Below are 57,161 nucleotides of genomic sequence, written 5' to 3' on the forward strand. Positions count from 1 at the left end.
GCCGTAGATCCAGAGGATCGCGTCCAGTTCGCGCCGGTGGAAGGTCACCGGAAGTGGGTCCTTGCTTTGTTTGTATTCCCTGAGATCGACGACGACTGAGGAACTGTGGTCGACGGAACGGCTTTCGCCGTGTCGCAAATCCGGCTGATCTGTCATCAGTCTCACAAGGCCTCCACATGTGACAGGAGGGTGACAGTTTGCCCGAGCCGCCGCAAATTGCAAGAGTGCCAGCCGTCACATTCCGCCGCACGTCTCTCGCGCAAGGACGCTGTAGCACTTTGAGTCAGCGCATCATGTCTTGCGAAAGTTGGGTTTGATTTTCGGAAAGCATGATGCGCTGGACAGGTCAACGCTTTCTCCGCAGCGCCGCATTTCAGTCAAAACAGCGCCTCATTTGCAGGAGATTTATGAATTCCAGTTTGGCGCCAGCGCGCCAAAGGGCCCGGCGGAGCGTATCGACCTTAACCCCAGCCCCGAATACGCTCGGCCGGGCCGCCCCAGCACTTCATCCGCAACCGGATGAATCTCAGATATTTTTGCCAGCCATCACCACGGTCGCGCCAAGGATCGCCGCCGGATCGCCGTCTGCGGTCGCCGATTGCAGCAGGATGGCGCAGCCCTCGAGCTGCGGCCGCTGCAGGACGCTGGCCGGCAGCGTCAGACTGGTCGCCTTGCCGTCCCACATGCCGACGGTTTCGACATTGGTGACGCTGTGCAGATAGGAGATCTTCTGGCCGCTGTTCTCGCCTTTTTCGACGTCGATCGTCTTTTCCTTATCGAAATAGACCATGACGACATTGGCTTTGCCTTGTCCCGCGCCGATCTTGATCTCCAGCTCGTCGCCGCGCATCGCGGCACTGATCGGAACGGTCAGCCCGTTGCCTTCGCTGCTATAGGTGTCGATCTTGCTGTTGATGCCATTCAGATCGGCGCCGGCCAGATGGTCGCGTCCATTGACGATGGCCTGCGGCGTGTAGACGTTGCTGCGGCCCATCGTTTTGGCATAGCCATACTGCCGCTCGGTGTTTTCCTTGGAGCTCAGCGTATCGGCCCAGCCGAGATAGTTCCAGTAATCGACATGATAGGCGAGCGCAATGACATCGCCCTGGTTCACCAGCTTGCGGAAAGCGGCATCAGCGGGAGGACAGGAGGAGCAGCCCTGCGACGTGAAGAGTTCGACGACACCTTTCGGCGTGCCGTCTTCGGCCTGTAGCGGGCCTGAGAGAACAACGCCGGCAATCAGCGGAATCAAAAAACGGGGGGACATTCACCTGCACCTCTTTTTCAGCGCCGACGGCATGTTTGAACCGGGGGCCCTGACATATGAACGTACGAATAATCCTTCCGGGTCCAAACGAAAAGTCACGAACGGGTGAGACGTAGCTCGACGGGAACTTGCATAAAACAAATCATCGTGAGCCCGTCCAAATACTGTCGTCGCACCAAAGAAAAGCCGCCGGAGATTGCTTTCCGGCGGCTATTATCAAATAAGTCTCTTAAAAATCAGGCAGCGAGATCGCGCAGAACCGTCTGCAGGATGCCGCCATTGTTGAGGTAGATCACCTCGTCGAGCGTATCGACGCGCGACAGCAGCGGAACCTCCTTCACGGTGCCGTCGCCATAGGTGATCCTGGCGATCTTCTTCTCGCGCGGCTTGATCTTTTCCAGACCTTCGATGGTGACGAGTTCGTCGCCCTTGAGGCCGAGGCTCTGCCAGGTCGTGCCCTCTTCGAAGACGAAGGGGATGATGCCCATGCCGACCAGGTTTGAACGATGAATGCGCTCGAAGGACTGGGCGACCACCGCCTTGACGCCGAGCAAGTTGGTGCCCTTGGCAGCCCAGTCGCGCGAGGAGCCGTTGCCGTATTCGACACCGGCGAAGATGACGAGCGGCACACCTTCCTGCTTGTACTGCATCGCGGCGTCGTAGATCGAGGTCTCTTCCTTCGACGGGTAATGGATGGTGTAGCCACCTTCCTTGCCGTTCGGGCCGAGCATGTGGTTGCGGATGCGGATATTGGCGAAGGTGCCGCGCATCATCACTTCATGGTTGCCGCGGCGCGTGCCGTACTGGTTGAAATCGGCAACGGCGACGTCGTGGTCGATCAGGTAGGCGCCGGCCGGCGATGCCGCCTTGATCGAACCGGCCGGCGAGATGTGGTCGGTGGTGATCTTGTCGCCGAACAGGCCGAGGACGCGGGCGCCCTTGATGTCGGAAACGCCGCTGCCCTTCTTGCCCATGCCGACGAAGTAGGGCGGGTTCTGCACATAGGTCGAATTGTCGTCCCAGGCATAGGTCTGGCCCGGCGGGATCTGAACGGCCTGCCAGTTGACGTCGCCCTTGAAGACGTCGGCGTACTTGCTTTCGTAAAGCTCGCGGGTCACGTATTTCAGGATGAATTCCTGAACTTCCTTCGAGGTCGGCCAGATGTCCTTGAGATAAACCGGGTTGCCGCTCTGGTCCTCGCCGATCGGCTCCTTGGTCAGATCCGTTTGCACCGTACCGGCAAGCGCATAAGCGACGACCAGCGGCGGGGATGCGAGATAGTTCGCCTGCACGTCGGGCGAGATGCGGCCTTCGAAGTTGCGGTTGCCGGAGAGAACGCCGGAAACGATGAGGCCCTTGTCGTTGATCGTCTTCGAGATCGGTGCCGGCAGCGGGCCGGAATTGCCGATGCAGGTGGTGCAGCCGAAGCCGACGAGGTTGAAGCCGAGCTTGTCGAGGTCGGCCTGCAGGCCCGACTTGGCGAGATATTCACCGACGACTTGGCTTCCAGGTGCCAGCGAGGTCTTCACCCACGGCTTCGTCTTCAGGCCCTTGGCAACGGCGTTGCGGGCGAGAAGACCGGCGGCGATCAACACTGACGGGTTGGAGGTGTTGGTGCACGACGTGATGGCAGCGATCGCCACGTCACCGTGGCCGAGATCGAAGTCGGTGCCTTCAACCGCATAGCGGTTGTTCAGCTGGCCGGGCTTCTTGTAGTCGGCATCCATCGAGCCGGCGAAGCCGGTCGCGATATTCTCGAGCGAGATTCGGCCTTCCGGACGCTTCGGGCCGGCCATCGACGGCACGACGTCGCTAAGATCGAGTTCCAGCGTATCGGTGAAGACGAGCTCGGAACCGTCGCCTTCGCGCCACATGCCTTGCGCCTTCGAATAGGCTTCGACGAGGGCGATCCGGTCATGCGTGCGGCCGGACATGGTGAGGTAGTTGATGGTTTCGCCGTCGACCGGGAAGAAGCCGCAGGTGGCGCCGTATTCCGGGCCCATGTTGCCGATCGTTGCGCGGTCGGCGAGCGGCATGTTGTCCATGCCGGGGCCGAAGAATTCGACGAACTTCGAAACGACGCCCTTCTTGCGCAGCATCTGCACGACGGTGAGAACGAGGTCGGTCGCCGTGACGCCTTCCTTGAGCTTGCCGGTCAGCTTGAAGCCGATGACTTCGGGCAGCAGCATCGAGACCGGCTGGCCGAGCATCGCAGCTTCCGCTTCGATACCGCCCACACCCCAGCCGAGAACGCCGAGACCGTTGATCATCGTCGTGTGGCTGTCGGTGCCGACGCAGGTATCGGGATAGGCGATCGTCTCGCCGTCCTCTTCCTTGGTCCAGACGGTCTGGCCGAGATATTCGAGATTGACCTGATGACAGATACCGGTGCCGGGAGGCACGACGCGGAAATTCTTGAAAGCCTGCTGGCCCCACTTCAGGAAGCGGTAGCGCTCGCCGTTGCGTTGGTATTCCAGCTCCACATTCCTGGCGAAAGCCTGCGGCGTGCCGAATTCGTCGACGATGACGGAGTGGTCGATGACGAGATCGACGGGAACGAGCGGGTTGATCTTCTCCGGATCGCCGCCGAGCGACACCATCGCGTCGCGCATCGCGGCAAGATCGACGACGGCGGGAACGCCGGTGAAGTCCTGCATCAGCACGCGCGCCGGGCGATAGGCGATTTCGTTTTCGACCGCACCCTTGTTGTTGAGCCATTCGGCAACGGCCAGGATGTGCTCCTTGGTGACCGACTGGCCGTCTTCGAAGCGCAGCAGGTTTTCGAGCAGCACCTTCATCGAATAGGGAAGCTTCGACACGCCGGCCAGACCGTTTGCCTCAGCCTTGGGCAGGCTGTAATAGACATAGTCCTTCCCGTTGACGGAAAGCGTGGAACGACAATTGAAACTGTCAAGAGATTTAGACACGAGATACCCCGTTTCTGATAGCCAACACAGTCGTGCGAACGCCTATGCACTTAATGCACATCAGGATGCGGGTACGGCCATTTCCGCTGTCCGCACGTGGAACAGACGCTCCAAGTTCGGCGCAAGGATGAAATTCACGCCGACCGCTGGCGTGGTTGCAGGTCTTATAGATAATTTCCTAAAAACTTGCCATACCCGAGCACAGTCAAAATCGGACATTTTTTGACCCCGCTGCAAGCCGAAACCAGGAAAGAGCCGACGCATGCATCTCACCGCCGAAAATCTGGCTGCAAGGCGCGGTGAGGATCTCATTTTCGTTAACATTTCCTTTCACTTGGCGGCCGGCGAGGCGCTTGTCCTGACCGGAAAAAATGGATCGGGAAAGTCCACTTTGCTGCGTGTCGTCGCCGGCCTCCTCAGGCCGGAAAAAGGCACTGTCATATTTCACGGCGAAGAGAGCCTGGGAGGCAGGGATCCCGGCGAGGTCAGCCACTACCTTGGCCATCGAAATGCGATGAAGAGTGAACTTACGGTTGCAGAAAACCTCGATTTCTGGCGCACCTTTCTCGGCAATACAGGCTCCGCCGCCCTTTCCGTCGAGGACGCCACTGACGCCGTCGGTCTTTCCGGCATCACCCACCTTCCCTTCGGTTATCTCTCCGCCGGCCAGCAGCGCCGGATAGCCTTCGCCAAGCTGCTCGTCGCCCACCGCCCCGTCTGGATCCTCGACGAACCGACCGCCGCACTCGACGCCAGCGCCGACCGGCTGTTTGCCGATTTGATCATGACGCATCTGGAAAAGGGCGGCATCGTGCTGGCGGCAACGCATCAGCCCTTGGGGCTGAGGAATGCGCAGGAATTGAAGATGACGGGCTTTGCCGGCGTGGATGCGGGGATATGGGGTTGATGTATCTCGGTGTGGCTACCCCCCTCTGCCCTGCCGGGCATCTCCCCCACAGGGGGAGAGATCACAAGCTGCTCAGCTTTCCCGCCTCGCAACCGGATTGCCGATTTGGATGGCCGATTGTTTGGGGAAGCAAGAGCATCCAGCCGATCTCCCCCCTTGTGGGGGAGATGCCCGGCAGGGCAGAGGGGGGTGCCCCGTCCACCGCACATCTAGAGAGCTGCCCCGCATGACCGCCCTCTTCTTCCGCGACCTGAAACTCTCGATTCGCGCTGGCGGCGGTGCGCTGATCGGCGTGCTGTTCTTCCTGACCATCGTCGCCGTCATTCCCTTCGGCGTCGGTCCCGATCTCAAACTGCTGTCGCGCATCGGCCCCGCCATTGTCTGGATCGGCGCGTTGCTCGCCGCCCTTCTCGGCCTCGACCGCCTGTTCCAGGCCGAGCGCGATGACGGATCGCTCGACTTGATGCTGATGCAGGAAACACCGCTCGTCCTCACCGTGCTGGTCAAATGCTTCGCCCATTGGACGGCCACCAGCCTGCCGCTGGTCATCGCCTCGCCGCTGCTCGGCCTCTTCATGAACATGGACGAGACCGCGATCGGCGCGACCATACTGACGCTGCTAGTCGGCTCGCCCGCCATCACCTTCATCGGCGCCGTGGGTGCTGCCGTTGCCGTGGCGCTGCCCCGCGGCGGCCTGCTGGTCTCGATCCTCGTGTTGCCATTGACCATCCCGGTGCTGATCTTCGGCGTCAGCGCCACCTATGCCGCAGTCGAGGATCCCGCCCCCTTCCTGCCGCCCTTCCTGATTCTCATTGCGCTGACACTCTTCTTCGCGGTCATCGGCCCGGCAGCCGCCGCCCTGGCGCTGCGAAACACAGCGGATTGATGGGGCGTTCGATTGCGGGAAAAGCCGGATCAAGGTAAGGAAGCGGACATGAGCGAAACGAGCCTTGCCATCAGCAAATTCAGTGATCTCGCCAACCCGACGCGGTTTCTGGCGCTGGCGGCGCGCGCCATTCCGTGGCTGACCGGCATCACCGCCCTCTGTTTTATCGTCGGTCTCTATCTGAGCTTCGCCACCGAAGGCGATTACCAGCAGGGCGAGACCGTGCGCATCATGTATGTGCATGTGCCCTCGGCCTGGCTTTCGATGATGTGCTATACGATCATGAGCCTCTCGGCGATCGGTACGCTGGTCTGGCGCCATCCGCTGGCCGATGTCTCCGCCAAGGCCGCTGCCCCGCTCGGCGCCGCCTTCACCCTGCTCGCGCTCGTCACCGGTTCGCTCTGGGGCAAGCCGATGTGGGGCACCTGGTGGGTGTGGGATGCGCGGCTGACCTCCGTCTTCGTCCTCTTCCTGATGTATCTCGGGCTGATTGCGCTCGGCCGCGCCATCGATGATCCGTCGAAGGCCGCGCGCGTCAGCGCCGTGCTCATCCTCGTCGGCTTCGTCAACATCCCGATCATCAAATTCTCGGTCGAGTGGTGGAACACGCTGCACCAATCGGCAAGCGTGCTGCGCCTCGACGGCCCGGCGATCGATCCGGAATTCCTGCGGCCGCTCTTCGTCATGGCGATCGCCTTCACCCTGCTCTTCTTCACGCTGCACATCATGGCGATGAGGAACGAGATCTGGCGCCGCCGCATTGCCGCCCAGCGCCGTCTTGCCGCCCGCATGGCGAGCCGGGAGGATTAATCGTGGCGCATGCCTTCTACGTCTACGCTTCCTATGGCTTTGCAGCCCTGGTGACGATCGCCGTCACGGCCTGGACCTGGGCCGATGGCCGGGCCCGCCGCAGAGAACTTGCAGCCCTTGAGGCTGCCGGCATCCGCCGCCGTTCGGCGCGCCCCAAGGACAGTGTGGGGGATGGCGAATGAACGACACGCCGGAAAACACCGCCGCCAAGCCGCGCGGGCTGAGCCGTTACGCACTGGCGCTGCTGCCGCTCGTCGTCTTCGGCGGCATCGCCGCCACGGCGGCAAAGATGCTCTACGACCAGGACTTCCATGGCAAGAACATCGCCGAAATTCCCTCCGCCTTGATCGGCACCAAGGCGCCGGCGCTCAACCTGCCGCCGCTCGACGGCGCCAACCTGCCGGCGCTGACCGATGCGGCAATCAAGGGCAAGCTGACCCTCGTCAACGTCTTCGCCTCATGGTGCCTCCCCTGCCGCGACGAACATCCGGTCTTGAAAGAACTGGCAAAAGACGGACGGCTGAACATCGTCGCCATCAATTACAAGGACCAGAGCGACAACGCCCTGCGTTTCCTCGGCGAGCTCGGCAACCCCTTTCAGGCGATCGGCATCGACCCGAACGGCAAGGCAGCGATCGACTGGGGTGTCTACGGCATTCCGGAAAGCTATCTGGTCGGGCCTGACGGCACGATCCTTTACAAGCGCGTCGGCCCCTTCGACGATATCAGCCTGAAGGAAGGGTTGTTTCCAGCGATGGAAAAGGCGCTCGGCAAGCCGACTTCCTGAGTGAGTGATCCACAAAAGACCCCTCCTCACAAGGGCGAGGGACTTAACGTGCGGCTCTTGCCGTGCGTCCTATCAAACGTGCAGTGTGCAGTTGGTCTGGTTTGCGAGGCGGTGCCACGAGTTAGTCCCTCCCCCTTGTGGGGAGGGGTTGGGGAGGGGTCTTAACCCCCGCTCTGCCAGACCTTGATCGCCTCAACCGGCCAGATCAGCATCACAACGTTCAGCGTCAGGTTGTCGCGGATTATGTAGCCGGTAAAAATCTCGAAGAAGATGGCAATCGCCACCGTCAGCGCCACCGGCGCGCGTCGCGCGAAGAAGAAGCCGACGCACATGAAGACGGTGTCCATCGCCGAATTCAGGATGCTGTCGCCGTAATAATCGAGCGCGATGGTCGCCGTGCGGTAGCGGTCGATGATGAGAGGTGAATTCTCGAGCAGCTCCCAGCCGGATTCGATGACGAGCGCCAGCAGCAGCCTTGCTGCCAACGGCTTGCCGCGCAGGATGAGATGCGCGAGCCCGTAGAACAGGAAGCCGTGGATGATGTGCGACGGCGTATACCAATCCGACAGATGCTGCGAATTGCCGCTGGTATTGACCCCGCCCTCCCACAGCTTGACATAACCGCAGGCGCAGATCGGCACGCGGCCCATTATAAATTCGGCAGCGATCTGAATGACCAGGACCACGAGGCAGGCGACAAACCAGAAGTTCTGGTGTCTTACGCGAGATTCTACGTCGACAGCGCTCACTTCTCGCCTTCCGTTTCCAGGTTGACGCTATGTTTCAGCACCAGCGGCATCTGCGCCAGCGTGAAGATGATGGTGATCGGCATCGTGCCCCAGACCTTGAAGGCGACCCAGGTACCGTCGGAAAAATTGCGCCAGACGACTTCGTTCAACACCGCAAGGAAGAGAAAGAAGATGCCCCAGCGGATGGTGAGCTTGCGCCAGCCCTCGGCATCGAGCTGGAAGGCGGCGTTAAAGACATAGCCGAGCAGCGACTTGCCGAAGGCCAGCCCGCCGAGCAGCGCCACGCCGAAGAGCGCGTTGACGATGGTCGGCTTCATCTTGATGAAGGTCTCGTTCTGCAGCCAGATCGACAGCGAGCCGAAGATGACGACGACGATGCCTGATACAAAAGGCATGATCGGCAGATGGCCGAGCACGATCTTCGAAACGATCAGCGAGATGATCGTCGCCGCCATGAAGAGGCCGGTCGCGACGAACAGCGGTCCGCCCAATTCGGAAAGAGCAGGAAACGTCTCCACCAGCCACTGGCCGCGTAGATTGGCGAAGAAGAAGATCAGCAGCGGCCCGAGTTCCAGCGCCAGTTTCAGCAGCGGGTGATGCCGGTCGGCAGCAGACGGGGTGATATCGCTTTCGGTGCTCATGCGTTCTTCAAACCTGTTTTCCTGGAAACTGTTTCCGGCCGTGCCCTGCACGCTTTCGGCAGCATATCTGTGGCATCATTGCCCAAGTCCGGCAATGGCATGGGCAAAATCCTCGGCCTCGAACGGCTCCAGATCCTCGACGCCCTCGCCGACGCCGATGAAATAGACCGGCAGCTTGTGCTTTGCGGAGATGGCGACGAGAATGCCGCCGCGCGCCGTGCCGTCGAGCTTGGTCATGATCAGCCCGTTGACGCCGGCGACGTTGCGGAAGATCTCGACCTGGTTGAGCGCGTTCTGCCCCGTCGTGGCGTCGAGGGTCTGCAGCACGGTATGCGGCGCATCGGGATCGAGTTTGCCGAGCACGCGCACGATCTTTTCGAGCTCGGCCATCAGCTCTGCCTTGTTCTGCAGGCGGCCGGCGGTATCGACGATCAGTACGTCGCATTTTTTCGCCTTTGCCTGTTCGAAGGCATCATAGGCAAGGCCGGCGGCATCGGCGCCCAGCTTGGTGCCGATGAATTCGGATTTCGTCCGGTCGGCCCAGATTTTCAGCTGCTCGATCGCCGCCGCACGGAACGTATCGCCGGCCGCCAGCATCACCTTCAGCCCGGCGCCGGAAAGTTTTGCCGCGAGCTTGCCGATCGTCGTCGTCTTGCCGGTGCCGTTGACGCCAACGACGAGGATGACATGCGGCTTATGCGAAAGGTCGAGCTGCAACGGCTTGGCGACCGGCTTCAGCACCTTGGCGATTTCCGACGCCATGATCCGGCTGACATCCTCGCCGGTGACATCCTTGCCATAGCGCTCAGAAGCGAGCGTATCAGTGACGCGCATGGCGGTCTCGACGCCGAGATCGGCCTGGATGAGCAGATCCTCAAGATCCTGCAGCGTCTCGTCATCGAGCTTGCGCTTGGTGAAAAGCGCGGTGATCTGGCTGGTCAGCTGCGAGGAGGTGCGCGCAAGGCCGTTGCGCAGGCGCTGGAACCAGCTGAGTCTCGGCTCCAGGACAACCGGCTGCGGCTCGACGACCTTCGGGCCGGTGACAAAGCCTCTGGGGAGGATGGGAGAACCAATCTCCGGTTCTATCTTGGGGCTACCCCCCTCTGCCCTGCCGGGCATCTCCCCCACAGGTGGGGAGATTGGCTGGGAGGGCGAATCCAGTCCTGCATCATCCTCAGCCGGAATCTCTTCCGGAAGCCTTTCGACGATCTCTTCGAGGTCAGCCGGCCGTTCCAGCGCTCCGCTCTCCACAGGATCTGCCGCCTCCTGGGGGAGATGTTCCAGAGGGACAGAAGCGGGTATTTCCGCAACGGCTTCGACGACCGCCTGGATTTCAGTCTCCGCCTCCGCTGCTGCCTCGGCTTCCAGCAATGAAAGCGGCACGACACCCATATCGCTCAATTGGTCGGCGGCGGGCAGGATTGCGGATTCGACATCATCGTCAGCAACCGGCGCCTCGACCCCGCCCTCGTCAATATCGGCAGCCGGCCCGCCGGCAGTATCCATTTCCTCGGCCAGCACTGGATCGTCAGCAACCGGCAGATCTTCGTCGCGCGAACGTGGTTCCAGCTCCCTTTCCACGGCCGCAGGCACAGGTTCTTCAGCCGGCTTGCCGAAGGTGAAGACCTTTTTGATGAAACTGAGCGCCATGAGGATTCCGTGAAAGTCAGGCCGCGGCTGCGGCCGTCAATTGCATGTCGAGATGCTTGCCATTGTGGCCGGTGATCGTGACCGGTACAAGTTCGCCGGGACGAAGGCTAGGGGCCGCGACCAGCGTGAAGTTCTCCGTGTGCGCCAGGCCGTTGTTTTCAACAAGCAGCCATTGCCGGGTTCCGATCATCTGATCGAGATGGGATTGATGCAGCCTATGTCCAGCGGCGCGCAGCCTTGCGGCGCGATCCTTGACCAGCGACCGGTCGAGCTGCGGCATGCGGGCGGCCGGTGTGCCGGGACGCGGACTGTAGGGGAAGACATGCAGATGGGCGATGCCAGCCTCTTCCGCCAGCCTCACGGCATTCTCGAACATCTCTTCGGTTTCGGTGGGAAAGCCCGCAATCATATCGGCGCCGAAGCTCATCTCGGGGCGAAGCCGGCGCGCATCCTCGATGAAACGCAACGCATCGGCACGTAGATGCCGACGTTTCATGCGCTTCAGGATCATATCGTCGCCATGCTGCAGCGACAGATGCAGATGCGGCATGAAGCGGGGTTCGTCGGCAATGAGATCCATCAGATGGGCGTCGGCCTCGATGCTGTCGATCGAGGAAAGCCGCAGGCGGCGGATATCGGGGATCTGCTTCAGCAGCGTCTTCGCCAGAAGCCCGAGCGTCGGGGCGCCGGGCAGATCGCCGCCATAGCTGGTTGCATCGACGCCGGTCAACACGATCTCGCGATAACCGCCGTCGACGAGATTGCGGGCCTGATCGACGACGGCTCCCATCGGTACGGAGCGGGAATTGCCGCGGCCATAGGGAATGATGCAGAAGGTGCAGCGATGATCGCAGCCGTTCTGTACCTGGATGAAGGCACGCACATGGCCGTCGATATGCCTGACCATCTGCGGCGCCGTCGCCTTGACACTCATGATGTCGTTGACCCGGAGCTTCTGTTCGGCCGAAACGCCGAAATCCGGCAGGCTACGATAGGAGGCGCTGGTCAGCTTCTCCTCGTTGCCGAGCACGGCATCGACCTCCTCCATCGCGGCGAAGGTCTGCTTTTCCGTCTGCGCGGCGCAGCCGGTGACGATGATGCGGGCATGCGGATTGTCGCGCCGCGCCCGGCGGATCGCTTGGCGGGCCTGGCGCACGGCCTCGCCGGTCACCGCACAGGTGTTGACCAGGATGGCGTTGTTGAGCCCGGCCTTTTCAGCCTGCGCCTTCATCACTTCGGATTCATATGTGTTGAGGCGGCAGCCGAAGGTAATGACCTCGACGCCGCTCACTGCGCCTCCGCCTCTCGGGTACCATCGCGCGACCAGAGACCGGTCGAAGGATCGACCCTGCCCGACCATTCCCATTCGGCCGGGCCGGTCATGATGACATGATCGTCGCGCTCGCGCCATTCGATGGAAAGCGTGGCCGGCGGCTTGGCGCTTGCCACATTGATCGTCACCTTGCGGCCGGTGCGGCCGGTGCGTGCAGCACTGACGGCGGCGGAACAGGCAGCCGAGCCGCAGGCGAGCGTCAGTCCCGCGCCGCGCTCCCAGGTGCGCGTCGTCACCGATGTCGGCGACGTCACTTGCGCCAGCGTGATATTGGCGCGCTCGGGAAACATCGGATGGTTTTCGAGCAGCGGTCCGAAGCGGGCGAGATCATAGGACATCACGTCCCTGTCCACCCAGAAGATCGCATGCGGATTGCCCATCGACATTGCCGACGGCGAATGCAGCACCGGATTGTCGATCGGACCGATCTGCAACTCGATGCGGCGGGTGTCGTGGAATTCTTCCGCCAGCGGGATCCTGTCCCAATCGAAGACCGGCCGGCCCATATCGACGGAGATCGTCCCGTCCTCGTGCTCGACGGCGTTGAGGATGCCGGCAACCGTCTGGAAGGTGAAGGCCTTCCTGCCGGTCTCGGCGGCAAGCGCCTGCACGACGCAGCGCGTGCCGTTGCCGCAGGCCTGCGCCTTCGAGCCATCTGAATTCAGGATATCGATGAAGGCATCGGTGCCTTCGGCCTTCGGATCGTGGATCGCCATGATCTGATCGAACTCAGTCTGGGGATCGGCATTGAGCGCGACCGCCGCCGCCGGCGTCACCTTGTCCGGCCGGCCGCGCATGTCGACGACCAGGATCTTGTTGCCAAGCCCGTTCATCCTCGCAAATTCGACCGTTGCGCTCATGGGTATCATTCCGTCTGTCTTTCCGGTGTATATGGCGGAAATGCGAAGGAATTACCAGTGGGTGAGTGCCGGGCAGGTTGCGGCCCGCCGATCCCTTCGAGGCAGCAGTTCGGCTTTTACCGCTGCGCACTGTCGGGATCGAAGGATGCAGCATGGGCTTCGACAATAGCTGCGGTGATGACCTTTCTCAGCTCGTAGACCAGCGAGCGGGACCGCTTGCGATCCAGATCCTGTGCCGCCTTGGCAAGATTCAGGCCTTCGTTCAGGACAATATGATGGGCCCGCGCCAGCGCCCAGCTCTCAATATCAGCATTTAGCATTCGATATCTCCGCCGATTCATTCGGCATCAAGGATATTCACGAATCATTTTACAGGACGCACTTAAGTAGAAAGTAGAATCATAAGCAGAATAATTTGCAACTGGCGTTGACAGCGAATTCGGCCGCCGGAGTGCCAATATTTGTCGGCAAAACCTGAAGCGTTGGCGGATTGCGCAAGCCACTACATCACTTTGTTTGAGTATGTACTTTTGCTGCAACCGCTGGATGAGACACTAGCGCCCTCTCGTCACCTGGGTTTTGAGACGGCGGTCATGCGGTCATTTGTCCGCATTGCCTTGACTTTCGCGCGGCTTTCCTGTTTATCGCGCCCAATCCGCGACGAGCCACACGACTCCGAGCCGCCGACCGGGAACCTTAAGATCCCGGAGGTCAACACCCGACAGCGCGATGCGCCCTCGGGTGCTTTTTGGCTTTGCGTCTTGTTTTCGTCAAGGAAAAGCACGACGTTTCCGGGCAGGTAAGAACCCGCCCGAAACGTATCAAGGAAGAGCCGATGTTTGAAAACCTCCAGGACCGTCTTGGATCCATTCTGAATGGACTGACAGGCCGTGGCGCGCTTTCGGAAGCCGATGTTTCCGCAGCGCTGCGCGAGGTTCGCCGTGCGTTGCTGGAGGCCGACGTCGCGCTCGACGTCGTGCGTTCCTTCACCGACCGCGTGCGTGAAAAGGCCGTCGGCGCCGAGATCCTGAAGTCGATCAAGCCCGGCCAGATGGTCGTCAAGATCGTGCATGACGAACTGATCGAGATGCTGGGCGGCGAAGGCGTTGGCGTCGACCTTCATGCCGCTGCCCCTGTCGTCATCATGATGGTCGGCCTGCAGGGCTCCGGTAAGACGACGACGTCGGCGAAGATCGCCCATCGCCTGTCGACGCGCGAGAAGAAGAAGGTGCTGATGGCATCGCTCGACACGCGCCGTCCGGCAGCCCAGGAGCAGCTTCGCCAGCTCGGCGCCCAGGCCAATATCGACACGCTGCCTATTATATCAGGCCAGTCGCCGACCGATATCGCTGCTCGTGCCGTTCAAGCCGCAAAGCTTGGCGGCCATGACGTCGTCATCCTCGATACCGCCGGCCGTACGCATATCGACGAGCCCCTGATGGTCGAGATGGCCGACATCAAGAAGCGCTCGAACCCGCATGAAATCCTGCTGGTCGCCGATAGTTTGACAGGTCAGGACGCCGTCAACCTCGCCCGCAGTTTCGACGAACGCGTCGGCATCACCGGTCTGGTGCTGACCCGCATGGACGGCGATGGCCGCGGCGGTGCCGCCCTTTCGATGCGCGCCGTCACCGGCAAGCCGATCAAGCTGATCGGCGTCGGCGAGAAGATGAGCGAGCTGGAGGAATTCCATCCCCGCCGCATCGCCGACCGTATTCTCGGCATGGGCGACATCGTCTCGCTCGTCGAGCGCGCGGCGGAAAACATCGACGCCGAGAAGGCGGCCGCCATGGCCGCCAAGATGGCCAAGGGCAAGTTCGATCTCGACGACCTCGCCGACCAGCTGCGCCAGATGCAGAAGATGGGCGGCATGGGCGGCATCATGGGGATGATGCCCGGCATGGCCGGCATGAAGGACAAGATGGCCGCAGCCGGCCTCGACGACAAGCTTTTCGGCCGCCAGATCGCCATCATCCAGTCGATGACCAAGGCCGAGCGCACCAATCCCGACCTGCTCAAGCATTCGCGCAAGAAGCGCATCGCCGCCGGTTCCGGCACCGATGCCGCCGCCATCAACAAGCTTCTGAAGATGCACCGCCAGATGGCGGACATGATGAAGATGATGGGCGGCAAGGGCAAAGGCGGCATGATGAAGCAGATGATGGGCGGCCTTGCCGGCAAGATGGGCCTCGGCGGCGGCATGGGCGGCATGGGTGGCGGCATGCCCGATCTCTCGAATATCGATCCCCGACAGCTCGAGGCCTTGCAGAAGCAGGCGGAAGCGGCGGGGCTTGGAAAACCGGGTGGGGGCATGCCCGGTCTCGGCGGTATGCCGGGTGGTTTGTCGGGCCTCGGCGGCGCCAAGCTGCCGGGCCTTGGCGGTGGTTTCCCGGGATTGCCCGGATTGCCGAAGAAGAAGTGAAAGGATCGCTTGCCCCATGATTGATCCAAACGTCAAAGCCCAGCTCGCGAGCTATCGTCAGTCGATCGACAATATCGACGCCGCTCTCGTGCACATGCTGGCCGAACGCTTCCGCTGCACCAAAGAGGTCGGCGTGCTGAAGGCCAAATACAATTTGCCGCCGGCCGACCCGGCGCGCGAGGAATACCAGATCGAACGCCTTCGCCAGCTGGCGAAGGCCGCCAATCTGGACCCGGATTTCGCCGAGAAGTTCCTGAACTTCGTCATCAAGGAAGTCATCCGGCATCATGAGCAGATCGCTGCGGATCACGCTGAACAGAGCGCTGCAGCCCGATAACCCGTACCGCTCAAAAAAGCGGTCAAGAAAAGCCCAAGGAGTAAAGAACATGGCACTGAAAATTCGTCTCGCCCGCGGTGGTTCCAAGAAGCGCCCGTATTACCACGTCGTTCTCGCCGATGCGCGCAGCCCGCGTGACGGCCGCTTCCTCGAAAACCTCGGTTCCTGGAACCCGATGCTTGCCAAGGACGATGAGAAGCGCGTTCAGCTGAACGCCGAGCGCATCAAGCACTGGATCGAACACGGCGCCCAGCCGACCGACCGCGTTCTGCGCTTCCTGGATGAGGCAGGCGTTGCCAAGCGCGAAGTCAAGAACAACCCGGTCAAGGCAAAGCCCGGCAAGCGCGCCCAGGAACGCGCCGCCGAAAAGGCTCAGAAGGTCACCGACGCCGCCGCTGCTGCTGCAGACGCCGCGGAATAATCGCGACACCCCCTTCGAGCGGGCGGCATGGCGACATGCCGCCCGTTTTCGTTTCCAATCGCACGCACTTCGTTTATGAGAAACCTGTCTTTCGGCTTCACATGAAGGAACCCATGACCAAGCTTGAAAACCCCGTTCTGATGGCGACGATCGGTGGCGCGCAGGGCCTCCGGGGCGAGGTGCGCGCCAAGGCCTATACGGCCGATCCCGGTGCGCTTGGCGACTACGGCCATCTGCACAGCATGGACGGCCGCAGCTTCGAAGTCCTCGAAATCCGCGAGATGAAGAATGTCGTCGTCGTCCGTTTCCGCGGCGTCAACGACCGCAATGCCGCCGAGGCTCTGAACGGGCTTGAACTCTATATCGAGCGGGACAACCTGCCGGACGAGGAGCTGGAGGACGACGAGTTCTACTATGCCGATCTCGAAGGGCTCGAGGCACGCGACGACAAGGGCGTCAGCTATGGCACCGTCACCGGCGTCTTCGATTTCGGCGCCGGCGACCTGCTGGAACTCAAAGGTCCGGGCAAGCGCCCGGTGCTGATCCCCTTCTCCGAAGCCTCGGTGCTGGAGATCGACCTCGAGGCCGGCACGCTGCTGATCGATCCGCTGGCGGCGGGGCTGGTCGAGGATCCCGAAGAGCTTTCGAAATTCACTCCCGACAAGCCGAAAAAGAAGAAGTAATGGCTTTCCGGGCGAGCGTGCTGACACTTTATCCGGAAATGTTTCCGGGGCATCTGGGCTTCTCGCTCGCCGGCAAGGCGATGGAGCGGGGGCAATGGTCGCTGGACACGGTGCAGATCCGCGACTTCGCCACCGACAGGCACCGCACCGTTGACGACACCCCGGCCGGCGGCGGCGCCGGCATGGTGCTGAAGGCCGACGTTCTTGCGCGTGCGATCGACAGCGCCTCAGAAAACGATACCCGCCCACGGCTGCTGATGAGCCCGCGCGGACGGCCGCTGACGCAGGAGCGTGTGCGCGAACTCGCCGCGGGCGACGGCGTCATCATCGTCTGCGGCCGCTTCGAGGGTGTCGACCAGCGGGTGATCGAGGCGCGCGGACTGGAAGAGGTCTCGATCGGCGACTACGTCCTATCAGGCGGCGAGCCGGCGGCGCTGATCGTGCTCGATGCCATCATCCGCATCCTGCCTGGCGTCATGGGCAACGATCTTTCCGGCCTGCACGAAAGCTTCGAAGGCGGACTGCTGGAACATCCGCATTATACCCGGCCGCAGGAATGGGAAGGCCGGGAAATCCCCGCGATCCTCACCTCGGGCAACCATGGCGCCATCGAGAAATGGCGGCATCAGGAAGCGGTGCGGCTGACGCGGGAGCGGCGGCCGGATTTGCTGGAAAAGGCTGACGCATTGACCCCGAAATCGGGATCGAATTTCGGAAAGCACGATGCGTAGATTCAAAATGTTACAGCGTCCTTTGCGCCGTCTAAAAACACGCGCGGCGCTATAAAGTGAGAAAAACGGCTGATTTCGCAGCCCTTTTCACAAAAATGCCGTCCAAGGGATGACAAGCCCTGGCCTTTCGTGTATTGGCGCACGCGGAAATGGGGTTTATCCCCGTCTGCCAGCAAACAAAGAATGGCGAATCCGCTCCCGCCCTGACGGGCAAAGTCCTGAGGCCAGTTCCGAAGGATCAGTGTCGAGCGCTCTGGCTGTTTCAGAAGAACCAAAGGTTAAGACGATGAACATCATTCAGCAGCTTGAGGCCGAACAGGCCGCCAAGATCGAAGCCAAGCGCACGCTTCCCGAATTTTCCCCGGGCGACACCGTCCGCGTCAACGTCAAGGTCACGGAAGGCACCCGTACCCGCGTTCAGGCCTATGAAGGCGTCTGCATCGCCCGCTCCGGCGGCGGCCTGCAGGAAAACTTCACGGTCCGCAAGATCTCCTACGGCGAAGGCGTCGAGCGCGTATTCCCGATCTACTCGCCGATGATCGAAAGCGTCGACGTCGTTCGCCGCGGTAAGGTCCGTCGCGCCAAGCTCTATTACCTGCGCGACCGCCGCGGCAAGTCTGCCCGTATCGTTGAAGACACCGGCGTCCGCGCCCGCAAGCTCAACGACGCCGAGCGCGCCGCCATTGCCGAGGAAAAGGCACGCATCGAAGCTGAAAAGGTTGCAGCAGCTCAGGCGCTCGCCGCCGAGAGGGCAGCAGCAGAAGCTGCGGAAACCAAGGCCGCCGCTGAAAAGGCCGCCGCAGAAGCAGCCGCCGCTGCAGCGGAACCGGCAGCAGAATAAGATCTGCGCCACGCAAAATTCTTTGCTTGGAAAGGCGGCCTTCGGGTCGCCTTTTCTATTTTTTGCTAAGCTGCGCAGCCGACGGCCTTGCCTCAGGCCTATCTTCCGTGACAGTTTTTGCCGTTCAATTTTGGGGAACCGTTCAATGTTGTTTCGTCGTACCGTTCTTGCGAGCTTCGCCGCCCTTGCTCTTCTACCCCTCGCCGCATCGGCCGCCGAACTGCCGGATCTCGGCGGCAAGAGCGTCGTCGTCGTCACCGAGAATGCCTATCCGCCGCTGCAATTCGTCGATCCGAAATCCGGCAAGGCGATCGGCTGGGAATATGATGCGATGAACGAGATCGCCAAGCGGCTGAACTTCAAGGTCGAATACCAGAACACCAGCTGGGACGCTATGATCCAGGCCGTTTCCGATGGCCAGTACAACATCGGCATGACCGGCATCACCATCAAGGAAGACCGCAAGCAGAAGGTGGACTTCTCCGATCCCTATATGCGCTCGCAGCAGTTCATGCTGGTGCGCGGCGACGAGAAACGCTTCACCGATGCCAAATCCTTCGGCGAATTCAAGGATGGCCTGGTCGGCGCTCAGCCCGGCACCACGCCCTTCTACACCGCCGTCTATGAAGTGCTGGATGGCAACGAGCAGAACCCGCGCATCAAGCTCTTCGAAACCTTCGGCGCCACCGTCCAGGCCCTGAAGGCCGGCGATGTCGACGTCGTGCTGACCGACGGCACCGCCGGCAAGGGTTATGTCGACGCCTCGAACGGCGCCTTGAAGCTGATCGGCGAGCCGCTCGGCACCGAAGATTTCGGCTTCATCTTCCCGAAGGGGTCCGACCTCGTCGCCCCTGTTAATGCCGCCATCGCCGCACTCAAGGCCGACGGCACGCTGGATGGACTGAACAAGAAGTGGTTCCTCGACTACAAGATGGGCGAATGACGCCGAGCAGCCGCTGATGGCGTTGCGACCATCTCCCGACAGACACGTCAAGGACGACTATCCCTGGTGGCTGGTCGCCCTCGTCACGATCGGCATCGTGCTTGCCGTCGTCATCGTCGCCAACGATATCTATGCCCAGGTCTTCCGCACCGTCGTCAACGGTGTCGGCGTCACCGTCTTCGTCACGCTGGTCGCCTTCGTGCTCGCCACCGTGCTCGGCCTCGGCATCTGCCTGCTTGGCATGGCCGACAGCCAGGTGTTGCGTCAGATTGCGCGCTTCTACATCGAGATCATCCGCGGCATACCAATCCTCGTGCTGCTGTTCTACGTCGCCTTCGTCGGCGCGCCGGCTCTGGTCGCAGCCTATAATTTCCTGATTTCGCCGCTGGTGACATCAGGCATGGCCGAGCCCATCCTGGTGCGTGATCTCTCGCTGATGTGGCGGGCGATCATCGCGCTGACGGTCGGCTATTCCTCCTTCATCGCTGAAATCTTCAGGGCCGGTTTCCAGTCGGTCGATCTCGGTCAGATCGAGGCGGCCGAGGCGCTTGGCCTGTCGCGCTACCGGCGCTTCCGCTCCGTCGTCTTCCCGCAGGCGATCCGGGTGATCTTCCCGCCGCTCTCCAACGATTTCGTCTCGATGGTGAAGGACAGCTCGCTCGTCTCGGTGCTCGGCGTCGCCGACATCACCCAGATGGGCAAGGTCTATGCCGCCGGCTCCTTCCGCTTCTTCGAGACCTATTCGATCGTCACCTATATCTATCTGATCCTGACGATCGGCCTGTCGCTGGCGCTGCGGCGGACGGAGAAATGGATGAAATCGCGGTAAGCGATCAATACGCTGCGCCGCTGAGAGGCCGCAGAGCGCCTACTGATGATTCAAATTGAAGCCGCCGCGAAAAATCGCTATATGCAGGGCCATGGAATCCAAGTTCAGATGCATTGGTGCGCATATTTTCGTGCTGCAGGATCACTATCGCCTGCCGGCGCGGTTTTTTGCGTGCGTGTCCGGTGCGCTCAACAGCCGACTTCGTTGATCGAATGACGGCCGGCGGAGCCTGATCTGCCATTTCTCGATTTTCCAAAAGCTTTAGAAAAACGGACTTAACGCCATGAGCGCACCGCGTACCATCTACGACAAGATCTGGGACGATCATCTGGTCGACGAACAGGCAGACGGCACCTGTCTTCTCTACATCGACCGCCACCTGGTCCACGAAGTCACCTCGCCGCAGGCTTTCGAAGGCCTGCGCATGACCGGCCGCAAGGTTCGCGCGCCGGAAAAGACGCTCGCCGTCGTCGACCATAACGTTCCGACTTCGCCCGACCGCCACCTCGGCATCAAGAACGAGGAAAGCCGCATCCAGGTGGAAGCGCTGGCGACCAACGCCGCCGAATTCGGCGTCGAATATTATTCGGCAAGCGACAAGCGCCAGGGCATCGTCCACATCGTCGGTCCGGAACAGGGCTTCACCCTGCCCGGCATGACCATCGTCTGCGGCGACAGCCACACCTCGACGCACGGCGCTTTCGGCGCGCTGGCGCACGGCATCGGCACCTCCGAGGTCGAGCATGTTCTGGCGACCCAGACGCTGATCCAGAAGAAGGCGAAAAACATGCTGGTGCGGGTCGACGGCGTGCTTCCGCCGCACGTCACCGCCAAGGACATCATCCTTGCCATCATCGGCGAGATCGGCACGGCCGGCGGCACCGGCCACGTCATCGAATTTGCCGGCGAAGCGATCCGCGCGCTGTCGATGGAAGGCCGCATGACCATCTGCAACATGACGATCGAAGGCGGCGCCCGCGCCGGCCTGATCGCCCCGGATGAAAAGACCTTCGAATATATCAAGGGCAAGCCGCGCGCGCCGAAGGGCGAGGCGCTGGAACAGGCGATCGCCTACTGGAAGACGCTGCAGACCGACGAGGGCGCTCATTACGACCGCGTCGTCGTGCTCGACGCCGCCAGCCTGCCGCCGATCGTTTCCTGGGGCTCCTCGCCCGAGGATGTCATCTCCGTCCAGGGCATCGTTCCGAACCCGGACGACATTCCGGACGAAACCAAGCGCACCTCCAAATGGCGCGCGCTCGACTATATGGGCCTGAAGCCGGGCACGAAGATGACCGACATCACGCTCGACCGCGTCTTCATCGGCTCCTGCACCAACGGCCGCATCGAGGATCTGCGCGAAGTCGCCAAGGTCGTCGAAGGCAAGACGGTTGCCCCGACTGTCGACGCGATGATCGTGCCGGGTTCCGGCCTCGTCAAGGAACAGGCGGAAGCCGAAGGTCTCGACAAGATCTTCAAGGCCGCCGGTTTCGACTGGCGCGAGCCGGGCTGCTCCATGTGCCTTGCCATGAACGACGACCGCCTGAAGCCGGGCGAACGCTGCGCCTCGACCTCGAACCGCAACTTCGAAGGCCGTCAGGGCTTCAAGGGCCGCACGCACCTCGTCTCGCCGGCAATGGCAGCCGCAGCCGCAATCGCCGGCCACTTCGTCGATATCCGCGAGTGGAACTGATCCATCAAAACGGATGACAATCAAAAGCCCACCGATGCCCCTGCGCATCGGTGGGCTTCGCATTTGTGGCACCCCCCCTGTCTTCGGCGCCTGGTGGGTATTGCTTTCTTGGGCTCGTCAGTGAATGACCCGCATTCTCGATTTCACCCGTTCGGGCAATCGACATCGGGGAATGCCTGTGGCTTCATCCAGATGGCGCTTTCAGACGCATCTCGCGCGACTTTCGACAGGCACGCTTTCGGGCGTCCATTGCCGGTTTCGGCGATCACTGGCTTGGCTGCGCTACAGCGCCGCGCGTCTTTTCAGACGCGCAAAGGACGCTGTAACATTTTGAATTGCTGCATAATTTCATCCTTAAATCGATTCCGATTTAAGGAATTATGCAGGAGCAAAGTTCCGCGTTGTGTGATCTGGGAGAATAGCCATGAGACAGAAAATGGCAGGACGCCTGCCGCAAACCATCCTGGGCGTGTTCGCGTCGCTGGCATCAATCGATGCCGCTGCGGCTGCGCCGATCCATCCGCCGGCACCGCCGATGACGGTCTCTTCCAGCTTATGGCAACCGGTCGCGCAAGGCAAAGCACCAACTCTCAACGGATATCGCGGTTATAGCAACGCCCGGCCCGGCTATATCAAGAGCACGAACGGCTACTGGTATCCCTCGCGCGCCTTTGCTTCGGACGAATATACCGGCTCGATCGGACGGCCGCAGCGCCTGAACAATGCCTGCAACTACGGTTTTACCCCGACCAACGGCTCGTCCAAATGTAATTATTGAAGCGGCAGGCCCATCATAGAAAGGCCGCCGCGGGTGATCTCTCCCGAGGCGGCCGCTGATTGGCTTGGCGATAATCGAGACGACGATCAGAAGGTTGCCGTCATCGGATCCGGCCCCATGCGGGCACCGGCGCTGTCGAGCTTGGCGATCGCGGCCATATCGTCGGCATCGAGCTTGAAGTCGAACACCTGCAAATTCTCCTCGATGCGCGACGGCGTCACCGATTTCGGGATGACGACAAGGCCGGTGTCGATGTGCCAGCGGATGATGACCTGGGCCGGCGTCTTCTGATGCTTCTTGGCGATCTCACCGATCACCGCGTTCGAGATGAACTTGCCCTGGCCGAGCGGGCTCCAGGATTCGGTGGCGATGTTCAGCTTCTGATGAGCCGCCTGCGCCGCCTTCTGCTGGAAGTCGGGATGCAGCTCGATCTGGTTGATGACGGGGACGATGCCGGTTTCGCCGATGATGCGCTCAAGATGTTCGGGATTGAAATTCGACACGCCGATCGAGCGGGCACGGCCCTCTTCCCGGATGCGCACGAAAGCCTTCCAGGTTTCTGTATAAAGGCCGCGATGCGGCGACGGCCAGTGAATGAGATAGAGGTCGACATATTCGGAACCGAGCTTCTTCAGGCTGCCGTCGAAGGCGCGCAGCGTATTGTCAAAGCCTTGATCGGTATTCCTGAGCTTGGTGGTGACGAAGATGTCCTTGCGGTCGAGGCCGGAAGAGCGGATGCCTTCGCCGACGCCCTCTTCGTTGTCGTAGCCGGAAGCCGTATCGATGTGACGATAGCCGACGGCGATCGCCGTGCGCACGGTGGGAGCGGCAATATCCTGCGGCGTCTGCCAGACGCCGAGGCCGATTTGTGGAATGGAATGTCCGTCATGGAAAGTGATGATAGGTTGAGCGGTCACAATATATCTCCGGGAGTTTGAAGAATTGGACGAGGCATGAATTGCGCCCGCGCTTGCGGACGTCCCTGAACGCATTTCAGCCGGAGCGTTCGGTCACCGGAAACATATAGGTGACCGCATCCGGAAGACAATCAGACGACGCGGACAATCGTTCCCTTTCGAATGTGTGGCAGCAGGCGGCGCATGTCGCGCAGGCTCACCGCCACGCAGCCCGCCGTCGGCTCGTAGCCCGGCCGGATGAGATGGAAGAAGATCGCCGAGCCGCGATTGCGCGCACGCGAGGAGATGTTCCAGTCCATCACCAGGCAGATATCGTAGAGCCAGTCGCTGCGCCGCATCTCCTCGTGACTTGCGCTGAACGGCGCCCGGACGAGGCGGTTGTAGCTGGCATTGTCAGATTGATCGCACCAGAGCATGTCGGGCCGGATGCGGCGGATGGAAAGCGGAGTGACGAGCCGGCCGTTCCGCTCGCCACGCCGGAAGCCCGATATCAGCCTCATCGAGGCGATCGGCGTGGCGCCGTCGCCCTCGCGTTTCATCACGGTGCGGCCGGAGCGGCCGATCGCAGCGGGCACGGTGATGGCGCCGAACCGGACGATCGCCCGGCTCTTGCGCCCCGGCGCAGGACGCACCACGATCGTCGACGGCGTCATACCTCGCCTCTGCCTTGCTTTTTCCATTTTTCTCGCATGTCGTGCCTTGTCTGGGGCTTCGATTGAAATCATATCGAAACCGACCCGGCAACAGCCCGCTGCCCGATCCTTGCCAAACCAGGAATTTGGCGTAGGACTAGGGGACTTAACATGAGGACGCAAACGGCATGACCGCACGCACCATTCTTCTGGTGGATGACGACGATGACCTTCGGCAGACGCTGACGGAGCAATTGTCGCTGTATGAGGAATTCACGGTTCTGCAGGAAGCCAACGCCGGCAAGGGTGTCGCGACCGCCCGCGCGACGCCGATCGACCTGCTGATTATGGATGTCGGCCTGCCCGATATGGACGGCCGCGAGGCAGTGAAGCTGCTGCGCAAGGGCGGTTTCAAGGCGCCGATCATCATGCTGACTGGCCACGATACCGATTCGGACACGATCCTCGGTCTCGAAGCCGGCGCCAACGATTATGTCACCAAGCCTTTCCGCTTCGCCGTGCTGCTCGCCCGCATCCGCGTGCAGCTGCGCCAGCATGAGCAGAGCGAGGACGCGACCTTCACCGTCGGCCCCTACCTCTTCAAGCCGAGCCAGAAGCTCCTGACCACCGATAACGGCCAGAAGATCCGGCTGACGGAAAAGGAAGCGGCAATCATCCGCTATCTCTACCGCGCCGAACAGAAGGTCGTTACCCGCGACGTGCTGCTCGAAGAGGTCTGGGGCTATAATTCCGGGGTGACGACGCATACGCTGGAAACCCACGTCTATCGCCTGCGCCAGAAGATCGAGCGCGATCCCTCCAATGCTGAAATCCTCGTCACGGAAAACGGCGGCTACAAGATCATACCCTAGAGCATTTCCGTTTTTCCAAATCACGGAAGTGCTCTATCTCTTTGTTTTCACGCAATTCCCGGCAAAAGCGTTTCACGCTTTTCCTGGCAAAACCGCTAGACACTTCTGCTGGAATTGCTCTAAGGCGAAAAGCCCGCATGGCGCTGACCGACGACATCCACATGCTCGCGCAGCTTCCTCTGTTCAAAGACATGAACGAGGATCAGCTGCGGTTGATCGCCTTTGGCGCCGACCGGCGCATGATCGCTGCCGGCCAGATGCTGTTTCGCCAGGGCTCGCCCGCCGAGAGCGCCTATGTCATCCTCAGCGGCAGCCTGGAGCTGAGCGCAACGAGCAGCGACGGCATGCAGAGGACAGGGGGGATCGCCGGCCCCGGAACCCTGGTTTCCGAACTGGCGCTGGTGACCTTGGTAGAGCGTAAGTTCACCGCGGTAGCGCGCGAGGACACCAGCATCATCCGCATCACCCGCGCCCTCTTTCACCGGCTGATCGAGGAATATCCGGACGCAGCCCGACTGATCGAGAACCGGATCCGCGACAATCTTGCCGAACTCGCGGCAAAGGCCGCAAGCCAGTTCTACCGCTTCAACTGATCCCGGTTAGAGCAGTTCTCCGCTTTACGAAAAGCTGAACCGCATCGCCCTAGAAATCGAAATGCGCCGTCACCGGTACGTGGTCGGAGGGCCGGTCCCAGCCGCGCGCCTCCTTCAGGATTTCTATCCGCTTCAGATGCGGCCCGAGATCCGACGACGACCAGATATGGTCAAGACGACGGCCGCGATCGGCGGCCTCCCAATCCTTGGCGCGGTAGCTCCACCAGGTGTAGAGTTTCTCGCTGGCAGGCACATGCTGGCGCATCAGATCGAGCCAGGCGCCGCGCTTCATCACCTCGAGCAGCCCCTCGGTTTCGACGGGCGTATGGCTGACGATCTTCAGAAGCTGCTTGTGCGACCAGACATCATGCTCCAGCGGCGCGATGTTGAGGTCACCGACGAGGATGGCTGAGGTGTTGGCCTCGCCATTGGCTTTCAGCAGCTTCATCTCCTCGATGAAATCGAGCTTGTGGCCGAATTTCGGATTGATCGTGCGATCCGGCTCGTCGCCGCCGGCCGGGACATAGAAATTGTGCAGCCGAACGCGGCGATTGCCGTGCTCGAAGATCGCCGAGATGTGGCGCGCATCGCCGACGCCGCAATAATCCTGCCGGTGATCCTCGGTCAACGGAATGCGCGAGGCGATCGCCACGCCGTGATAGCCCTTCTGGCCATGGATGATGATGTGATTATAGCCCATCGCCCTGAGCGGTGCCGCGGGAAACAGGTCGTTCGTCACCTTGGTTTCCTGCAGGCAGAGGATATCGGGCCTGTGCTTGAGAACGAGCTGCTCGACGATGGGCATGCGCAGCCGCACCGAATTGATGTTCCAGGTGGTGATCGAAAAGCCCATGCCCCATACCCTCTCGCGTCCAATGCCCGCATGCCGGCCGAACCCCGGCTCGACGCGATGCGCTTTATGAAAGGGCTTTAAAACAAAGGTGGACGCGAGGGAACCGGCCGCCAGCGCAATTCCAGCAAAAGTGCGCAGCGGCTTTGCGTCCGGAATTGCGTGGAAACAAAGAGATAGAGCATGATGCCGAAAAGTGTGAGCGGTTTCCGGACGACATCATGCTCAAATCTTTGATTGAGATCCGGATGTTTTCAACCTAATCCGGCCTGAAAACATCTGGATCTGGTAAAAGCGGCCGGCGATCAACCGAAAAGCTCTCAGTCGCGCGACTGAGGCGTGCCGGGAATGGTCTCATAGGGCACGCGGAAGACGCGATCGTCGAACTGCATGCCGGTTTTGACGTTGAAGATCATCACCGAGGTATCCTTGCCCTGATTGTCGGTGATCGTCCACTGGCGCAGGTCGTAGGTCTTCGGGTCGAACATCATGGTGATGGTCGAGTTTCCAAACACCGTATTGTTGCCGAGCGCGATCGTCGTCAGGTCGGACTCTTCCTTCACGCCCTTCACCATGCCGGCCGACAGGTCGATACGCTGCGCCAGGAGCAGGCTGAGCGGGGTCTTGGAGAGCGGATAGAGATCCCAGGTCTTGAGCTTCGTATTGCCGATGGCGACGTTCTTGCCGTCGGCAATTACCCGCATCGGCGACGGATCGTCATAGTTGAAGCGCAGCTTGCCGGGGCGCTGAATGAAGAACTTGCCGCCGGTCTGTTCGCCGCGCGGGCCGAACTGCACGAATTCGCCCTGCATTGTCGTGACACCGGAAAAATGATCGGCGATCGCCTGCGCTTTGCCGGAGGCGGGAGCCGCCGCCTGCGCGTAAGCGCCGAAGGGAATAGCGCTCGTTATCGCAGCGGCGGCGAAGGCGCCGAGAAGGTCGCGGCGCGTTACCGTCAGGCCGGAGAGGAAGGTATCGGAGTGACTCATCTAAATCTCCTTTATGCGATCTGCATGCTGCCGAAAGGCGGCGTCTTCAAGGCGTTGCGATCGGCCTGCGAGAGGTAACGGCTTCGACGCTATCAGGTTTCCGCAAAAGCGGCTGTATTGGAAATATATGCCTGTTCTGTCAGCGGTCGAGGATGTCGCCTTCGGTCGGAACAAGGATCTCGCGTTTGCCGGCATGGTTGGCCGGTCCGATGATGCCCTCCTTCTCCATGCGCTCGACGAGCGAGGCGGCACGGTTGTAGCCGATGCCCAGCCGGCGCTGGACGTAGGAGGTCGACGCCTTGCCGTCGCGCAGCACGATGGCGACCGCCTGGTCGTAGGGATCTTCCGATTCGGAAAGATTGGACGTGCCGGCCGGGCCACCGCCGCCGTAATCGCCGTCTTCATCGTCATCGGCGGTGATCGCGTCGAGATATTGCGGCGAGCCCTGGGTCTTCAGGTAGGAGACGATCTCTTCCACCTCGACATCCGAAACGAACGGGCCGTGCACGCGCTGGATACGCCCGCCGCCCGCCATGTAGAGCATGTCGCCCATGCCGAGCAGCTGTTCGGCGCCCTGTTCGCCGAGAATGGTGCGGCTGTCGATCTTCGAGGTCACCTGGAAGGAGATGCGGGTCGGGAAGTTCGCCTTGATCGTGCCGGTGATGACGTCGACCGACGGACGCTGTGTCGCCATGATCACATGAATGCCGGCCGCACGCGCCATCTGCGCCAGACGCTGGACGGCGCCTTCGATATCCTTGCCGGCGACCATCATCAGGTCGGCCATCTCGTCGATGATCACGACGATATAGGGCATCGGCCGCAGATCGAATTCTTCGGTCTCGTACATCGCCTCGCCGGTATGGCGGTCGAAGCCGGTCTGCACCGTGCGCGAGATCGCCTCGCCCTTCGACAGCGCCTGCTCGACGCGGGTGTTGAAGCCGTCAATGTTGCGCACGCCGATCTTCGACATCTTCTTGTAGCGCTCTTCCATCTCGCGCACCGTCCATTTGAGCGCGACGACGGCCTTTTTCGGATCGGTGACGACAGGCGAAAGCAAATGCGGGATGCCGTCATAGACGGAGAGCTCGAGCATCTTCGGGTCGATCATGATCAGCCGGCACTGTTCCGGCGTCATACGATAGAGCAGCGACAGGATCATCGTGTTGATGGCGACCGACTTGCCGGAACCGGTGGTGCCGGCGACGAGCAGATGCGGCATCTTGGCGAGATCGGCGATCACGGCTTCGCCGCCGATCGTCTTGCCGAGCGCCATGGCGAGCTTCGCCTTGCTGCCTTCGAAATCCCGGGAGGCGACGAGTTCGCGCAGATAGACGGTCTCACGCGTCTGGTTCGGCAATTCGATGCCGATCGCGTTGCGGCCGGGCACGACGGCGACGCGGGCGGCAATGGCGCTCATCGAGCGGGCAATATCGTCGGCAAGGCCGATGACGCGCGACGACTTGATGCCGGGCGCCGGCTCCAGTTCGTAGAGCGTGACGACAGGGCCGGGGCGGACATGGATGATCTCGCCCTTGACGCCGAAATCTTCGAGCACGCCCTCGAGCATCCGGGCATTCTGTTCCAGCGCATCGGCCGAAAGCGTGGAGTCGCGCACGACATTCTTCGGTTCGGCGAGCAGATGCATCGACGGAAGCTGGAAACCCTCGGGACGAATGAACGAGCCCTGCGCTTCCCGCTCGATGCGGGCGCTGGGCTTCGGACGCGCGACCACCGGGACGACGCGTGGTTCCGGCTTGCCGGCGGCCTTTGCCGGCGCGCGGATCATCCAGTCGTCATCATCGTCGTCGGGCAGGATATCGGCCGGGCGCGGCGGCATGTCGTTATCGAAGGGCAGGTCGTCGTCATTATCGTCATCGTCATCGATGGACATCGACGGCGCCGAGACGATGCGCCGCGGTGATGCCGCCCTTGCTCCCATCGATGGCTCCATCGACGGTTCCATGCGCTCGCCGCGGACGGTCGGCGCCTTGGCACGAACGGGTTCGTTCAGCGTGCCGAATTCGTCATCGTTGAAATCATAAGGTGATTCGTAATCGCCCTGACGGCGCTTGCGCGGTCCCATGCCGAAGAGCCGGCGCAGCCGACCCTGGCTCATGTACCAGGCATGCGTCACGGCACCGCTGAAAGCGACCCAGCGGGACTCGTCCTCCTCCTCGTCCTCGTCTCCGACGACGCGAGCCTTGCTACGGGTATCAACGTAGTCCTCCTCGATCTCGTCGTCTGCGTCGCTGCGGCCGACGAGGCCTGAGGCAAAGAGCATCATCCAGGCGGTCGGCGCGGCAAAGATGCAGCCGACCACCATGGCGAAGGTGCCGGTGGGATAAGCGCCGACGAAGAGTGCGGGAAAACGCAGGATCATATCTCCGATCACACCGCCGATGCCGTTCGGGATCGGCCAGGTGAGCGGCGGCGGAAAGCAGCCGAGTACGGCGCAGGAAAGCACCGAACCGCCGAACCAGGCGCCGGCACGGGCGGGAATACGGCTGAAGCGGCGGCCCGAGATCAGCGTCAGCGCCCAGGCGACGATCGGCAACATCGAAACGACGCTGGCAAGCCCGAGGAACTGCATGACGATATCGGCAAAAGCAGCACCGGTGTAACCGAGAATATTCGTCGGCGAGTTGGCGGTCGCATAGGAATAGCTCGGATCCGCAACATTCCATGTCGCCAGCGCCGCGACGCAGAACGCCAGCAGCAGAAAGATCGCAAAGCCGATGAGCGCCTGGATCTGCCGTAGCATGAATGCCGAGAAGGAGAACCGATCCGGACGGCCATCCATTGCCGGCGACGTGCTTCTTGCCATGTGTCTAACCCGTCCAATGCCTGAGGACACGCGAATCGCTGAAGCTTCGCCGTGCCAAAATGCGTCCGCTCTACCTAATCAGAGCCGGGTTAAAGCGATGTTAACCATGCATGCCTGGACGTGCATTCCGAACCGGGAAATGAAAAAAGCCCGAACCTTGAAAGGTCCGGGCCAAATGCGGTCTATGGTTAGATAGGCCGCGACGGGCCGTGAAGCGGCGCCCTTCTGCCGGGCGCCGCAAACCCTGTGATCAGGAAGAGTGGTAGGCGGCTTCGCCGTGGGTCGAAAGGTCGAGACCTTCGCGTTCGGCTTCGACGGTCACACGCAGGCCGATGACGACGTCGACGATCTTGTAGAGGATCGCCGAGCCGATGCCCGACCACAGCAGCGTCGTCAGCACGCCCTTGGCCTGAGCCCAGACCTGGGTTGCCGTGCCGGCATAGGAGGCTGCGAAATCCGCGGTGGAATAATCGACGATGCCTGCACCGCCGAGTGCCGGGTTGACGAGGATACCGGTGCCGAGAGCGCCGATGATGCCGCCGACGCAATGGACGCCGAAGACGTCGAGACTGTCGTCGTAGTTGAACTTGTTCTTCACGACGTCAACGAAGAAGTAGCAGGCCGGCGAAACGATCAAGCCGAGAACGATCGAGCCCATCGGGCCGGCAAAGCCTGCCGCCGGGGTAATGGCGACGAGACCGGCGACGGCGCCGGAAGCGCCACCCAGCATGGAAGCCTTGCCGCGGGTGAGGGTTTCGACGATGCACCAGGACACAGCGGCGGCAGCCGTGGCGACGAAGGTGTTGATGAAGGCAAGCGAGGCATAGGAATTGGCTTCGAGGTTGGACCCGGCATTGAAGCCGAACCAGCCGACCCAGAGCAGCGAGGCACCGACCATGGTCAGCGTCATCGAGTGCGGAGCCATGATTTCCTTCTTATAGCCCGTGCGCTTGCCGAGCATGATGGCGCCGACGAGACCCGCGATACCGGCATTGATATGAACGACCGTGCCGCCGGCAAAGTCGATTGCGCCATAGGAGAAGATCAGGCCGGCCGGCGAGGTGTAGGAGCTCGGACCGCCCCAGAACCAGACCATGTGTGCCATCGGGAAGTAGATGAAGGTGACCCAGAGCACGACGAAGAGCATGACGGCCGAGAACTTGATGCGTTCGGCGAACGCGCCGACGATCAGGCCGGGGGTGATGCAGGCAAACGTCATCTGGAACACGATGAAGGTGTATTCCGGAATTGCGACGCCCTTCGAGAAGGTTTCAGCGAGCGACGAGGTATTGACGCCGGCGAGGAACGCCTTGGAGAAGCCGCCGACGAAGCTGTTCAGCGAGCCACCGTCGGTGAAGGCGAGCGAATAACCGTAGGTCACCCAGAGCAGCGCCACGACGGCCGTGATCATGAAAACCTGCATCAGCACCGAGAGCATGTTCTTGGCGCGGACGAGACCGCCGTAGAAAAGCGCAAGGCCGGGAATGGTCATCAAAAGGACGAGCGCCGAGGAGACGAGCATCCAGGCATTGTCACCCTTGTCCATGGTGAAAGCAGGAGCAGCAGCAGCGGTGGCGGCAGCTGGTGCAGCCTCCTGCGCGAAAGCAACGGCCGGCGCCAGAAGGGCAGCCGTTGCTGCGCAAAGCCGCGCAAAGGTGGAAGAAAACTTCGAAATTGACATTGGAAAAAGCTCCTTGATCTGCCGTTCTTACAGCGCTTCTGAATCGGTTTCGCCCGTACGGATGCGCACGGCATGGTCGATTGAATAGACGAAGATCTTGCCGTCGCCGATCTGGCCGGTCTTGGCCGATGCCGCAATGGCCTCGACCGCCCTGTCGACGAGTTCTGATGCAACCGCGATTTCGATCTTGAGCTTCGGCAGGAAGCTGACTGCATATTCGGTGCCGCGATAGATTTCGGTGTGCCCCTTCTGGCGCCCGTAGCCCTTCACCTCGGTTACGGTCAGCCCCTGAATACCGATCGCCGTAAGGGCTTCGCGGACCTCATCGAGCTTGAACGGCTTGATAATGGCCATCACAATTTTCATCTGGTTTCCCATCCTTCGTTATCCTCGGCGCGGAGCCGACTCTCCTTGCCGCTGACGTTCCTGAACAGCGACCGGCCAATACACATTCAAGGGACGTGCCAGATTCGAGGCAGGTGGTAAGTTATTGAAAAGTAAAGGTTATAATAAAGAGCGCCAATAAACAGGCAAATGATTGGCCAATAAGCGCACAAATAACGCGCAAATTTATAAAGTTGCACAATTTTTATTCATTTGCCTTTTTCCGAATCAGGCCTTCCTGCGCGACCGATGCGATCAGGCTACCGGATCGTGTAAACAGGCTACCCCGGGTTAATCCCCTGGCGCCTGAAGCCGACGGACTGTCCTGCGTATAAAGCAGCCAGTCGTCGAGCTTGCAGGGTCTGTGGAACCACATGGAGTGATCGAGGCTCGCCACCTGCAGGCTCTGGTCGAAGATGGACGTTCCGTGCGCATAGAGCGACGTATCGAGCAGCGTCATGTCCGAAAGATAGGCAAGCACCGCCGCCTGATAGAGCCGGTCGTCGGGAACCGGACCGGTGGCGCGCACCCAGACATCCTGCTTCGGATCGAGTTTCCTGTCGGAAAAATAATGCGTCAGCGAGACCGGACGGATCTCGATCGGCCGCTCACGCTGCCAGTATTTTCGGATCGCTTCCGGCGCGTGGGCCAGATACTGTTCCTTGATCTGCTGCTCGCCGAGCAGCGCCTCCGGCATCTCGACCTCGGGCATCGCGATCTGGTGCTCGAAGCCCGGCTCCTCCACCTGGAAGGAGGCCGACAGCGCGAAGATCGCCTTGCCGTGCTGGATGGCGACGACACGCCGCGTGTTGAAGCTCGATCCGTCGCGGATGCGCTCCGCCTGATAGATGATCGGCACCGTGGGATCGCCGGGACGCATGAAATAAGCATGCAGCGAATGGACGAAACGCTCGCCCTCGATGGTGCGCTGCGCCGCCATCAGCGCCTGGCCGATCACCTGGCCGCCGAAGACCCGCTGCCAGCCGACCTTGGGGCTGCGGCCGCGGAAGATATCGACCTCGATCGGCTCGAGGTCGAGCGTCGAAAGCAGCGTCTCCATCGCCGAAGGCCATGATGTCTCGCCCGTCATTTCTATGTCTCCCAGCGGTAGGAAGTGAGGTTGCGATGATCTATATAGAGCACATCTGAGGCATAAGGTACGGGAGCGGCGCGATGCTGGACATGCTGGTTGTGGGCGGGGGTTATGTCGGCCTTTCCGCCGCTGTCGCGGTCAAACAGGCCGCGCCGCATCTGAATGTCGCCGTCGTCGAGGCGGCGCCCGAACATGTCTGGAAAAACGATACGCGCGCTTCCGCCATCATCGCGGCGGCGGCGAAGATGCTCGAGATCTTCGGCATCTGGAACGAAATCGAACCGGAAGCCCAGCCGATCACCAAAATGATCGTCACCGATTCCAAGACCTCCGATCCGGTGCGTCCGGTTTTTCTGACCTTCGACGGAGAAGTGGCCGACGGCCGGCCTTTCGCCCACATGATACTGAATGTCGCGATGGTCGCCGCCCTGCGCGGCGCCTGCGACCGGCTCGGCATCGACATCCGCCACGGGCTCGGCGCCACGGAGCTGAAGACCCATGACACCCATGTCACCGTCACGCTTTCGGACGGCAGCGCGCTGGAAACCCGGCTGCTGGTTGCCTGCGACGGCGTGCGCTCGACGCTGCGCGATCTCGCCGGCATCAGGACCGTCACCTGGGACTACGGCCAGTCCGGCATCGTTGCAACCGTCGAACACGAGCGGCCGCATGACGGCTGCGCCGAGGAACATTTTCTGCCGGCCGGCCCCTTCGCCATCCTGCCGCTCAAGAACAACCGCTCCTCGCTCGTCTGGACGGAGCGCACGCAGGATGCCAACCGGCTGGTCGCCGCCGACGACCTGATCTTCGAGGAAGAACTCGAACGCCGCTTCGGCCACAAGCTTGGGAGCCTGAAAGTGATCGGCGACAAGCGCGCCTTCCCGCTCGGCCTGACGCTCGCCCGCTCCTTCGTCGCGCCGCGTTTCGCGCTTGCCGGCGACGCCGCCCACGGCATCCACCCGATTTCGGGTCAGGGCCTCAATCTCGGCTTCAAGGATGTGGCGGCACTCGCCGAAACCGTGGTGGAGGCCGACCGCCTCGGCCTCGATATCGGCTCGATCAATATTCTCGAGCGCTACCAGACCTGGCGGCGCTTCGACACTTTCCGCATGGGGGTGACGACCGACGTCCTGAACCGGCTCTTCTCCAACGACGCGACGCCGATCCGCATCGCCCGCGATGTCGGCCTCGGCATCGTCGACCGGCTGCCGCGTCTCAAATCCTTCTTCATCGGCCAGGCGGCCGGAACGACGGCAAAGGACAATCCGCGGCTGCTTGCCGGCCAGACGATTTAACCTTTGTTCTTACGAAATTCCGGACGGAAAACCGCGACGCGTTTTAGTCGTCGAGGCGGCGGGCCTCGGACACCAGCATGATCGGAATGCCGTCGCGGATCGGATAGGCAAGTCGTGCCTTTTCCGAGACAAGCTCATTGTGTTCGCGATCATAGGAAAGCCGGCCCTTGGAGAGCGGGCAGACCAGGAGATCGAGCAACTTTGGATCGACGCGGCTGAGTTTTTCGTCCATGGCTGAAGTCTACTGCAGAACCGTGTCGGAGTCACCGAAGACGCGCGCCAGCACGATTTCGGTAATGGCGATCAGCGTCTCGGCCCGCGTCTTCAGGTCGGGCGCCTCTAGCAGCGCTTGCTTTTCCGCCGGCCCGAAGGGCGACATCATCGCCAGCGAATTGACGAGCGTCAGATTGCTCGCCCGCTCGACGCTCTCCCAGTCTGCCTCCAGCTTGTTGGCATCAAGATAGGCCTTGAAGGCGGTCAGAAGCGCTGCGCGGTCGACCGCCTCCTCCTCGTTTGCGGCCGAGAGATCGGCGATGAACGGGGCGATACGGAAGATGCGGAAGGGATCACTGGTCGCTTTTTCCTCCAGCAGCCGGAAGCGGCAGACGCCGGTCAGCGATACGATGTAGCGCCCGTCGCCGGTCTCTGCGAAGGAGGTGATCCGACCGAGGCAGCCGACAGCGGCAAGGTTGGGCTCGCTGCCCTTGTCCTCGTGTTCGCCGAGTGCCGGCTGCACCATGCCGATCAGTCGGTTTCCGGTCAGTGCGGCATCCAGCATCGCCAGATAGCGCGGCTCGAAAATGTTGAGAGGAAGCTGCCCGGCCGGCAGGAGAAGGGCGCCGGTCAGGGGGAAGACAGCGATCGCATCAGGCAGATCGCCCGGCTTCAGGTATCTGGCATTCCCGACTTGCATGAAACCGTCCCGCATTCTTGTAAAACGGGCATGCCCGTCTTGACGAGAATGTGGTGCCCTCGCCCGAAAACGCAAGGGCAGATGCTCGAACTTACAGCGCCGCGCGTCTTTTTAGACGCGCAAAGGACGCTGTAACACTTTGAATCACTGCATAATTTAAACCTTAAATCGATTCCGATTTAAGGAATGATGCAGTGGCGAATACCCCGAAAATCGGAATCGACTTTCGGAAAAGATCATGCACGGATTCAATGCGATAGACCGTCCGTGGTGCGCCCTACGAGAACAGCATCGCCGAAAGCTTGCGGCGCGCTGCAACCGTCGCCGGATCCTTGAAGCCCCAGACCTCGAAGAACTGCAACAGCTGGCGGCGGGCGCCATCATCGTCGAAGGCGCGGTCCTTGCGCATGATCAGCAGCAGATGGTCGGCCGCCTCGTCGCGCCGGCCTTCGACATTGCGAATCTTGGCAAGCTTGATCCGTGCCTCGTGATCGTCGGGATTGGCGGCCAGTTCGCGCTCGAGCGCAACAGGATCGCCGAGCTTGCGGGCCTCCTCGATCTGCTCGAGCTTCATCAGCACAGCCTGGATGCCGGCGTCTTTCGCCAGCTCTTCCGGCAATTCCGTCAGGATTTCGCGTGCCCGCTGATGCTGGTTGGCGGCGATCATGCATTCGGCCATGCCGGCAAGCGCCTTGGCGTTCTCGGGATCCGCCTGCATGACGGCGCCGTAGAGCTGAGCGGCCTCGTTGATATTGCCGGCGGCAAGCAGTTCCGCCGCTTCCGCAAGCACCGCTTCGATTTCGGCCGCCTCGTCGGCGCCGGCCGGACCGGCGATCCGGTCGATGAACTGCTGGATCTGGCTTTCCGGCACCGCGCCCATGAAACCGTCGGCAGGACGGCCGTTGACGAAGGCGATGACAGCGGGGATCGACTGGATGCCGAGCTGGCCGGCGATCGAGGGATGATCGTCGATATTCATCTTGACGAGCCGAACGCGGCCCTTGGCTTCGTTGACTACTTTTTCCAAGACCGGCGTCAGCTGCTTGCACGGACCGCACCAGGGCGCCCAGAAATCGACCAGCACCGGCTGCTTGCGCGATTCCTCGATGACGTCCTTGGCGAAACTCGCGGTCGTCGTATCCGTGATATAGCTGCCGGCCGCAGCCGCGGGTTCCGGCGCAGCACTAAAGCTTGTCGTCGCCGTCATCTGATTTCCGAAGGAACCGTTATAGGGGTTGTCGCTGCCGCTCATAGGTATCTCCCGCCGCGCCGATCCTGCCGGCGTCTTTGCTAAAGCATGTCGCGCAAAACTGTGTGGCGGTTTTGCGATAAAGACATGCGCAAAACCAAAGACTAAAGCGCGGCAAGCGAATCTAAAAGATCGCGACGCGCTTTAGCGCTAAAATCGTATGTCAGGACGTCACTTTCAAGACAAGCGGCTTATGTCCCGTCGCTTCCATGAAGCGGATAAGGTCGCTGCTCGCAATCGAGGTCGTCGCATCATTGGATAGCGGATGGCAGTTGACGATCTCGTGCGCCATCAGCTCCGCGTCGAGCACGAAGGTGACATTCTCCGCGGTATCGTTGATCGCGCCGAAAGCGGTGACCGCCCCAGGGATGACGCCGAGATATTCCATCAGCTTTTCCGCCCTGCCGAAGGAGACCCGGCCAGACCCGCCGATCAAATTATGCACCTGCTTGAGATCGACTTCGGCATTTTCCTCCACGGTCAGCAGAAAATACCTGTCCTTCTTGTCCTTGATGAAGAGGTTCTTGGTGTGGCCGCCGGGGATCTCGTCGCGCAGGGCGACCGATTCCGCCACGGTGAAGACCGGCGCATGGTCGATCGTCTTATGGGCAATGCCGAGCCCATCGAGAAAGGCAAACAATTCTTCTCTTGTCTTCGGGGCATTTTCTGACATGGGGCAATCCATTGGGCAGGAAGGGAAAAAAGCGAGGCGTCCTGATTAAGTCGGTCCGCATCGTTTGGCAATCTTTGCGACCGACGCTTTGCCCCGCATTTGCGGCCTTTCCGCCGGGCGTCTGCGAACACCAGAATTTTTCTTCGCCTCTCCGTCATTTCCCTGTTGCATTTGAAAACCCGTTAGGCCATATAGCGCCGGTCGCCGCGAGGCGGCGCCCACGGTCCAACAACTACCCCGGACCGATGCGGATTGAGCGGGTGTAGCTCAGGGGTAGAGCACAACCTTGCCAAGGTTGGGGTCGAGGGTTCGAATCCCTTCGCCCGCTCCAGTTTTCCAATTTCCCATACCGAAGACATAGGTAACGGATTGTTCCTAAGACATGGGTGACAACCTCGTGCCGAACGGGTTTTCTATGGTTTGCAAGCCCTCTGCTCCAGATCGATGTATCCCAGATCATAGTGCATGAAGCTGACAAGCCAAATATCATCATCGACCTCCTTGATTCCCAGTTTCTGTCCGGCCAGATTTTGATCTTCTTGCGATGCACGCAGATGCGTCCGCAATTAGTCACAGCACCTCGCGATCATGGAAGGGATAGTCGATCTCGGCCAGTGGGGACCGTTCTGCTGCCGATGGCCGGGCTTGATACGTTCGATACCTGCCGAGCCTCGGCCACTGGACCGACAGCTTCGCAGGTTGTAGAGCCGTTGGGGCTGGCAAAGGGCAGGCCTTTTAAGCCAGGGTCATACCGCCATCGACATGAAGCTCGACCCCGTTGACAAAGCTTCCTGCATCGGAGGCGAGGAAGAGTGCGGGGCGCGCCAACTCTTCCGGTCGGCCGAGACGGCCGGCGGGGATCAGGGAAGCCATGTAATCTTCGAATGCCGGCCGCTCGGCCTCCGATACGCCCAGCTTGGCGAGGATTTCCGTCTCGACCGGTCCCGGGCTCAGGATGTTGACGCGGATCCGCCGCGACTTGAATTCGATCGCCCAGTTTTTCGCAAAGGCGGCGGTTGCTGCCTTTGAACCGGCATAGACGGCATGGTCCGGGAGGACCTTCGTGGCCGCAAGCGAGCTCGTAACGATGATGTTTCCGCCGTCGCGGATCAGAGGGGCGATCGTCTGCACGCCGAAGAACACGCCGCGCGTATTGATTGCGAAATGCCGGTCATAGTCTGCCGGAGTCACCTCGGCGGAGGTGGTGAGATTGATGATCCCAGCATTGGCCATGTAGATGTCGATCCCGCCGAAGCGGCTCCTCACGGTGTCCGCCAGCCTGCGATGATCTTCCAGGTCGGCGGCATCACCCACGAAGCCGATAGCCGACGGACCGATTTCTTGCACGGCGCGGTCGACAGCATCCTGCCGGCGCCCGGAAATGATGACCTGCGCTCCTTCTTCCGCGAACAGCCGAGCGGTCGCCTTGCCGATGCCGCTATTGCCGCCGGTGATGACGGCGACCTTGTTTTTGAGGTGTTGCATTGTTTATCTCCTTTCAACGAGAAATTAGATAAACGCTGCCACCCTTCGTCATTAGATCATGGGCGGGCACATGATCTGTGCCGCGGAGGTGCAAATGCCGAATCTGCTCAACGAGATGCCCGGATTGATGGCTTTTGTGCGGACGGTAGAGGCCGGATCGTTCAGCGCCGCGGCCCGCGATCTGGCGACGACACCGTCAGCGGTGTCGAAGAGCGTGGCGCGGCTGGAAAAGAAGATTGGCGCCCGGCTGTTCCTGCGCTCCACGCGCGCCCTGATGCTTACCCAGGACGGGCAACTTTTCTTCGACCGCGTTGCGCCGCTGTTGCGGGACCTGGATGCAAGTGAAGAGGCTATCAGGTCCGACGTTGCGCCCTCGGGTCGCTTGCGCATCAGCATGCCTAGCGAAATGGCGCCTCTATTGCTGCCGCGCCTCTTCGGAAGCTTTGCAGCCGACTATCCGAACCTGCATCTCGAAGTCGGGCTTACGGATCGGTTCGTCGATCTGATCAGGGAGGACTACGACGTTGTGCTGCGCGTTGGAAATCCCGCACCGGGGGACCTCATGGTTCGTCACCTGGCCGACCTGCCGATGGCGATCGTCGGGTCTCCGACCTTTCTGAAGACCTGGGGCAATCCTGCAACTGCCGAAGCGCTGGCCGCTCTGCCCTTTGCCCGCTATGCACTGGGTGGTATCACGCAGCCTCTGCGCCTGCCGGACGGGACGAGCTTCATTCCCTTCGGGCGCGTCGATTGCGACTCAGGGGCCGCACTCATTCAGGCTGCCCTCAGTGGGCTGGGAGCAGCCTATCTTCTGCGATGTCTGGTCGCGAAAGACCTGGCAGGCGGCACGCTTGTTACACTCGCGGCGGGGTTTGCGTTCCCGAGCGCTCCCTTTAATGCACTGCACGCCTTTGGTCGCACTGTGCCGTTGCGCGTAAAACTGGTCTGCGATTTCATCGCCGGGGAAGCAAAAGCCCTCGAAGCCATCTGAGCTTGACCGTGACGTCGCTGATGCGGAGGTCGAAAGCGATCTGTTTGTTGAGGCGTCCGCGCGTCACCACCTCGCGTAGGATCTCGCGCTCGCGATGCGTCAGCAGCCAGACCCCCACCATAATCTATATAGCACTTCGGAATCCCGAAATTGGTTGCGGTGTTGAAATCATTGGATGTTTCCCCGTGGCGACACCGCCCAAAACGCGACGAATTTCGGAATCCCGAAGCGGGGGGATTTCGGGATCCCGAAGTGGGATTTTTTCTTTATGGCGACGCTGATGTTTGTCGGCAGCAATCGGCCCGCGGCATCCGACGGAAGAAACTGAGCAGGTCGGAGGCTTACTGATTATGGCACGTCCACGTCCACACCGGCTTAGAAGATCAAGTTTGTAATTTATTTTGGTTGATTGGTTCGTTTGTAAACTTATTGTCGAGGCAAAAGGACGCGTCTTCGGATCGGACCCTGAATGTTCAGTTTATCGCAGCACGAACTCCTTCGGGCGATACCGGTCCGTATCCAACGCATCGCCGCTCATAACGTCCTGATTGCTCCCAATATCAACTGAGGTTTCCCATGCGCATCGCCGTCGGTGGCATTCATATCGAATGCAGCACATACAATCCCGTCCTGAACGAGGAGAAGGATTTTCGCGTCGTGCGCAGCGAGGCGCTGCTGGAAGCGCCGTATTTCGCCTTTCTCAGGGATTACGATGCCGAGTTCCTGCCCACGATCCATGCGCGCGCCATTGCGGGCGGCCCGGTTTCGCGCGCCACCTATGAGGCCTTCAAGAGTGAATTCCTCGAGCGGTTGAAGCCGATGCTGCCGCTCGACGGTCTCTACCTCGCCATGCACGGCGCCATGTATGTCGAGAGCATGGAGGATGCCGAAGGCGACTGGATCAGCGCGGCCCGGGCGCTGGTCGGCAAGGATTGTACGGTTTCGGCAAGCTACGACCTGCACGGCAACGTCACCCAGCGCATCATCGATGCACTCGACATCTATTCCACCTACCGCACCGCGCCGCATATCGATGTCGAGGAGACGATGCGCCGTTCCGTCTCCATGCTGGTGAAGAGCCTCAAAACCGGCGAGCGGCCGAGCCTCCTCTGGGCGCCGATCCCTGTCGTGCTGCCCGGCGAGCGCACCAGCACCGTCGATGAGCCGGCAAAGAGCCTCTATGACATGTTGCCCGGGATCGACGCGCTCGACGGCGTCTGGGATGCATCGCTGATGGTCGGCTATGTCTGGGCCGACGAACCGCGCGCCACGGCTGCCGCCATCATGACCGGCACCGACCGCGCCGTGCTGGAACGCGAGGCCAAACGTCTCGCGAGGGCTTATTGGGATGCGCGCGAAGACTTTGTCTTTGGCTGCGAGACCGGCTCGCTCGAAGAATGCGTCGCGAGAGCAATCGCAAGCCCGACCGCCCCTGTTGTGCTTGCCGAATCCGGCGACAATCCGACCGGCGGCGGCGTCGGGGACCGGGCCGATGTGCTGGCGGAACTGATCGCCAGGGATGCCACCGGCGTCGTCTTTGCCGGCATCGCCGACACGGCGGCGACCGGGGCCTGTTATGCTGCCGGCGTCGGCGCGGAACTGGAGCTCAGCGTCGGCGCCTCGCTCGACACCAAGGGTAGCAAGCCGGTCATCGCCCGCTTCACGGTCAAGTTCCTGCACGAAACTTCAGATCCCGCCGACCGCCAGGCGGTGGTTTCGGTCAGTGGTATCGATCTGGTGCTCTCCGCCAAACGCCGGCCCTATCACAATATCGCCGATTTCACCCGGCTCGGCCTCGACCCGCACCAGGCGAAGATCATCGTCGTCAAATCGGGCTATCTCTCGCCGGAACTGGCGCCGCTCGCCAATCCGAACCTGATGGCGCTATCAACAGGTGTCGTCGACCAGTTCGTCGAGCGTCTGCCACGGCTGCGCAAGCAGCATCCGACCTACCCCTTCGACAAGGATTTTGACTTCGAGCCGCAGGTCTTTCTCTCCGCACGCTCGACGCCGGACTGAGTTTCACCTGAACCAATTGCATTTTTCTGGATGACATTGTCGATCGCGCCGCCGCCCTGTCGGCGCGATCGACCGTTTTCCCGTATCGCGGCAATAGCGGGATTTGAGCAAAAAACGGGCAGATTTCCATTTGCACAAAAAAGCGCTTGACGGTCGGCGCGATTTGGTTTGCACTGAACCAATAGAAAATTGGTACGGACCATTTAAGCGAATGCCGATAGATGAGACGCAGGGCAATTCGAATTATGCGCTGGAGAGGCTGAGGGCTCTCCTGCGGTCCGACAGTCTCGACGCCGACGGTAAGCTGCCGACCGAGCGCACCCTTTCGGAAATGCTTGGCGTCGGCCGCCGTGCCGTCCGTCGCGCCCTCGAAGTGCTGGAGGCCGAGGGCCGCATCTGGCGCCGCCAAGGCTCCGGCACCTATGCCGGGCCGCGCCCCGACGGCTGGAGCGATCATGTCGGCTCGATCGTTGCCGGCACCGATCTCATGGAAGTCATGGAAGTGCGCCTGCGCATCGAGCCGCAGCTCGCCCAGCTTGCCGCCATGCGCGCCAAAGCCGCCGATATCGAGCGCATGTATGATCTGGTGAAGAAGATCTACGAAAGCACCGATGCCGACGGGCGAGAGCTCTGGGACGGGGCGCTGCACCGCCAGATCGCCCAATGTGCCGGCAACGGTTTCTTCCTCACCATCTTCGACGTGATCAACCGCGTGCGCCAGGACGAGGCCTGGCAGACGATCCGCGAGCGCGCCCGCAGCGCCAGCCGGACGCGGCCCGTCACCTTTAACCAGCACACGGCGATCGTCGATGCGATCGCCGCCCGCGATCCGGCCAGGGCGGGCGAAGCGATGCGCCAGCATCTGCTGACGCTACAGGAAAGCCTCGTCCGCATCACCTCGCTCGATCACAGCGAAACGGAGGCCGACAAGACCCTCGCCTGAACAGGGCAGGTGAGCCGGGAGAAAAAACACAGGCGGGCCATAACCGCCGGAATGGAAGCAAAAACCAAACAAAAATAGACAGAGGAGAATGGAATGAAGATCGCCAAATTGCTGACCACCGCCGTTGCCGGCGCACTGTTTGCACTTCCTGCCTTCGCCGTCGACCTGAAGATCGGCCTGCAGGACGATGCCGACGTGCTCGATCCCGCGCAGTCGCGCACCTTCGTCGGCCGCATCGTCTATACCGCGATGTGCGACAAGCTGGTCGACGTCTCACCGGATCTGAAGATTGTGCCGCAGCTTGCCACCGAATGGAGCTGGTCGGCCGATGGCAAAGAGCTCACCATGAAACTGCGCCAGGGCGTCAAGTTCCATGACGAGACTCCGTTCAACGCCGAAGCCGTCGTCGCCACCATCGAGCGCAACATCACCCTGCCGGAATCACGCCGTAAGAGCGAACTGACCTCGGTCGCAAAAGTCGAGGCGACAAGCGAATACGAGGTCAAGTTCACTCTAAAGGCGCCCGACGTCACCCTTCTTGCCCAGCTTTCCGACCGCGCCGGCATGATCGTCTCGCCGAAGGCCGCCAAGGAACTCGGCGCCAAGTTCGGCGATCACCCGGTCTGCGCCGGTCCGTTCAAGTTCGTCGAGCGTGTCCAGCAGGACCGCATCGTGCTCGAAAAGTTCCAGGACTACTGGAACAAGGACAAGATCTTCATCGACAAGCTCACCTATCTGCCGATCCCGGATACGACGGTGCGCCTCGCCAATCTGCGTTCCGGCGATCTCGACATGATCGAGCGTCTGGCCGCGACCGATGCTGAAGCCGTGAAGTCCGATTCGAGCCTCGTCTATGCCGACGCCGTCGGCACCGGCTACATGGCGCTCTACACCAATATCGGCAATGGTGCGCGCGCCGACAATCCGTTCGGCAAGGACAAGCGCCTGCGCCAGGCCTTCTCGCTGGCGATCGACCGCGATGCCGTCAACCAGATCGTCTATGAGGGTACGGCGGTTGCCGGCAACCAGCCCTTCCCGCCGAGCAGCCCGTGGTTCGACAAGGATATTCCCGTGCCCGCCCGCGATCTCGACAAGGCCAAGGCGCTGATCAAGGAAGCCGGTTTCGACCGCGTGCCGATCGAGCTGCAGATCCCGAACAATCCCGTTGCCATGCAGATGATGCAGATCATCCAGTCGATGGTCGGCGAAGCCGGCTTTGACGTCAGCCTGAAATCGACGGAGTTCGCCACGCTGCTGAGCGAACAGACGGCCGGCAACTATCAGCTCAGCCGTTCCGACTGGTCCGGCCGCGTCGATCCCGATGGCAACATCCATCAGTTCATCACCTGTAAGGGCGGCATCAACGACACGAAATACTGCAATCCCGAGGTGGACAAGCTGCTGAACGAAGCCCGTGCGTCGACCGACGACGCCGTGCGCAAGCAGAAATACGATGCCGCCGCCGTCATCCTCAACGATGATCTGCCGATCATCTATCTCGGCCATCAGTCCTGGATCTGGGCGCTGCACAAGAACATCACCGGCTTCGTTCCCTCGCCGGATGGCATGATCCGCCTCGTCGGCGTCAAGAAAGCCGGCTGATTCCTAGAGCATGATGCCGAAAAGTGTGAGCGGTTTTCGGACGGCATCATGCTCTACTTTTTGATCCAGCAAATCACGCGGCGGAAATCCTCCGCCGCATGATCCCAGTCGTGTCAGGATCGCCCATGTACACCTACATCGCCAAACGGCTCTTGGTCGCCATACCGACGCTTTTGATCATTTCGGTCTTCGTCTTCTCGCTGCAGAAGCTGCTGCCCGGCGACCCGATCCTTGCCATGGCCGGTGAGGAACGCGACCCGCAGGTTCTCGAATTCCTGCGCGAGAAATACCGGTTGAACGATCCCGTGCCTTATCAATATGTCCGCTGGCTGGGTGCGGCACTGCAGGGCGACCTCGGCATCTCGCTGCGCACCAACCAGCCGGTTCTGCATCTCATCGGCGAAAAGCTGCCGGTCACCATCCAGCTTGCCATCATGTCGATGATCTTCGCCTTTGTCATCGGCGTGCCGATGGGCATCCTGGCGGCCGTCAAGAAGAACACGATGATCGACTATCTCGCCAACATCATCGCGCTGACCGGCCTGTCGATCCCGAATTTCTGGCTCGGCATCATGCTGATCCTGCTGGTTTCGGTCAATCTCGGCTGGCTGCCGGCATCCGGCTACGAACCATTCTTCAGCAACCCGTTGCGTTCGCTGGAGACCATGCTGATGCCCTCCTTCGTGCTCGGCAATGCGCTGGCAGCGACCCTGATGCGGCATACACGCTCGGCGATGCTGAGCGTCCTCAGCACCGATTACATCCGCACCGCCCGCGCCAAGGGGCTTGCTGAAAGCTCGGTCGTGCTCGAACACGGCTTCCGCAACGCGATGCTGCCGATCGTGACGCTGACTGCCTTGCTCTTCGGCGAACTGCTTGCCGGTGCCGTGCTAACCGAGCAGATCTTCACCATTCCGGGTTTCGGAAAGCTCATCGTCGACGCCGTCTTCAACCGTGATTACGCCGTCGTCCAAGGCGTAGTGATCTGCACCGCGATCGGCTTCATCCTGATGAACCTCTTGGCCGATATTCTCTATGTCCTGCTCAATCCGCGCATGAGGGCCGCCCTATGACCACGATCGGAGAAACCGGCATTCCCTCTGCGATCGACCGCACGCCGAGCCGTGCCTGGCGCAAGCTGAAGGCCAACAAGGGCGCCCTCGTCGGCCTTGCGATCATCGCCTTCTTCGCCATTCTCGCCATTGCCGCCCCCCTCCTTCCGATTCCCGATCCGAACGCCACAAGCTGGTCGGCGATCCGCAAGGCGCCCTCCGCCGCCCATTGGCTCGGCACCGACGACATCGGCCGCGACATTCTTTCCCGGATGATCTGGGGTGCGCAGGCCTCGCTGATGGCCGGCGTCTTTTCGGTCGCGATCGCCGTCGTCATCGGCGTGCCCTTCGGCCTGATCTCCGGTTATTTCGGCGGCTGGATCGACATGGTGATCTCCCGCATCACCGAAGCCTTTCTGGCCATGCCTTTCCTGATCACCGCCATCGCGCTTGCAGCCTTTCTCGGCCCGAGCCTGACCAATGCGATGATTGCGATCGGCCTTTCGGCCATGCCCGTTTTCGTGCGGCTGACGCGCGGCCAGGTGCTTTCGGTGAAGACCGAAGAATATGTCGAGGGTGCCCGCTCGATTGGGCTCCGGTCCTCGAGCATCATCACCCGCTACATCCTGCCGAACGTCTTTGCGCCGATCCTCGTACAGGCGACGCTGACGATCGCAACGGCGATCATCGCCGAGGCGAGCCTCTCCTTTCTCGGCCTCGGCCAGCAGCCGCCGGCGCCGAGCTGGGGCTCGATGCTGAACGTCGCCAAGAATTTCCTCTCCCAGGCGCCATGGATGGCGATGTGGCCGGGTGCCGCGATCTTCCTCGTCGTCATCGGCTTCAATCTTTTAGGCGACGGCCTGCGCGATGCGCTCGATCCGCGCGAAGCGTGATTTCTTGAAAGGACATTTGACATGACCGCATTCACGACCCGTCCAGAAATCCTCGGCACCTTCGGCGTCGTCACTTCCACGCACTGGATCGCCTCGGCTGTCGGCATGAGCATTCTCGAAAAGGGCGGCAATGCCTTCGATGCGGCAGTGGCGACGGGCTTCGTGCTGCAGATCGTCGAGCCGCATCTTTGCGGTCCGGGCGGCGATATGCCAGCAGTGATCTATTCGAAGAAGAAGGACAAGGTCGAGGTCATCTGCGCGCAGGGACCCGCCCCCGCCGGCGCGACGATCGAACACTATACGGCGGAGGGCCTGAGCCTGATCCCCGGCGACGGGCTGCTTGCGACCGTCATCCCCGGCTCCTTCGACGGTTGGATGCTGATGCTGCGCGACTATGGCTCGATGAGCGTGCGCGACGTGCTGGAACCGGCGATCTATTACGCCGAGCACGGCCACCCGATGCTGCCGCGCGTCTCCGCCACGATCAAGGGGCTCGCCGCCTTCTTCGAGAAGGAATGGCCGACCTCCCATGAGACGTGGCTGCCAGGCGGCAGCGCCCCCGAAGCGCACGCGAATTTCAGGAACCCGGTGCTTGCCGAAACCTGGAAGCGCATCATTGCCGAGGCGGAAGTGAAAAGCGGCCGGGAAGCGCAAGTGCAGGCGGCCCGCGACGCCTTCTATCGCGGCTTCGTCGCCGAGAAGATCGACGATTACCTGAAGACCGCCGAGGTGATGGATGCGAGCGGCAACCGCCACAAGGGCGTGCTGACTGCCAATGACATGGCGAATTGGTCGGCAACGATCGAGGAGCCGCTGACCTATGATTATCATGGCTGGACGATCGCCAAGATCGGCCCCTGGGGCCAGGGCCCGGTCTTCCTGCAGACCCTGTCGATCCTCAAAGGCTTCGATCTCGCCGCGATGAGCCCCACTGGCGCCGATTTCGTCCATACCGTCGTCGAGGCGATGAAGCTCGCCTTCGCCGACCGCGAAGTCTATTACGGCGATCCGAATTTTTCGGAGGTTCCCATAGCGCATCTGCTGTCGGAGACCTATGCCGCCGAGCGCCGCAAGCTGGTCGGTGCAGACGCCTCCTTCGATCTTCGCCCCGGCATCGTGCCTGGCTTCGAAGCGCAGCATGATCTGACGATAAAGATGCTCGGTGCGGATTCGAAGACCGGCGCCGTCTACGAGCCAACCATGGCGCATCTTTCCGAAAAGCGCGGCGATACCGTGCATATCGACGTGATCGACCGCGACGGCAACATGGTCTCTGTCACCCCGTCCGGCGGCTGGCTGCAATCCTCGCCGACCGTGCCCGGCCTCGGCTTTTGCCTCAACTCCCGCGCCCAGATGTTCTGGCTGAAACCAGGCCTGCCGACGTCGCTTGCGCCGGGCAAACGGCCGCGCACGACGCTGACGCCTTCGCTCGCCCTCTATGAGGGCCGCCCGACGCTGGCCTTCGGCACACCCGGCGGCGATCAGCAGGAGCAATGGCAGCTCTCCTTCTTCCTGCGTTATATCAATCACAAGCTGAACCTGCAGGCGGCGATCGACCAGCCGCTGTTCCACACCTCGCATTTTCCGGGCTCTTTCTATCCGCGCACCCGCGAGCCCGGCAGCCTGATGGCGGAAGCAAATTTCGGCCCCGATGTCCTCGATGCCCTGCGCCGCAAGGGCCACAAGCTGACGGTCGCCGATCCCTGGACGATCGGCCGGCTGACCGCCGCGAGACGCGATGCCGATGGGCTGCTGCGCGCCGCAGCTACCCCGCGCCTGATGCAGGCCTATGCGATCGGGAGATAGCCATGACCTGGTCCATCGTCGCCCGTGATCCCTTGACCGGTTATCTCGGCATCGCCGTCGCGAGCCGCTTCTTTGCCGTCGGCGCCCTTGTGCCGCATATTCGCGGCGGCATCGGCGCCGTCGCCACCCAGGCCTTCGTCAGCCCGCTTTACGGCGTCGACGGCCTGTCGCTGCTTGCCGCCGGCAGGGCACCGGAGGAGATCATCGCCGAGCTGACCGCGCGTGACGCCGGCCGCAATCAGCGGCAGTTGCACCTCATTGACGCGAAGGGGCGCAACGCCACCTTCACCGGCGCAGCATGCATCGACTGGGCAGGGCACCTGATCGACGAAAACGTCTCGGTCGCCGGCAACATGCTCGCTGGTCCCGACGTCATCACTGAGACGCTTGCCACCTACAACAAGGCGATGGACAAGCCGCTGGCCGAACGCCTGCTGTTGGCGATGCAGGCAGGCGAAGATGCCGGTGGTGACAAGCGCGGCAGGCAGTCCGCCGCCCTCGTCATCCACCGCGATCAGGATTATCCCTGGCTGAGTATCCGCGCCGACGATCATCCCGATCCGCTCGCCGAACTTGTCCGCCTCCATGCGGTGGCGGGTGAACGCTACCTGCATGTCGCCGAGACGATGGCGACGCGGCAAAATCCGAACGGCATGACCGACAGGCGCGAGATCGATGAAAAGATCGCGGCGCTGGAAGCGGCCCGCATCGCTGAAGGCAGGCCTTCCGCCTCCTTCGCCGCGCCTTTGAAGATGTGAACCAGATAAAACTAAGGGAATGGCATGAGTGATGTTTCTTCGGCCTCCGCCTCTCCGGTTCTTTCCGTCCGGAACCTGACGACCTCCTTCCTCGTCGATGGCGACTGGAAGCCAGTGGTGCGCGACGTCTCCTTCGACGTCCTGCCTGGCGAGACGGTTGCAATCGTCGGCGAAAGCGGCTCGGGCAAGAGCGTCACCTCCCTCTCGATCATGCGATTGCTCGCCAAGGGATCGAGCCGCATCGATGGCACCATCACCTTGAACGGCAAGGATGTTCTCAGCCTTCCGGAAAAGCAGATGCGCCGGGTGCGCGGCAACGACGCCGCCATGATCTTCCAGGAGCCGATGACATCCCTCAACCCGATCTTCACCATCGGCCGCCAGATCTCCGAAGCGCTCACCTGCCACGGCGAGATCGGCAAGGCCGAGGCGCGGGCCGAGACCGTGCGCCTGCTGGAAAAGGTCCGCATTCCCAACGCCGCCTCGCGCTTCGACGAATATCCGCACCAGTTCTCAGGCGGCATGCGTCAGCGCGTGATGATCGCCATGGCGCTCGCCAGCCGGCCGAAATTGCTGATCGCCGATGAGCCGACGACGGCGCTCGACGTGACGATCCAGGGCCAGATCCTCGACCTGATCAAGATGCTGCAGGAAGAAGAGGGCATGTCCGTGCTCTTCATCACTCACGACATGGGCGTCGTCGCCGAAATCGCCGACCGCACCATCGTCATGTATCGCGGCCAGGCGGTGGAAACCGGCACGACCGACGACATCTTCCATCGCGGCAGGCATCCCTATACCCGCGCTTTGCTCTCGGCCGTGCCACGCCTCGGCTCGATGGCCGACCGGAAATGGCCGCTGCGTTTCCCCGTCGTCGATACCACGACTGGTGAACGGCGCGAGCCGGTCGAGGTGGCCGATACCGTCGACCGCCGCCGGACGCCGATCCTCGAAGTCAAGAACCTCGTTACCCGTTTCGATATCCGCGGCGGGCTGCTTGGCCGCAAGACGGGCGCGATCCATGCGGTCGAGGACGTCTCCTTCGATCTCTTCCAGGGCGAGACGCTGTCGCTCGTGGGCGAATCCGGCTGCGGCAAGTCGACCACCGGCCGCTCGATCACCCGCCTCGTCCAGCCGAACGGCGGCAGTGTCAGCCTCGACGGTTATGACGTGCTGAGCCTTGACGCAGTCAGTCTCAGACGGATGCGCCGCAGCATCCAGATGATCTTTCAGGATCCCTTCGCCAGCCTCAATCCGCGCATGACCGTCGGCGCCGCCGTCGCCGAACCGATTACGGAGCACGGCCTCGGCACTGGCGCCCAGGCTCGCGACAAGGCGGCCGATCTTCTCGAACGCGTCGGGCTGAAATCCGACATGATGAAACGCTATCCGCACGAATTCTCCGGCGGTCAGCGCCAGCGCATCTGCATCGCCCGCGCGCTCGCACTCGATCCGAAGGTGATCGTCGCCGACGAAAGCGTTTCGGCCCTCGATGTCTCGATCAAGGCGCAGGTCTGCAATCTGCTGATGGACCTGCAGCAAAGCCTCAACCTCGCTTTCCTGTTCATTTCCCACGACATGGCGGTGGTCGAGCGGGTCAGTCATCGGGTCGCAGTGATGTATCTCGGCGAAATCGTCGAGATCGGTCCGCGCGCACAACTGTTCAGCAACCCGCAGCACGCCTACACGAAGAAGCTGATGGCAGCCGTGCCGGTTCCGGACCCCTCGCGGCGCGGCATCAAGCGCAATCTCGGAACCGACGAGCTCAAAAGCCCCGTTCGCCCGGTCGGCTACGTCGCGCCGCCGCGCCGATATCGGGAAGTGTCGGCAGGTCATCTGGTGCGGCTCGATGAAGCCGCCTGAACGTGAAAATCCGCTCTCCAAAGCATCAGGAAAACAAGTATTGCGGGAAATAACCCGTGCCGGTGGCGCGCGGGCTGTCTTTTTTGCTGCACCGCTTATATGACTTCTGCTAGATATTATTTTACCGATAATTATTAACGACCGATTCCACCCTTTTGTGTTCTCTTATCCTTGCGAATCAAAAAGGTTTGATTTGCCCGGGGACGGCCCCCATGTTGAAGCATGGGGCGATGCAACAGTTGGGTAGGAGCCTATGCTGCAACGGATTGAAGACATTGATGCAGCGCTCGTCGACAGGCTGCAGCATTCGGCGTTCAAGTACTTCCTGAAATATACCAATCCCGAAAACGGCCTTGTGGCGGATACCTCGATCGGCGGGGTCCCGTGCAGCATCGCAGCCGTCGGCTTTGCGCTTTCCTCCTATCCTGTTGGTGTCGAGCGTTTATGGATCAGCCGCGAGGAGGCAGCCGAACGCACGGTCAATACGCTGCGGTTCTTCGCCGAGGCGCGCCAGGGCGAGGAACGCCACGCCACCGGCCACCGCGGCTTCTTCTATCATTTCCTGCACATGGATACCGGCCATCGCGCCTGGAACAGCGAGCTTTCGACCATCGACACGGCGCTGCTTGTCGCCGGCATCCTGACATCAGCGCAATATTTCAATCGCGAAGACAACGAGACGGAGACTGAAATCCGCGAACTCGCCACCTTCATCTACGAACGCGTCGACTGGCGCTGGGCGCTGAACAAGGGCGACACTATTGCCATGGGTTGGAAGCCCTCTTCCGGCTTCCTGCGCTGGCGCTATCACGGCTTCGACGAGGCGATCATCCTCTATACGCTGGCGCTTGCCTCGCCGACGCATCCCATTCCGCAATCGAGCTACGACGCCTTTACGTCAAGCTATTCCTGGATGCTGCATGGCGAGCAGTCCTATCTCTATGCCGGACCCCTCTTCATCCACCTCTTCTCGCATGCCTGGATCGATTTCCGCACCATTCAGGACAAGCCGATGGCGGAGCGGAACTGGGATTATTTCCGCAATACGCAGGTGATGATCAACGTCCAGCGTGACTATGCCGAGCGCAATCCCGGCCAGTTCGTCGGCTATAACAGGAATATCTGGGGTTTCTCCGCCTGTGACGGCCCGCCGCCGACACGGCGCATGCGCGGCGGCCGCCAGCCGAAGGTTCTGGGTTACGCCGCCCGCGGCGCACCGCTCGGCCCCGATGACGGCACGATCGCACCCTGGGCAGCACTTGCCTGCCTGCCCTACGACCGGCAGGCGGCTCTCGACGGCACCAAGGCGCTTCTGACCACCTATCCGAACCTGCTCTTGGAAGGCGGCTTCCCCGGCGGCTTCAACCCGACGGTCAAGACCAAGCGGCCGGAAGGCTGGGTGGACGACCGCACCGTCGGCATCGACCAGGGGCTTGTCGTCATGACCATCGAGAACGACCGTTCGGATTTCATCTGGAAACTGATGCGGCAATCGCCGGTCATCCGCCTCGGGCTCGAGCGGGCCGGCTTTACCGGCGGCTGGCTCGAAGGTATCGAGCCGGAAGAAGTGGTGCGCAAGTTCGGCTAGCGCATAACCCCGGAAATCGAAATCGATTTTAGAGCCCGCGCGTCCAATGGGAGCTGCGGGCTCTTAGTTTAGTTTTCGAAGACATGCGCCTTGCCGGCGATATCGAGGCGAACGAGGTCTCCCCGCGCTGGAAGCGCGACACTCGAGGTCTTGATCAGGATTGGCGGCAGCGCCACGCCGTCGAGCGAGACGGCGACCGTGCAGACCGCGCCGCCGAATTCCACCTCGACGACACGCCCGCCATAGTCGCGATCGCTTTCATCGGCGACGACACGGATCTGCTCGGGCCGCAGCATGATTTCCGCTTTCCCCTGACGACTGCCCTCGACGGCAACACGGCCGAGGGCACAGTCTGCGAGGCCGTTTCGGATGATGGCGGGAAGCAGCACGGCATCGCCGAGGAACAGCGCCGTCTCGCGATCGCGCGGATGCAGATATAATGATTGCGGCGACCCGGCCTGGATCAGCCGTCCTTCCCTGAGCACCGCCACCTGATCGGCAAAGGTCAGCGCCTCTTCCTGGTCATGGGTAACGAGAATGGTGGTGATGCCGGCCGCCTGCAGCACGCGCGCAACCGCCTTGCGCATATTTTCACGAAGGCCGGTATCGAGTGCCGAGAATGGTTCGTCGAGCAGCATCAGCCGCGGCTTACGGCCGAGCGCGCGGGCGAGCGCCACACGCTGCTGCTGGCCGCCGGAAAGCTGATGCGGGCGCCGGATCAGCATGCCGCGGTCGAGCTCGACCATGTCGAGCAGCTCGAGCACGCGCTTCTCGCGATCAGCGGCACCTCGCTCGAAGCCGAAGCCGATATTCTCGGCAACGCTTAAGTGCGGAAACAGCGCGCCGTCCTGCGAGACGATGCCGATGCCGCGCTTGTGTGCCGGTACTGTCGCCGGACCGTCCGCGAGCAGGTCGCCATCCAGCGTCACCCGGCCGACATCGGGTTGCTCGAAGCCGGCAATGATGCGCAGCAGCGTCGTCTTGCCCGAACCGGACGGGCCGACGACCGCCGTGCGGCTGCCCGCCGCGACGTCGAGCGAAATATCCTTCAACGCCTGGACGGGGCCATAGCGCTTGCTGATGTTCTCGATCGTAAGCAGCGTCATTGGCCGGCGGTCCGTTTCGATTGGGTATAGAGCATCAGGGTCAGCGGCAGCGACAGCACGACCATCATGAAGGCGTAGGGGGCGGCCGAGACATAGTCGATCTCGCTGGTCAGCGACCAGAATTTCGTCGCCAGCGTATCGACGCCGTTGGGCGACAGCATCAGTGTCGCCGTGAGTTCATTGGTGATGCCGAGTGCGGCCAGCGCGACGCTGGCAGCCGCTCCCGGTGCTGCAAGCCGCATGGTGATCTGCCGCACTGCCTGACCCGGAGTGCGGCCGAGGCCCATCGCGGCGCGCTCCAGCTCCACCGGCGCCTGGGCGATGCTGGCGCGCAGCCCGACCATGGCGCGCGGCAGGAAAAGCATCACATAGGCGACGAGCAGCGTTGCGAAGGTCTGATAGAGCGGCAACACGAGACGCACGGTGATCGTCACCAACGCTAGCGCCACGACGACGCCCGGCAGCGAGCCGACATAATAATGGCAGGCTTCGAGCACCCGCTGGAAACGGCCGGGCGCACGCACGGAAAGCCAGGCCATCGGTGCTGCGGCAATCGTCGCCAGCACGCCGCCGACAACGGCAAGCACGATGGTCTGCAGGAAGGCGCTTCCGACTTCGATGCGCCAGATATCGATGCCGCCGAGATAGAGCCAGCGGCCAAGCGTCACCAGCGGCACGCCGAGCGTCAATACCGCCAGGATGACAGGCAGCAAAACGGCGGGCACCATGAACCAGCCCAGCCGGCGGCGGTCTGTGGGGCGTGGCGAGCCGGAGCCGACGCGGGCATAACGTTCGTTGCCGCGCACCAGCACCTCGAAGCCGAGCAGAAAAAGACAGCAGGCGACGAGCACGCCGCCGAGCATGTTGGAGGCCGGGCTGTTGTAGGAGGACTGGAACTGGTCGACGATCGCCGTCGCGAACGTGTCGAACCGGATCATCACGAACAGGCCGTACTCCGAAAGCAGATGCAGCGCGATCAGCAGAGAACCGCCGCAGATGGCGAGCCTGAGCTGCGGCAGCACGGCGCGGAAGAAGACGCGCCAGGGATTAAGGCCCAGCGAGGCCGCGGCATCCTCGATAGCCGGATCGAGACGGCGCAGCGCTGCGGCGACCGGCAGGTAGAGGAACGGATAGTAGGCGATGACCGAGACGAAGACGCCGCTCTGCAGGCCGCGCATGCCGGGAACGAGGCTGACCCAGGCATAGCTGTGCACGAAGGCAGGCACGGCGAGCGGAGCGATCGCCAGCCAGGCCCAGAGCCGGCCGAAAGGAATGTCCGTCCGCTCGGTCAGCCAGGCGAGCGTCACGGCGAGTGCGATCGACACCGGGATGGTGATCGATTCCAGCAGAACCGTATTGACGAGAAGTTCACCGACGCGTGGCCGGAAGACCAGGGTCTTCACCGTTTCCCAGCCGACATCATAGGTTACCCAGCCGATGAAGCCGAGCGGCACGAGACTGAAGATCGCGACGACGGTTGCAAGCAGGATCACCGAAGCGTGCGGCATGCGTCCGCGCGGCAAAACCATTCGCGTGGCCCTCGGCGCGACCGGCGCCTGGTTGCCGGATGCGAGCAATCTGTTGTCCTGCAGCAAGGCCGATGCCTTTACACGCTGAAAAAGGAAGGCAACCGCCTTTGAAAGGCGGTTGCCGGATGTCGTCATGCCCTAAGGTTTTCTTGAGCCAAATGCAATAGTTTTGGCCGGAAGACGCCTGCGGCAGAAAGGTCAAAGCATGTCGCGCAAAAGTGTGCCGCGGTTTTGCGACGACGACATGCGGAAAACCAAAGATCTAAAGTGTGGCGCGCCACGCTTTAGATCAGGCCGGCGGCCGTCATCAGCTCGACGACCTTCTTGCTGTCGAGGGTCGAAGCTTCGACCTTCGGCGCGTTGAGGTCGGCAAGCGGCGTGAGCTTGTCGTTGGAAGGCGCATCCTTGCCGATGGCATATTCATAGGAGGTGCCGTCCTTGAGAACTCCCTGGCCTGCCTTACCGGTGACGAACTTCAGGAAAGCCTGGGCTTCCTTCATGTGCTGGGTAGACTTCAGGACGCCGCCGCCCGAAACGCTGACGAAAGCGCCCGGATCCTGGTTCTTGAAGTAATGCATGCCGACATTCTTGCTGTTCTCGCCGGTTTTCGCCTGATCGCCGAACCAGTAGTAGTGATAGATGACCGCGCCTTCGACTTCGCCCGCATTGACGGCCTTCATGGCGACGCTGTTGCCCTTGTAGGGGGTGGCGTTGTCCTTGAGGCCCTTCAGCCATGCCTTGGTGGCATCTTCGCCCTTCAGCTGCAGCAGGGCTGCGACGATAGCCTGGAAGTCGGCGCCGGCAGGTGCCGCACCCCAGCGGCCCTTCCAGGCCGGATCCTGGAGGTCGAGCAGCGACTTCGGCAGCTTGTCTTCGGTGAGCTTCGTCTTGTCATAGGCAAAAACGGTGGTGCGGGCGGCAATGCCGGTCCACATGCCGTCAGCCGGGCGATACTGATCCGGAACCTGATCCAGCGTTTCCTTTTCGATGGGAGCGAAAAGGCCCGCGCCATCGACCAGCGTCATCGCCGGCGAATTCTCGGTCAGGAATACGTCGGCCGGAGAGGCGTCGCCTTCCTGGATGATCTGGTTGGCGAACTGCATGTCGCTGCCCTGGCGCATGGTGACCTTGATGCCGGTCTCCTTGGTGAAGGCATCGATCCATTCGCGGCCGAGGCTTTCGTGCTGGGCATTGTAGACGACGAGACCTTCATCCTGCGCATTGGCGCTGCCTGAAAGCGCGGTGGCGGAAAGAAGCGAAGCGGCAAGCGCGAGGGAAAAACGGTTAAGAGCAATTTTCATGATGGCCTCCGTAGCGATGTCACCCGAGCTCTCCAAGGGCGATCAGAGGCGTATATTTTTCCTGACTGGCAATTTCAAGTTTGGCTTGGCAGGAAAAGACATCACAATATCTTGACTAAATATTTCATATTAAAAGGGAATAAGTCTCGATTTGAACAAAAAGGCGGCACTCCCGAGCGCCGCCTCTCTTTCAGCCCGCCTATTCGACGTCGAACTTGACGCCTTGCGCCAGCGGCAGCGTCCTGCCGTAATTGATCGTATTGGTGGAGCGGCGCATATAGGCCTTCCAGGCATCAGAGCCGGATTCGCGGCCGCCGCCAGTCTCCTTCTCGCCGCCAAAGGCGCCGCCGATTTCGGCACCCGATGGCCCGAGATTGACGTTGGCGATGCCGCAATCCGAACCGCGCGCCGAGACGAAGGTTTCAGCCTCGCGCATGTCGTTGGTGAAGATCGACGACGACAGCCCTTGCGGCACGGCATTGTGCAGCGCCAGCACTTCGTCGAAATCGCTGTATTTCATCACGTAGAGGATCGGCGCGAAGGTCTCGTGCTCGACCGGTCCGGTCTGATCGGGCATTTCGACAAGCGCCGGCCGAACGTAGAAGGCCTCGGTCGAGCCGGTTTCGACGCGGTCGCCGCCGGTCACCGTGCCGCCGGCCGACTTCGCCTCGCCAAGCGCTGCCTGCATGTTCTTAAAAGCCTGGCCGTCGATCAACGGTCCTACAAGCGTGCCGGTCTCCAGCGGATTGCCGATGGTGACGG

The 57,161-nt window shown here is 61.6% G+C and carries 54 protein-coding genes, 1 tRNA gene and 1 pseudogene (2 of these 56 cut by a window edge); 29 read left to right on the forward strand and 27 right to left on the reverse strand.

Going from position 1 to position 57,161, the window contains the following annotated elements; all coding sequences use genetic code 11:
• The 3 genes from G9X67_RS28550 to acnA form a co-directional block, all read right to left on the reverse strand.
• Positions 1-156 carry the 5' portion of a DUF2794 domain-containing protein gene (locus tag G9X67_RS28550; protein ID WP_129422205.1) on the reverse strand. The gene continues 246 nt to the left of window position 1, outside the view, so the window shows 156 of its 402 coding nt (coding positions 1-156); it begins with the start codon at positions 154-156; the stop codon falls past the left edge of the window.
• 370 nt (positions 157-526) lie between these two features.
• Positions 527-1,267, reverse strand: a complete 741-nt coding sequence (locus G9X67_RS28555) for a thioredoxin family protein (RefSeq protein ID WP_003543652.1) — start codon at positions 1,265-1,267, stop codon at positions 527-529.
• A 236-nt stretch (positions 1,268-1,503) separates the two neighbouring features.
• Positions 1,504-4,194: an aconitate hydratase AcnA gene (acnA, locus tag G9X67_RS28560; RefSeq protein ID WP_171600214.1), complete on the reverse strand. Its 2,691-nt coding sequence runs from the start codon at positions 4,192-4,194 to the stop codon at positions 1,504-1,506.
• Positions 4,195-4,456: 262 nt separating this feature from the next.
• Between acnA and ccmA the strand changes: the two genes are divergently transcribed.
• From ccmA to G9X67_RS28585, 5 genes are all read left to right on the forward strand, one after another.
• Entirely contained in the window at positions 4,457-5,101 is a 645-nt protein-coding gene (ccmA, locus tag G9X67_RS28565) for a heme ABC exporter ATP-binding protein CcmA (protein WP_138331839.1), read from the forward strand.
• Between the two features lie 226 nt (positions 5,102-5,327).
• On the forward strand, positions 5,328-5,987 hold the full coding sequence (gene ccmB / locus G9X67_RS28570) for a heme exporter protein CcmB (protein WP_171600215.1): 660 nt from the start codon (positions 5,328-5,330) through the stop codon (positions 5,985-5,987).
• Positions 5,988-6,035: 48 nt separating this feature from the next.
• A complete protein-coding gene (locus tag G9X67_RS28575; RefSeq protein ID WP_138389440.1) occupies positions 6,036-6,797 on the forward strand; it encodes a heme ABC transporter permease in 762 nt (253 codons plus the stop codon).
• Positions 6,798-6,799: 2 nt separating this feature from the next.
• Positions 6,800-6,979, forward strand: coding sequence for a heme exporter protein CcmD (ccmD, locus tag G9X67_RS35160; protein WP_171600216.1), 180 nt, complete (start codon positions 6,800-6,802; stop codon positions 6,977-6,979).
• The gene (locus G9X67_RS28585; protein ID WP_171600217.1) at positions 6,976-7,584 is read left to right on the forward strand and encodes a DsbE family thiol:disulfide interchange protein; all 609 of its coding nucleotides are present in this window, start codon (positions 6,976-6,978) and stop codon (positions 7,582-7,584) included. Before ccmD ends, G9X67_RS28585 begins: the two co-directional genes overlap by 4 nt.
• A gap of 161 nt (positions 7,585-7,745) precedes the next feature.
• On the opposite strand, the gene G9X67_RS28590 is transcribed toward G9X67_RS28585, so the two are convergent.
• The 6 genes from G9X67_RS28590 to G9X67_RS28615 form a co-directional block, all read right to left on the reverse strand.
• Positions 7,746-8,333 (reverse strand): DUF2585 family protein, encoded by a 588-nt coding sequence (locus tag G9X67_RS28590; RefSeq protein ID WP_171600218.1) that lies wholly within the window; start codon positions 8,331-8,333, stop codon positions 7,746-7,748.
• Positions 8,330-8,974, reverse strand: a complete 645-nt coding sequence (locus G9X67_RS28595; protein WP_064247261.1) for a septation protein A — start codon at positions 8,972-8,974, stop codon at positions 8,330-8,332. Before G9X67_RS28595 ends, G9X67_RS28590 begins: the two co-directional genes overlap by 4 nt.
• Positions 8,975-9,049: 75 nt before the next feature.
• A complete protein-coding gene (ftsY, locus tag G9X67_RS28600) occupies positions 9,050-10,624 on the reverse strand; it encodes a signal recognition particle-docking protein FtsY (protein ID WP_171600219.1) in 1,575 nt (524 codons plus the stop codon).
• A 16-nt stretch (positions 10,625-10,640) separates the two neighbouring features.
• Positions 10,641-11,915: a tRNA (N(6)-L-threonylcarbamoyladenosine(37)-C(2))-methylthiotransferase MtaB gene (mtaB, locus tag G9X67_RS28605; RefSeq protein WP_138331845.1), complete on the reverse strand. Its 1,275-nt coding sequence runs from the start codon at positions 11,913-11,915 to the stop codon at positions 10,641-10,643.
• Positions 11,912-12,817, reverse strand: coding sequence for a diaminopimelate epimerase (gene dapF, locus G9X67_RS28610; RefSeq protein ID WP_171600220.1), 906 nt, complete (start codon positions 12,815-12,817; stop codon positions 11,912-11,914). Before dapF ends, mtaB begins: the two co-directional genes overlap by 4 nt.
• Before the next feature lie 116 nt (positions 12,818-12,933).
• Positions 12,934-13,158: a hypothetical protein gene (locus tag G9X67_RS28615; protein ID WP_138331847.1), complete on the reverse strand. Its 225-nt coding sequence runs from the start codon at positions 13,156-13,158 to the stop codon at positions 12,934-12,936.
• A 494-nt stretch (positions 13,159-13,652) separates the two neighbouring features.
• On the opposite strand from G9X67_RS28615, the gene ffh reads away from it, so the two are divergent.
• The 10 genes from ffh to G9X67_RS28665 all read left to right on the forward strand — a co-directional run bounded on the left by ffh (position 13,653) and on the right by G9X67_RS28665 (position 22,495).
• Positions 13,653-15,239 (forward strand): signal recognition particle protein, encoded by a 1,587-nt coding sequence (ffh, locus tag G9X67_RS28620; RefSeq protein WP_138331848.1) that lies wholly within the window; start codon positions 13,653-13,655, stop codon positions 15,237-15,239.
• A gap of 16 nt (positions 15,240-15,255) precedes the next feature.
• Positions 15,256-15,576 (forward strand): chorismate mutase, encoded by a 321-nt coding sequence (locus G9X67_RS28625; protein ID WP_003543666.1) that lies wholly within the window; start codon positions 15,256-15,258, stop codon positions 15,574-15,576.
• Between the two features lie 49 nt (positions 15,577-15,625).
• Positions 15,626-15,997: a 30S ribosomal protein S16 gene (rpsP, locus tag G9X67_RS28630; RefSeq protein ID WP_012759371.1), complete on the forward strand. Its 372-nt coding sequence runs from the start codon at positions 15,626-15,628 to the stop codon at positions 15,995-15,997.
• A gap of 113 nt (positions 15,998-16,110) precedes the next feature.
• On the forward strand, positions 16,111-16,680 hold the full coding sequence (gene rimM, locus G9X67_RS28635; RefSeq protein WP_012759372.1) for a ribosome maturation factor RimM: 570 nt from the start codon (positions 16,111-16,113) through the stop codon (positions 16,678-16,680).
• The gene (trmD, locus tag G9X67_RS28640) at positions 16,680-17,411 is read left to right on the forward strand and encodes a tRNA (guanosine(37)-N1)-methyltransferase TrmD (RefSeq protein ID WP_094087177.1); all 732 of its coding nucleotides are present in this window, start codon (positions 16,680-16,682) and stop codon (positions 17,409-17,411) included. The genes rimM and trmD overlap by 1 nt, the downstream gene beginning before the upstream one ends.
• Positions 17,412-17,697: 286 nt before the next feature.
• Entirely contained in the window at positions 17,698-18,252 is a 555-nt protein-coding gene (rplS, locus tag G9X67_RS28645; RefSeq protein WP_171600221.1) for a 50S ribosomal protein L19, read from the forward strand.
• 145 nt (positions 18,253-18,397) lie between these two features.
• Entirely contained in the window at positions 18,398-19,195 is a 798-nt protein-coding gene (locus tag G9X67_RS28650) for a basic amino acid ABC transporter substrate-binding protein (protein ID WP_011653909.1), read from the forward strand.
• Between the two features lie 16 nt (positions 19,196-19,211).
• On the forward strand, positions 19,212-20,024 hold the full coding sequence (locus tag G9X67_RS28655) for an amino acid ABC transporter permease (protein ID WP_138331849.1): 813 nt from the start codon (positions 19,212-19,214) through the stop codon (positions 20,022-20,024).
• A gap of 283 nt (positions 20,025-20,307) precedes the next feature.
• A complete protein-coding gene (gene leuC / locus G9X67_RS28660; protein WP_138331850.1) occupies positions 20,308-21,717 on the forward strand; it encodes a 3-isopropylmalate dehydratase large subunit in 1,410 nt (469 codons plus the stop codon).
• A 424-nt stretch (positions 21,718-22,141) separates the two neighbouring features.
• A complete protein-coding gene (locus tag G9X67_RS28665; RefSeq protein WP_138331851.1) occupies positions 22,142-22,495 on the forward strand; it encodes a cell surface protein in 354 nt (117 codons plus the stop codon).
• 86 nt (positions 22,496-22,581) lie between these two features.
• On the opposite strand, the gene G9X67_RS28670 is transcribed toward G9X67_RS28665, so the two are convergent.
• Positions 22,582-23,412: an aldo/keto reductase gene (locus tag G9X67_RS28670; RefSeq protein WP_138389429.1), complete on the reverse strand. Its 831-nt coding sequence runs from the start codon at positions 23,410-23,412 to the stop codon at positions 22,582-22,584.
• Between the two features lie 131 nt (positions 23,413-23,543).
• On the reverse strand, positions 23,544-24,065 hold the full coding sequence (locus G9X67_RS28675; RefSeq protein WP_138331853.1) for a L,D-transpeptidase family protein: 522 nt from the start codon (positions 24,063-24,065) through the stop codon (positions 23,544-23,546).
• 167 nt (positions 24,066-24,232) lie between these two features.
• On the opposite strand from G9X67_RS28675, the gene G9X67_RS28680 reads away from it, so the two are divergent.
• Complete coding sequence (locus G9X67_RS28680) at positions 24,233-24,916, forward strand: response regulator transcription factor (protein WP_017995455.1); 684 nt, start codon at positions 24,233-24,235, stop codon at positions 24,914-24,916.
• A gap of 137 nt (positions 24,917-25,053) precedes the next feature.
• Entirely contained in the window at positions 25,054-25,509 is a 456-nt protein-coding gene (locus tag G9X67_RS28685) for a cyclic nucleotide-binding domain-containing protein (protein WP_029870886.1), read from the forward strand.
• A 49-nt stretch (positions 25,510-25,558) separates the two neighbouring features.
• Here G9X67_RS28685 and G9X67_RS28690 read toward each other — a convergent pair whose 3' ends face one another.
• From G9X67_RS28690 to tesB, 6 genes are all read right to left on the reverse strand, one after another.
• A complete protein-coding gene (locus G9X67_RS28690; protein ID WP_026160043.1) occupies positions 25,559-26,362 on the reverse strand; it encodes an exodeoxyribonuclease III in 804 nt (267 codons plus the stop codon).
• A 317-nt stretch (positions 26,363-26,679) separates the two neighbouring features.
• A complete protein-coding gene (locus tag G9X67_RS28695) occupies positions 26,680-27,348 on the reverse strand; it encodes an outer membrane lipoprotein carrier protein LolA (protein WP_171600222.1) in 669 nt (222 codons plus the stop codon).
• 139 nt (positions 27,349-27,487) lie between these two features.
• Positions 27,488-30,175: a DNA translocase FtsK gene (locus tag G9X67_RS28700; RefSeq protein ID WP_171600223.1), complete on the reverse strand. Its 2,688-nt coding sequence runs from the start codon at positions 30,173-30,175 to the stop codon at positions 27,488-27,490.
• Positions 30,176-30,425: 250 nt separating this feature from the next.
• Positions 30,426-31,856, reverse strand: coding sequence for an ammonium transporter (locus G9X67_RS28705; protein ID WP_138331856.1), 1,431 nt, complete (start codon positions 31,854-31,856; stop codon positions 30,426-30,428).
• Between the two features lie 27 nt (positions 31,857-31,883).
• A complete protein-coding gene (locus tag G9X67_RS28710) occupies positions 31,884-32,234 on the reverse strand; it encodes a P-II family nitrogen regulator (protein WP_003543684.1) in 351 nt (116 codons plus the stop codon).
• A 211-nt stretch (positions 32,235-32,445) separates the two neighbouring features.
• A complete protein-coding gene (tesB, locus tag G9X67_RS28715; protein WP_138331857.1) occupies positions 32,446-33,330 on the reverse strand; it encodes an acyl-CoA thioesterase II in 885 nt (294 codons plus the stop codon).
• An 83-nt stretch (positions 33,331-33,413) separates the two neighbouring features.
• Between tesB and G9X67_RS28720 the strand changes: the two genes are divergently transcribed.
• Positions 33,414-34,628 carry a ubiquinone biosynthesis hydroxylase gene (locus G9X67_RS28720; RefSeq protein WP_171600224.1) on the forward strand — a complete coding sequence of 405 codons (1,215 nt, stop codon included), beginning with the start codon at positions 33,414-33,416 and terminating at the stop codon, positions 34,626-34,628.
• A 43-nt stretch (positions 34,629-34,671) separates the two neighbouring features.
• Here the strand turns inward: G9X67_RS28720 and G9X67_RS28725 are convergent, their stop codons facing one another.
• The 4 genes from G9X67_RS28725 to G9X67_RS28740 form a co-directional block, all read right to left on the reverse strand.
• The gene (locus G9X67_RS28725; protein WP_017962471.1) at positions 34,672-34,860 is read right to left on the reverse strand and encodes a Trm112 family protein; all 189 of its coding nucleotides are present in this window, start codon (positions 34,858-34,860) and stop codon (positions 34,672-34,674) included.
• Positions 34,861-34,869: 9 nt separating this feature from the next.
• A complete protein-coding gene (locus G9X67_RS28730; protein ID WP_171600225.1) occupies positions 34,870-35,556 on the reverse strand; it encodes an LON peptidase substrate-binding domain-containing protein in 687 nt (228 codons plus the stop codon).
• Between the two features lie 262 nt (positions 35,557-35,818).
• A complete protein-coding gene (trxA, locus tag G9X67_RS28735; protein ID WP_138389426.1) occupies positions 35,819-36,793 on the reverse strand; it encodes a thioredoxin in 975 nt (324 codons plus the stop codon).
• A 160-nt stretch (positions 36,794-36,953) separates the two neighbouring features.
• Positions 36,954-37,463 (reverse strand): prolyl-tRNA synthetase associated domain-containing protein, encoded by a 510-nt coding sequence (locus G9X67_RS28740; protein ID WP_138389425.1) that lies wholly within the window; start codon positions 37,461-37,463, stop codon positions 36,954-36,956.
• A 256-nt stretch (positions 37,464-37,719) separates the two neighbouring features.
• Here G9X67_RS28740 and G9X67_RS28745 point away from each other — a divergent pair.
• A tRNA-Gly gene (locus G9X67_RS28745) sits at positions 37,720-37,794 on the forward strand.
• Positions 37,795-38,198: 404 nt separating this feature from the next.
• On the opposite strand, the gene G9X67_RS28750 is transcribed toward G9X67_RS28745, so the two are convergent.
• Entirely contained in the window at positions 38,199-38,948 is a 750-nt protein-coding gene (locus G9X67_RS28750) for a glucose 1-dehydrogenase (RefSeq protein ID WP_171600226.1), read from the reverse strand.
• A gap of 58 nt (positions 38,949-39,006) precedes the next feature.
• On the opposite strand from G9X67_RS28750, the gene G9X67_RS28755 reads away from it, so the two are divergent.
• The gene (locus G9X67_RS28755) at positions 39,007-39,939 is read left to right on the forward strand and encodes a LysR family transcriptional regulator (RefSeq protein WP_171600227.1); all 933 of its coding nucleotides are present in this window, start codon (positions 39,007-39,009) and stop codon (positions 39,937-39,939) included.
• On the opposite strand, the pseudogene G9X67_RS28760 reads toward G9X67_RS28755, so the two are convergent.
• Positions 39,938-40,042: pseudogene (locus tag G9X67_RS28760) on the reverse strand (LuxR C-terminal-related transcriptional regulator); the annotation flags it as partial. The gene G9X67_RS28755 and the pseudogene G9X67_RS28760 sit on opposite strands and share 2 nt — an antisense overlap.
• Positions 40,043-40,515: 473 nt before the next feature.
• Here G9X67_RS28760 and G9X67_RS28765 point away from each other — a divergent pair.
• The 9 genes from G9X67_RS28765 to G9X67_RS28805 all read left to right on the forward strand — a co-directional run bounded on the left by G9X67_RS28765 (position 40,516) and on the right by G9X67_RS28805 (position 52,463).
• Positions 40,516-41,958, forward strand: a complete 1,443-nt coding sequence (locus G9X67_RS28765; RefSeq protein ID WP_171600228.1) for a M81 family metallopeptidase — start codon at positions 40,516-40,518, stop codon at positions 41,956-41,958.
• Between the two features lie 211 nt (positions 41,959-42,169).
• A complete protein-coding gene (locus G9X67_RS28770) occupies positions 42,170-42,901 on the forward strand; it encodes a FadR/GntR family transcriptional regulator (protein ID WP_171600229.1) in 732 nt (243 codons plus the stop codon).
• 93 nt (positions 42,902-42,994) lie between these two features.
• A complete protein-coding gene (locus G9X67_RS28775; protein WP_171600230.1) occupies positions 42,995-44,503 on the forward strand; it encodes an ABC transporter substrate-binding protein in 1,509 nt (502 codons plus the stop codon).
• Positions 44,504-44,628: 125 nt separating this feature from the next.
• The gene (locus G9X67_RS28780) at positions 44,629-45,576 is read left to right on the forward strand and encodes an ABC transporter permease (RefSeq protein ID WP_171600231.1); all 948 of its coding nucleotides are present in this window, start codon (positions 44,629-44,631) and stop codon (positions 45,574-45,576) included.
• The gene (locus tag G9X67_RS28785; protein WP_171600232.1) at positions 45,573-46,448 is read left to right on the forward strand and encodes an ABC transporter permease; all 876 of its coding nucleotides are present in this window, start codon (positions 45,573-45,575) and stop codon (positions 46,446-46,448) included. The genes G9X67_RS28780 and G9X67_RS28785 overlap by 4 nt, the downstream gene beginning before the upstream one ends.
• A 21-nt stretch (positions 46,449-46,469) precedes the next feature.
• Positions 46,470-48,254: a gamma-glutamyltransferase family protein gene (locus G9X67_RS28790; protein ID WP_138331867.1), complete on the forward strand. Its 1,785-nt coding sequence runs from the start codon at positions 46,470-46,472 to the stop codon at positions 48,252-48,254.
• Positions 48,255-48,256: 2 nt separating this feature from the next.
• Positions 48,257-49,012 (forward strand): DUF1028 domain-containing protein, encoded by a 756-nt coding sequence (locus G9X67_RS28795; protein ID WP_171600233.1) that lies wholly within the window; start codon positions 48,257-48,259, stop codon positions 49,010-49,012.
• Positions 49,013-49,036: 24 nt separating this feature from the next.
• Positions 49,037-50,875, forward strand: a complete 1,839-nt coding sequence (locus G9X67_RS28800; RefSeq protein WP_171600234.1) for an ABC transporter ATP-binding protein — start codon at positions 49,037-49,039, stop codon at positions 50,873-50,875.
• Between the two features lie 253 nt (positions 50,876-51,128).
• Positions 51,129-52,463, forward strand: a complete 1,335-nt coding sequence (locus G9X67_RS28805) for a glucoamylase family protein (RefSeq protein ID WP_171600235.1) — start codon at positions 51,129-51,131, stop codon at positions 52,461-52,463.
• A 68-nt stretch (positions 52,464-52,531) separates the two neighbouring features.
• On the opposite strand, the gene G9X67_RS28810 is transcribed toward G9X67_RS28805, so the two are convergent.
• The 4 genes from G9X67_RS28810 to G9X67_RS28825 all read right to left on the reverse strand — a co-directional run.
• The gene (locus G9X67_RS28810) at positions 52,532-53,569 is read right to left on the reverse strand and encodes an ABC transporter ATP-binding protein (RefSeq protein ID WP_138389415.1); all 1,038 of its coding nucleotides are present in this window, start codon (positions 53,567-53,569) and stop codon (positions 52,532-52,534) included.
• On the reverse strand, positions 53,566-55,233 hold the full coding sequence (locus tag G9X67_RS28815; protein WP_138331872.1) for an iron ABC transporter permease: 1,668 nt from the start codon (positions 55,231-55,233) through the stop codon (positions 53,566-53,568). Before G9X67_RS28815 ends, G9X67_RS28810 begins: the two co-directional genes overlap by 4 nt.
• Before the next feature lie 149 nt (positions 55,234-55,382).
• A complete protein-coding gene (locus G9X67_RS28820; RefSeq protein ID WP_138331873.1) occupies positions 55,383-56,399 on the reverse strand; it encodes an iron ABC transporter substrate-binding protein in 1,017 nt (338 codons plus the stop codon).
• Between the two features lie 199 nt (positions 56,400-56,598).
• Positions 56,599-57,161: the final stretch of an aldehyde dehydrogenase family protein gene (locus tag G9X67_RS28825; RefSeq protein ID WP_171600236.1), read on the reverse strand. The gene runs 976 nt beyond the window's last position; 563 of the gene's 1,539 nt are visible here — the last part of the coding sequence; its start codon lies beyond the right edge, outside the window — the gene reads right to left on this strand; its stop codon occupies positions 56,599-56,601.

The sequence above is a fragment of the Rhizobium sp. WYCCWR 11152 genome (assembly GCF_013087615.1).
Lineage (GTDB): Bacteria > Pseudomonadota > Alphaproteobacteria > Rhizobiales > Rhizobiaceae > Rhizobium > Rhizobium indicum.

Coding starts and splice junctions, on each gene's coding strand:
- G9X67_RS28780 (WP_171600231.1), top strand. CDS start 44,629: ATGTACACCTACATCGCCAAACGGCTCTTGGTCGCCATACCGACGCTT.
- G9X67_RS28725 (WP_017962471.1), bottom strand. CDS start 34,860: ATGGACGAAAAACTCAGCCGCGTCGATCCAAAGTTGCTCGATCTCCTG.
- leuC (WP_138331850.1), top strand. CDS start 20,308: ATGAGCGCACCGCGTACCATCTACGACAAGATCTGGGACGATCATCTG.
- G9X67_RS28750 (WP_171600226.1), bottom strand. CDS start 38,948: ATGCAACACCTCAAAAACAAGGTCGCCGTCATCACCGGCGGCAATAGC.
- ccmB (WP_171600215.1), top strand. CDS start 5,328: ATGACCGCCCTCTTCTTCCGCGACCTGAAACTCTCGATTCGCGCTGGC.
- G9X67_RS28740 (WP_138389425.1), bottom strand. CDS start 37,463: ATGTCAGAAAATGCCCCGAAGACAAGAGAAGAATTGTTTGCCTTTCTC.
- G9X67_RS28650 (WP_011653909.1), top strand. CDS start 18,398: ATGTTGTTTCGTCGTACCGTTCTTGCGAGCTTCGCCGCCCTTGCTCTT.
- G9X67_RS28690 (WP_026160043.1), bottom strand. CDS start 26,362: ATGGGCTTTTCGATCACCACCTGGAACATCAATTCGGTGCGGCTGCGC.
- G9X67_RS28755 (WP_171600227.1), top strand. CDS start 39,007: ATGGGCGGGCACATGATCTGTGCCGCGGAGGTGCAAATGCCGAATCTG.
- ccmA (WP_138331839.1), top strand. CDS start 4,457: ATGCATCTCACCGCCGAAAATCTGGCTGCAAGGCGCGGTGAGGATCTC.
- G9X67_RS28665 (WP_138331851.1), top strand. CDS start 22,142: ATGAGACAGAAAATGGCAGGACGCCTGCCGCAAACCATCCTGGGCGTG.
- G9X67_RS28730 (WP_171600225.1), bottom strand. CDS start 35,556: ATGCGGGACGGTTTCATGCAAGTCGGGAATGCCAGATACCTGAAGCCG.
- G9X67_RS28575 (WP_138389440.1), top strand. CDS start 6,036: ATGAGCGAAACGAGCCTTGCCATCAGCAAATTCAGTGATCTCGCCAAC.
- G9X67_RS28785 (WP_171600232.1), top strand. CDS start 45,573: ATGACCACGATCGGAGAAACCGGCATTCCCTCTGCGATCGACCGCACG.
- G9X67_RS28765 (WP_171600228.1), top strand. CDS start 40,516: ATGCGCATCGCCGTCGGTGGCATTCATATCGAATGCAGCACATACAAT.
- G9X67_RS28675 (WP_138331853.1), bottom strand. CDS start 24,065: ATGACGCCGTCGACGATCGTGGTGCGTCCTGCGCCGGGGCGCAAGAGC.
- G9X67_RS28800 (WP_171600234.1), top strand. CDS start 49,037: ATGAGTGATGTTTCTTCGGCCTCCGCCTCTCCGGTTCTTTCCGTCCGG.
- ftsY (WP_171600219.1), bottom strand. CDS start 10,624: ATGGCGCTCAGTTTCATCAAAAAGGTCTTCACCTTCGGCAAGCCGGCT.
- trmD (WP_094087177.1), top strand. CDS start 16,680: ATGGCTTTCCGGGCGAGCGTGCTGACACTTTATCCGGAAATGTTTCCG.
- G9X67_RS28555 (WP_003543652.1), bottom strand. CDS start 1,267: ATGTCCCCCCGTTTTTTGATTCCGCTGATTGCCGGCGTTGTTCTCTCA.
- G9X67_RS28705 (WP_138331856.1), bottom strand. CDS start 31,856: ATGTCAATTTCGAAGTTTTCTTCCACCTTTGCGCGGCTTTGCGCAGCA.
- rplS (WP_171600221.1), top strand. CDS start 17,698: ATGAACATCATTCAGCAGCTTGAGGCCGAACAGGCCGCCAAGATCGAA.
- G9X67_RS28585 (WP_171600217.1), top strand. CDS start 6,976: ATGAACGACACGCCGGAAAACACCGCCGCCAAGCCGCGCGGGCTGAGC.
- G9X67_RS28805 (WP_171600235.1), top strand. CDS start 51,129: ATGCTGCAACGGATTGAAGACATTGATGCAGCGCTCGTCGACAGGCTG.
- G9X67_RS28795 (WP_171600233.1), top strand. CDS start 48,257: ATGACCTGGTCCATCGTCGCCCGTGATCCCTTGACCGGTTATCTCGGC.
- G9X67_RS28790 (WP_138331867.1), top strand. CDS start 46,470: ATGACCGCATTCACGACCCGTCCAGAAATCCTCGGCACCTTCGGCGTC.
- G9X67_RS28685 (WP_029870886.1), top strand. CDS start 25,054: ATGGCGCTGACCGACGACATCCACATGCTCGCGCAGCTTCCTCTGTTC.
- G9X67_RS28710 (WP_003543684.1), bottom strand. CDS start 32,234: ATGGGAAACCAGATGAAAATTGTGATGGCCATTATCAAGCCGTTCAAG.
- trxA (WP_138389426.1), bottom strand. CDS start 36,793: ATGAGCGGCAGCGACAACCCCTATAACGGTTCCTTCGGAAATCAGATG.
- G9X67_RS28810 (WP_138389415.1), bottom strand. CDS start 53,569: ATGACGCTGCTTACGATCGAGAACATCAGCAAGCGCTATGGCCCCGTC.
- G9X67_RS28700 (WP_171600223.1), bottom strand. CDS start 30,175: ATGGCAAGAAGCACGTCGCCGGCAATGGATGGCCGTCCGGATCGGTTC.
- G9X67_RS28680 (WP_017995455.1), top strand. CDS start 24,233: ATGACCGCACGCACCATTCTTCTGGTGGATGACGACGATGACCTTCGG.
- G9X67_RS28615 (WP_138331847.1), bottom strand. CDS start 13,158: ATGAATCGGCGGAGATATCGAATGCTAAATGCTGATATTGAGAGCTGG.
- G9X67_RS28820 (WP_138331873.1), bottom strand. CDS start 56,399: ATGAAAATTGCTCTTAACCGTTTTTCCCTCGCGCTTGCCGCTTCGCTT.
- G9X67_RS28775 (WP_171600230.1), top strand. CDS start 42,995: ATGAAGATCGCCAAATTGCTGACCACCGCCGTTGCCGGCGCACTGTTT.
- rpsP (WP_012759371.1), top strand. CDS start 15,626: ATGGCACTGAAAATTCGTCTCGCCCGCGGTGGTTCCAAGAAGCGCCCG.
- G9X67_RS28695 (WP_171600222.1), bottom strand. CDS start 27,348: ATGAGTCACTCCGATACCTTCCTCTCCGGCCTGACGGTAACGCGCCGC.
- G9X67_RS28770 (WP_171600229.1), top strand. CDS start 42,170: ATGCCGATAGATGAGACGCAGGGCAATTCGAATTATGCGCTGGAGAGG.
- dapF (WP_171600220.1), bottom strand. CDS start 12,817: ATGAGCGCAACGGTCGAATTTGCGAGGATGAACGGGCTTGGCAACAAG.
- G9X67_RS28595 (WP_064247261.1), bottom strand. CDS start 8,974: ATGAGCACCGAAAGCGATATCACCCCGTCTGCTGCCGACCGGCATCAC.
- rimM (WP_012759372.1), top strand. CDS start 16,111: ATGACCAAGCTTGAAAACCCCGTTCTGATGGCGACGATCGGTGGCGCG.
- G9X67_RS28625 (WP_003543666.1), top strand. CDS start 15,256: ATGATTGATCCAAACGTCAAAGCCCAGCTCGCGAGCTATCGTCAGTCG.
- ffh (WP_138331848.1), top strand. CDS start 13,653: ATGTTTGAAAACCTCCAGGACCGTCTTGGATCCATTCTGAATGGACTG.
- G9X67_RS28720 (WP_171600224.1), top strand. CDS start 33,414: ATGCTGGACATGCTGGTTGTGGGCGGGGGTTATGTCGGCCTTTCCGCC.
- G9X67_RS28815 (WP_138331872.1), bottom strand. CDS start 55,233: ATGACGACATCCGGCAACCGCCTTTCAAAGGCGGTTGCCTTCCTTTTT.
- G9X67_RS28655 (WP_138331849.1), top strand. CDS start 19,212: ATGGCGTTGCGACCATCTCCCGACAGACACGTCAAGGACGACTATCCC.
- tesB (WP_138331857.1), bottom strand. CDS start 33,330: ATGACGGGCGAGACATCATGGCCTTCGGCGATGGAGACGCTGCTTTCG.